Annotated in this window: 34 protein-coding genes and 1 pseudogene; 9 read left to right on the forward strand and 26 right to left on the reverse strand. The window is 57.9% G+C overall.

Annotated elements, in window-relative coordinates; translation table 11 throughout:
- Positions 1 to 113: 113 nt before the first annotated feature.
- Positions 114 to 551 (reverse strand): nucleoside deaminase, encoded by a 438-nt coding sequence (locus tag KYK14_RS08595; protein WP_219158486.1) that lies wholly within the window; start codon positions 549 to 551, stop codon positions 114 to 116.
- Positions 552 to 761: 210 nt separating this feature from the next.
- On the reverse strand, positions 762 to 3782 hold the full coding sequence (locus KYK14_RS08600; RefSeq protein WP_219158488.1) for a PD-(D/E)XK nuclease family protein: 3021 nt from the start codon (positions 3780 to 3782) through the stop codon (positions 762 to 764).
- 57 nt (positions 3783 to 3839) lie between these two features.
- Here KYK14_RS08600 and KYK14_RS08605 point away from each other — a divergent pair, with 57 nt between their 5' ends.
- Positions 3840 to 4766: an alpha/beta hydrolase gene (locus tag KYK14_RS08605; RefSeq protein ID WP_219158489.1), complete on the forward strand. Its 927-nt coding sequence runs from the start codon at positions 3840 to 3842 to the stop codon at positions 4764 to 4766.
- 86 nt (positions 4767 to 4852) lie between these two features.
- On the opposite strand, the gene KYK14_RS08610 is transcribed toward KYK14_RS08605, so the two are convergent.
- The 10 genes from KYK14_RS08610 to KYK14_RS08655 all read right to left on the reverse strand — a co-directional run bounded on the left by KYK14_RS08610 (position 4853) and on the right by KYK14_RS08655 (position 21525).
- Positions 4853 to 6718, reverse strand: coding sequence for a glycoside hydrolase family 97 protein (locus KYK14_RS08610; RefSeq protein ID WP_219158491.1), 1866 nt, complete (start codon positions 6716 to 6718; stop codon positions 4853 to 4855).
- Between the two features lie 82 nt (positions 6719 to 6800).
- On the reverse strand, positions 6801 to 9002 hold the full coding sequence (locus tag KYK14_RS08615) for a GH92 family glycosyl hydrolase (protein WP_219158493.1): 2202 nt from the start codon (positions 9000 to 9002) through the stop codon (positions 6801 to 6803).
- 82 nt (positions 9003 to 9084) lie between these two features.
- Positions 9085 to 10248, reverse strand: a complete 1164-nt coding sequence (locus tag KYK14_RS08620) for a glycoside hydrolase family 76 protein (RefSeq protein WP_219158495.1) — start codon at positions 10246 to 10248, stop codon at positions 9085 to 9087.
- Between the two features lie 109 nt (positions 10249 to 10357).
- Complete coding sequence (locus KYK14_RS08625; RefSeq protein ID WP_185283925.1) at positions 10358 to 11497, reverse strand: SusE domain-containing protein; 1140 nt, start codon at positions 11495 to 11497, stop codon at positions 10358 to 10360.
- 117 nt (positions 11498 to 11614) lie between these two features.
- Entirely contained in the window at positions 11615 to 13222 is a 1608-nt protein-coding gene (locus KYK14_RS08630; protein WP_246601750.1) for a RagB/SusD family nutrient uptake outer membrane protein, read from the reverse strand.
- Between the two features lie 18 nt (positions 13223 to 13240).
- The gene (locus tag KYK14_RS08635) at positions 13241 to 16690 is read right to left on the reverse strand and encodes a TonB-dependent receptor (RefSeq protein ID WP_219158499.1); all 3450 of its coding nucleotides are present in this window, start codon (positions 16688 to 16690) and stop codon (positions 13241 to 13243) included.
- Between the two features lie 97 nt (positions 16691 to 16787).
- The gene (locus KYK14_RS08640) at positions 16788 to 17852 is read right to left on the reverse strand and encodes a FecR family protein (protein ID WP_208307385.1); all 1065 of its coding nucleotides are present in this window, start codon (positions 17850 to 17852) and stop codon (positions 16788 to 16790) included.
- Positions 17853 to 17969: 117 nt separating this feature from the next.
- Complete coding sequence (locus tag KYK14_RS08645) at positions 17970 to 18575, reverse strand: RNA polymerase sigma-70 factor (RefSeq protein WP_219158500.1); 606 nt, start codon at positions 18573 to 18575, stop codon at positions 17970 to 17972.
- 99 nt (positions 18576 to 18674) lie between these two features.
- Positions 18675 to 20870, reverse strand: coding sequence for a xanthine dehydrogenase family protein molybdopterin-binding subunit (locus KYK14_RS08650; RefSeq protein WP_246601751.1), 2196 nt, complete (start codon positions 20868 to 20870; stop codon positions 18675 to 18677).
- 154 nt (positions 20871 to 21024) lie between these two features.
- A complete protein-coding gene (locus KYK14_RS08655; RefSeq protein WP_343217075.1) occupies positions 21025 to 21525 on the reverse strand; it encodes a (2Fe-2S)-binding protein in 501 nt (166 codons plus the stop codon).
- A 119-nt stretch (positions 21526 to 21644) separates the two neighbouring features.
- On the opposite strand from KYK14_RS08655, the gene KYK14_RS08660 reads away from it, so the two are divergent.
- Positions 21645 to 22157, forward strand: a complete 513-nt coding sequence (locus KYK14_RS08660; RefSeq protein WP_185283918.1) for a vitamin K epoxide reductase family protein — start codon at positions 21645 to 21647, stop codon at positions 22155 to 22157.
- 67 nt (positions 22158 to 22224) lie between these two features.
- Here KYK14_RS08660 and KYK14_RS08665 read toward each other — a convergent pair whose 3' ends face one another.
- From KYK14_RS08665 to KYK14_RS08675, 3 genes are all read right to left on the reverse strand, one after another.
- A complete protein-coding gene (locus tag KYK14_RS08665) occupies positions 22225 to 23484 on the reverse strand; it encodes a TCR/Tet family MFS transporter (RefSeq protein ID WP_219158504.1) in 1260 nt (419 codons plus the stop codon).
- Positions 23485 to 23549: 65 nt separating this feature from the next.
- A complete protein-coding gene (locus tag KYK14_RS08670) occupies positions 23550 to 26990 on the reverse strand; it encodes a UvrD-helicase domain-containing protein (RefSeq protein ID WP_219158506.1) in 3441 nt (1146 codons plus the stop codon).
- Positions 26991 to 27069: 79 nt separating this feature from the next.
- Positions 27070 to 27495 (reverse strand): acyl-CoA thioesterase, encoded by a 426-nt coding sequence (locus tag KYK14_RS08675; protein ID WP_219158508.1) that lies wholly within the window; start codon positions 27493 to 27495, stop codon positions 27070 to 27072.
- 204 nt (positions 27496 to 27699) lie between these two features.
- Between KYK14_RS08675 and KYK14_RS08680 the strand changes: the two genes are divergently transcribed.
- Positions 27700 to 27894, forward strand: coding sequence for a cold-shock protein (locus tag KYK14_RS08680; protein WP_185283914.1), 195 nt, complete (start codon positions 27700 to 27702; stop codon positions 27892 to 27894).
- 497 nt (positions 27895 to 28391) lie between these two features.
- Positions 28392 to 30344 (forward strand): DEAD/DEAH box helicase, encoded by a 1953-nt coding sequence (locus KYK14_RS08685; protein WP_185283913.1) that lies wholly within the window; start codon positions 28392 to 28394, stop codon positions 30342 to 30344.
- 177 nt (positions 30345 to 30521) lie between these two features.
- Here the strand turns inward: KYK14_RS08685 and KYK14_RS08690 are convergent, their stop codons facing one another.
- Together KYK14_RS08690 and KYK14_RS08695 are read right to left on the reverse strand one after the other, a co-directional pair.
- Positions 30522 to 30977, reverse strand: coding sequence for a PA2169 family four-helix-bundle protein (locus tag KYK14_RS08690; protein WP_185283912.1), 456 nt, complete (start codon positions 30975 to 30977; stop codon positions 30522 to 30524).
- A 131-nt stretch (positions 30978 to 31108) separates the two neighbouring features.
- Positions 31109 to 32584, reverse strand: coding sequence for a DUF5723 family protein (locus tag KYK14_RS08695; RefSeq protein WP_219158509.1), 1476 nt, complete (start codon positions 32582 to 32584; stop codon positions 31109 to 31111).
- A 309-nt stretch (positions 32585 to 32893) separates the two neighbouring features.
- On the opposite strand from KYK14_RS08695, the pseudogene KYK14_RS08700 reads away from it, so the two are divergent.
- Together KYK14_RS08700 and KYK14_RS08710 are read left to right on the forward strand one after the other, a co-directional pair.
- Positions 32894 to 33567: pseudogene (locus tag KYK14_RS08700) on the forward strand (bacteriorhodopsin).
- Positions 33568 to 33599: 32 nt separating this feature from the next.
- On the forward strand, positions 33600 to 34598 hold the full coding sequence (locus KYK14_RS08710; protein WP_219158512.1) for a Brp/Blh family beta-carotene 15,15'-dioxygenase: 999 nt from the start codon (positions 33600 to 33602) through the stop codon (positions 34596 to 34598).
- Here KYK14_RS08710 and KYK14_RS08715 read toward each other — a convergent pair.
- Both KYK14_RS08715 and KYK14_RS08720 read right to left on the reverse strand, forming a co-directional pair.
- Entirely contained in the window at positions 34595 to 35842 is a 1248-nt protein-coding gene (locus KYK14_RS08715; RefSeq protein WP_343217076.1) for a BaiN/RdsA family NAD(P)/FAD-dependent oxidoreductase, read from the reverse strand. The genes KYK14_RS08710 and KYK14_RS08715 overlap by 4 nt on opposite strands.
- A gap of 84 nt (positions 35843 to 35926) precedes the next feature.
- Positions 35927 to 36772, reverse strand: coding sequence for an SDR family oxidoreductase (locus KYK14_RS08720; RefSeq protein WP_219158513.1), 846 nt, complete (start codon positions 36770 to 36772; stop codon positions 35927 to 35929).
- 107 nt (positions 36773 to 36879) lie between these two features.
- Here KYK14_RS08720 and KYK14_RS08725 point away from each other — a divergent pair, with 107 nt between their 5' ends.
- Positions 36880 to 37749, forward strand: coding sequence for an SDR family oxidoreductase (locus tag KYK14_RS08725; RefSeq protein ID WP_219158514.1), 870 nt, complete (start codon positions 36880 to 36882; stop codon positions 37747 to 37749).
- A gap of 182 nt (positions 37750 to 37931) precedes the next feature.
- On the opposite strand, the gene KYK14_RS08730 is transcribed toward KYK14_RS08725, so the two are convergent.
- The gene (locus KYK14_RS08730) at positions 37932 to 38786 is read right to left on the reverse strand and encodes a LysM peptidoglycan-binding domain-containing protein (RefSeq protein ID WP_219158515.1); all 855 of its coding nucleotides are present in this window, start codon (positions 38784 to 38786) and stop codon (positions 37932 to 37934) included.
- Between the two features lie 63 nt (positions 38787 to 38849).
- Positions 38850 to 39149 (reverse strand): YciI family protein, encoded by a 300-nt coding sequence (locus KYK14_RS08735; RefSeq protein WP_185283905.1) that lies wholly within the window; start codon positions 39147 to 39149, stop codon positions 38850 to 38852.
- A 107-nt stretch (positions 39150 to 39256) separates the two neighbouring features.
- Here KYK14_RS08735 and KYK14_RS08740 point away from each other — a divergent pair, with 107 nt between their 5' ends.
- Positions 39257 to 40012 (forward strand): glycosyltransferase family 2 protein, encoded by a 756-nt coding sequence (locus KYK14_RS08740; protein ID WP_219158516.1) that lies wholly within the window; start codon positions 39257 to 39259, stop codon positions 40010 to 40012.
- Positions 40013 to 40125: 113 nt separating this feature from the next.
- Here KYK14_RS08740 and KYK14_RS08745 read toward each other — a convergent pair whose 3' ends face one another.
- Together KYK14_RS08745 and KYK14_RS08750 are read right to left on the reverse strand one after the other, a co-directional pair.
- Positions 40126 to 41415 carry a metal-dependent hydrolase family protein gene (locus KYK14_RS08745; RefSeq protein WP_219158517.1) on the reverse strand — a complete coding sequence of 430 codons (1290 nt, stop codon included), beginning with the start codon at positions 41413 to 41415 and terminating at the stop codon, positions 40126 to 40128.
- 108 nt (positions 41416 to 41523) lie between these two features.
- Positions 41524 to 43830: a S46 family peptidase gene (locus KYK14_RS08750; RefSeq protein WP_219158518.1), complete on the reverse strand. Its 2307-nt coding sequence runs from the start codon at positions 43828 to 43830 to the stop codon at positions 41524 to 41526.
- Positions 43831 to 43998: 168 nt separating this feature from the next.
- Here KYK14_RS08750 and KYK14_RS08755 point away from each other — a divergent pair, with 168 nt between their 5' ends.
- Positions 43999 to 44520 (forward strand): DUF421 domain-containing protein, encoded by a 522-nt coding sequence (locus KYK14_RS08755; RefSeq protein ID WP_219158519.1) that lies wholly within the window; start codon positions 43999 to 44001, stop codon positions 44518 to 44520.
- Between the two features lie 146 nt (positions 44521 to 44666).
- Here the strand turns inward: KYK14_RS08755 and KYK14_RS08760 are convergent, their stop codons facing one another.
- The 3 genes from KYK14_RS08760 to KYK14_RS08770 form a co-directional block, all read right to left on the reverse strand.
- Positions 44667 to 45164: a YkvA family protein gene (locus KYK14_RS08760; RefSeq protein ID WP_185283900.1), complete on the reverse strand. Its 498-nt coding sequence runs from the start codon at positions 45162 to 45164 to the stop codon at positions 44667 to 44669.
- A gap of 133 nt (positions 45165 to 45297) precedes the next feature.
- Positions 45298 to 48363, reverse strand: a complete 3066-nt coding sequence (locus KYK14_RS08765) for a T9SS-dependent choice-of-anchor J family protein (RefSeq protein WP_219158520.1) — start codon at positions 48361 to 48363, stop codon at positions 45298 to 45300.
- Positions 48364 to 48564: 201 nt separating this feature from the next.
- The gene (locus tag KYK14_RS08770) at positions 48565 to 49761 is read right to left on the reverse strand and encodes a hypothetical protein (protein ID WP_219158521.1); all 1197 of its coding nucleotides are present in this window, start codon (positions 49759 to 49761) and stop codon (positions 48565 to 48567) included.
- Positions 49762 to 49954: the final 193 nt, after the last annotated feature.

Raw genomic sequence — 49954 nt, forward strand, 5'->3', positions numbered from 1 at the left:
TTATCACGGTAGAACGACATGCGTAACAACGACTCGTTCAACTGGCAGAAGGTCCTTCGCTCCGCTCAGGATGACAGCCGTATTTTCTATTCACAAACTCACCACCTCACAACTTACTCCTCCATAATATCCTCATTCCAGAGGGTAGGCTCGGCTTCGATGAACTCCTGCATCATATCCACGCACTCGGGCAGATTGAGGATTTCCACCTCCACGCCGTGCGACTGCAAAAACTCCAGCGACTCGCCGAAGGTCTGCGCTTCGCCTACCACTACCTTCGGAATCTTGAACTGCACGATGGTGCCGGCGCACATGTAGCAGGGCATGAGTGTGGTGTAGAGCACCGTGTCGCGGTAGGTGCGCTGGCGGCCGGCATTGTTGAGGCAGTCCATCTCGCCGTGCAGGATGGGGTTGCCCTCCTGCACACGCTTGTTGTGGCCGCTGGCCACTAGTTCGTCGCCGCGGCGCAGCGCGGAGCCAATCGGAATACCGCCTTCTTTCCGGCCAGCGCGGGCCTCATCGATGGCGGCTTGCATGAATTGGTCTTTCATGGGGTAGGAGTTTTTATTGAAGTAGAAGCTATTTAAATTAACTGAAAGGGTCACCGAAACGGTGTAGAGACACATACTTGCGTCTCGTCGCTTGTGTCGTGCGTGCGGAACCGTTCAACGACGAGATGCAAGTATGCGTCTCTACACCGTTCAACAAGCAACTGAAACAGTTTCCTAGATAAAGTAGAATACCGAGAACGGTCATTCTAGCTACCGAGCGCAAATACCCCGGTAGGCGCAGTACTGGCACCTATCTAGGTCGTCGGTTTTGCGGATGGGTTCCAGCGGATCAAGGATGCGGTGCACCAATTGCCCCAGCAGCTCCTCGCTGGCTTGGCGAAACGACTGGCCGTCCTCCGTCAGAAACGACATATCGGCCGTGAGCAGGCCACCGGGCAGGTTGCGCATGGAGAGGATGGCTGCGTCGGCGGCTTGCTGGCCCTCGGCTTCTAGCATAAAGCGGTACAGCCAGAGCTGGCGCACCTTCTCCGCGCCCGAGCTAGCCTCCATCAGTAAGCGTTCTACGGCCGCAGAGGCAGGCTCTTTGGCTTTTTGCAGCTTCAGTTCGAAGCCCTGCACTATACCGGTTTTGTAGTCTACCACTCGCAGGCTGCCATTGGGTAGGCGGTCGAGGCGGTCGGCGTAGCCGATGAGGCGCACTGGCAGCTTTTCGCCGTCGGGCATAGGCACGAATACCGTGGCAAACAGCTGCTGCTCCAACCCATGAATCTGCAAGGGTAGGGCGCCTGGCTGCGTGAGTAGGCTCTCGAAGTAACGCCGCACTAGCTGTACGGCTACCTGGCCCAGCACGTAGTTCAGGCCTTCGTCGGCGCGGGCGTGGCGCTCTTTTTCCTCGCGGCGCAGGGCGCGGGCCACCTCTTTATCGGCTTGTTTAATGAGCTCTGGAATATCCTCGGCCGTGAGCAGGCGCTGCTCCTGCGCAAAAGGCTGCAACAGCTTTTCCAGCGCCGCGTGCACCGCCGTTCCAAACCCATCGGCTCCCAGCGTTTCCTCTACCTCCTCGGCCTCCTGAAACCGCGCAATGCGGGAGAAATAAAACTGTAACGAGCAGCCCACGAACTGGTTGAGCGCCGAGGGCGACAAGCCGCGCTCCAACGCGCCGCGTAGAGCGGTCAGCATTTCGGGGTCTTTGGCCAGGGTGAGGTCGCCAAGGGCCGTTTCTACTATTTCAGTGCCTATGGGTATTTCTTTTGCTGGCGAGGGTAGGGAAGAAGGTACTGTTTCCACCGTTACGTCGCGCAACTCCATTTGGGAGTTTTGCAGGCGTAAGTCGTTCTCTATCTGTAATAAAAAGCGGCTTCGCTCGCCGGTGCGGCTGCCGTCGGCGCCGGGTAGCACGTGCAGTAGGTCTACGCGGCGGGCGCGCTGCAAGAGGCGCCAGAACTGGTAGGCGGTGGCCGCTTCGTGGTCGGCGTAAGTAGGCATGTTGAACTGCGTGAGCACGTCGTAGGGAAACAGCGACGCGTGATTTTTGGGGGCCGGCAGCACCCGCTCGTTACAGCTCAGAATGATGATGTGGTCGAAGTCCAAGGCCCTGGTTTCCAGCAGACCCATTACCTGTACGTCGGCAATGGGCTCGCCGGAGAAGGGTAGACGAGTGCGGGCCATTTGCTCGTAGAGGAAGCGCCGGAACGAGCGCACCGACAGCCGCTGCTCCCGGCAGTCGAATACCGAATCGAGCCGCTTCACCAGCGTAAAAAACAGGTACAGATACTCCGCCTCAATGGCCGAATGCTGGTCTTGGTAGGCTTTTTTGAGTAGGTCGATGAGTGTGTAGCAGGCGGCAATGATGTCGTCGCAGGTGTCCCAGGTGGCAAACAGCGCCTCAATAAGGGGGTGTTGCTGGCCCATTTCCAGTAGCTCGGTGGCGGGTAGCAGCACGGCCTGGCGCTTGACAATCTGCTGGCAAATCTGGTCGAGCAGGTGGTGGGGCTGCTCGGGCTGCTGATCGAGCCAGTGCTGATAGCGCCGCAGAAACGGGTGCGTGAGCAGCTTTTGCACGGCCAAATGATGGTAGCGCGGCACGCCGTAGCCCGTTTCCTGCGAGCCCTCCCGGATGCCGGTGAGGTGCACCTCAAACAGCAAATCGACCAGGTTGAACAGGGGGGTGCTCTGGAAGCTCAGGCCCATGGTCACGTTGTACTCGGGCACGGCATCGAGGGGCAAGCCGTGAAGCACGGGTAGGAGCAGGGTTTCGTCGGGCAGCACCACAGCCACTTTGGCTTTGGGGTCGAGGCGGCGCGATTCGGCCAGCAGCTGCCCGGCTACCTTGCCTTGCATGGAGGAGTTGGCCACGCCCACAAACTGTACTTGGCGGGGTAGGCCGCGCAGCAGCTCCGGTAGCCCATGGCCGGGTACGCCGCCAAAGGCCTCGGCTGGCAAATCCCACAGCTTGCGGTAGCGGCGCAGATGCTGGCCGGCGCGGTTGGGTGAGTCGGTTTCCAAGTAAAATGCGTCGCCATCAAACAGCACCTCGGCCCGACCGGCTTTGCGCAGACGCTGAATCAGTTTTTCTTCGGACTTCGATAAGGTGCCAAGGCCTAGGAATACATGCTGAGGTAGCGTTTCGCCGGCTTCTAAACGGTTCTTCACGCGGCGGGCAGCCAGGCGGTAGGCCAAGCCGGGGTAGGCAAGGTGGTCGTGTTCCATGCGCCGGCGGAGGCGCCAGTACACCTTCTCCAGATCATCCCAGAAACGGAAGTAGGCGGCCGTGGTGCTGTCCTCGGCGGGCGTGAGCGACAAATCCCAGCGCTCCAGGGCTTTGGCCTGGGTGAGGTATTCAAAGACTTTTTTCGGGTTGGCCAGGTTCTGATCGAGGTTGGAAAAGTCCTGCACCAGCAACCCCGACCACCCCACGAATTGGTCGAAATCCAGGCGGGCATCAATGTCGCGCAGAATGTCGAACAGCAAGAGTTGTAGGGCAATGGGCTCCTCTACCTGCACGCCGGCCAGTTCCACCATGTAGTCCTCCATAGCCGCAATGCGCGGGCTCCACACGGCCTGGCCTACCTCGGCGGCCAGCGACAGCTCATTCTTCAGATACACCACCGCCCGGCGCGTGGGCACTACCACCACCACATCCGACAACTCCCCGCCGGGGTAGCGGGCCAGCAGGTCGCGGGCGGCCTGGGCGAGGAAGGGCAGGGGCCGCGCAGTGGGTGGCGCGGTGGTATTTTCGGGAAAAGTAGCAGTAGATCGGGTAGAAGGCATATACTTGGTGCAGCAAACAGCAACTTAAAGGTACGCTACTCCGTCAACCCTCACACCATGAAAAAATTCCTCCTCGCTACGTTCTTCCTCGCCGCTTCCGCCGCGCCACTCGCTGCCCAGCAGCAAATTCTGCCGCTCTACACGGGTACCATCCCCAATGCTAAACCCAATAAAAGCGTCACCGAAACCACCGAGAAGCGCCCCGATGGCGGCGAGTTCGTGCGGCAGGTGGTGCAGCCCAAGCTGCTGGTCTACCCTGCGCCGGCCGACAAAGCCAACGGCACCGCCGTGGTGGTGTGTCCCGGTGGTGGCTACAGTTTCCTGTCGATGGTGAACGAGGGCTACCAGGTAGCCGAGAAACTGAACGCCATGGGTATCACGGTGTTTGTGCTGAAATACCGCCTGCCCGACGACCGTACCCAACCTGACAGAAGCATTGCGCCGTTGCTGGATGTGCAGCAGGCCATTCGGATGGTGCGTGAGCAGGCTGCCAAGTTCAACATCAACCCCAACCGAATTGGAGTAGCGGGTTTCTCGGCTGGTGGGCACCTGGCCAGCACAGCCGGTACGCACTTCGCGAAGCCAGTAGGAAACAAGCCCGGCCCTACCTCCGTGCGCCCCGATTTTCTGATTCTGGCCTACCCCGTTATCACGTTTGCCGATAGCCTCACGCATGGCGGCTCACGGGATAATCTGGTGGGTAAAAATGCTTCGGCTGAGCAAATAAAGCTGTATTCCAACGAGTTGCAGGTATCGGCCCAAACGCCGCCTACCTTCCTAGTGCACTCCGAGGACGATGAGGTAGTACCGGTGCAAAATAGCCTGCTGTTCTACCAGGCCTGCCTGCACCACAAGGTGCCCGTAGAAATGCACCTCTACCCCAAAGGTGGCCACGGCTACGGCTTCTATAACCGCACAACAAAGGACGATTGGGCGGAGCGGCTACGTAACTGGTTGGATATGAACGGGTGGCTGACGAAGTAGCTCGTAATAAAGTTAGATTAAAAAGCAGTGCCCCTCCTTGAGAAAGGAGGGGCACTGCTTTTTAACTGATACCGATAGCAGCCGGGCTACTCCTTGGTAAACCGGCTGAGGTAGCCGCCGCCCTCCACTAGCTTGAGCGTCAGCTTACTTTTCTTGCTGACGCTGCTCTTTTGGATAGCATCTGCCTTTGGGTTACCGGCTTCATCGGCTAATGTAGCGGCCTGGTAGCTGCCCGTGCCAAGAAAACCCAGATCAACAGCGACGGACTGGGCTTTTTCGCCGTTCAGGGCGGCAAGGTACCAAGTGGTGCCGCTGCGGCGCGCCAACAGGGAGAGAGTACCTATTTCACTGGCTGGCAACACAATCGTTTCGTCCCACACGGTGGGCATGTTCACAATCAGGTCTTTGGCTTTGCTGGCCAGCATGTCTTCGGGGTTGGCGGCTACGCACAGAAAGGGCGAAGTGAACGTGGCCAGCGAAGCCATTTGGTGGGCGAACGTAGTGCCTTTGCCAATGTCGCGGAAAGTGAGGGGAGTGTAGTCGCCGTGGCCGGCCAAGTAGCGTGTGAAGGGTAGGGTAGCATTATGGGCCGGCCACACGGTTGCGTTTTCCAGGCCCCGAATACCTTCGCGCGACAGCTCATTGGGCCAGGTGCGCGACTCGCCAGTGGGCTTATTGGCGCCGTGAAAGTCCAGCATCAGCTGTAATTCGGCGGCATCGTGTAAAGCAGCCTGGTAAAAGTCGATAATCTCCTGCGACTCAGTGTCGAAGAAGTCGATTTTTAGTCCTACTACGCCTGTGTCCTTGCAGCGCTTAAAGAAGGCTTTGCGGGCAGTAGGATCTTTCAGGCCGGGTGTGCCGTCGTGGTCGGGGTAGGCTTTCCATACCCACACCTTTACCTTTTGGGCGTCAGAATACGTCACCAACTCTTGCAGCAACGCCCACGGATCTTTGCCGCCATCGTTCCAGCGCGACCAGCCTTCATCTACCAAGTTGTATTGAATGCCTAGCTGCCCGGCCCACTGCGAAAAACGCTTCATGTTCTCGAACGTCACGCCGCCGTTGCCAGCCAGCCACGACCACACGCTCTTGCCCGGTTTAATCCAGCTAGTAGCCAGCCCCTGCGGAAACAGTTTCGGATCGGGTTTGGGCGACACGTTGTGCACAATGTCGCAGTTCACCAGCGTGTTCAGGTCAGACCCTACCTCAATGATGCGCCAGGGCGTTTCGACGGAGCCGGTTTTCTTCGTGTCGCCGGTCAGATGGGCCTTGAACACGCGCTGCCCCTCCGCCACTAGCGACATGCCCGCAAAGTCGGTTAGGCCACCCTCGGTAATGGCCACATAACCCTGCTCGTTGGGTAGCTGCACCGTGAGCGGTGGCCCGGCTTTCTGGCCAGCCGGTACGTCTTCGATGCGCTGCTTTTGATACTTACCTTCGTAGTTGCCGATATCGGGCTGGCTCCACACGATGCTACCCGCAGGTAGGGTAAAGCGGGTATCATCGGCCGTGGTAGTACTGGCGCCGGTTTTGTTGACCACGTAACGCAGCGCCACACCATCGTTGAACACGCGCGTTTCCACTTGAAACCCGGACGTATTACCGCTTCCCTGCACCGGCACAATAGCCTGGTTGTACTGGTTCACGGCTTTGCTGTGTACGCCGCGCCACGGGTAGGTTTCGTTAACCGACGTGCGCTTTACAGCACCGAACGCACGGCCTTCGCCGATTTTCTGCTGATCTACCTGCAAGCCAAGCGTCGAGGGCTCAACGACTGCTTTGCCCTTGTACACTACACGGTATTGCAGCTGACCTTGCGTCAAGAATAGTTCTACCTGAAGGTTCTTATCTGGACTAACAACCGTGGTTGGCTTGGTTTGCGCCAGTAAGTGGTGGATAGGTAGGGTTTGACTTAGCAATAGAGCAAAGCCGAACAAGGGAAGTTTGCACATAGTAGGGTTGAAAGATGGTTAGGGTAAGGTGCGGGACAGATGGAAGCTAAAGCTAGCCTAGTCTAGCTTTAGCTATAGTTGATTATTGTGTAATAACCGCTACTTCGCCGCCGTCGCGGAATAGCGCATAAGGTACAAAATACCCTTGGTTGGCGGTCCCGTTCACCTGAATGCTGCGCAGGTTGCGGCCCGTGCCGGTGTGCTTCACCGTCAGGGTTTTACCGCCGGGCATGTGCCACTGCACCTCATCAAACACCGGCACGCTCACAATGTAGCGCGCATCGGCCGCCGAGAAGGGGTAGAGGCCCGTGGAGCTGAACACGTACCAGGCCGACATCTCGCCGGCGTCGTCCATGCCGGAGTAGCCCAGCTGGTTTTTGCCCATGCCGTAGAAGCGCTCCATAATCTCGTCGAGGCGGCGTTGCGACTTCTCGGGTTTGTCGATAAAGTAATAGGAGAAAGGCGTTTCGTGGTCGGGCTGGTTGCCGTGGCAGTACTGACCAATGAAGCCCGATACGTTGCGCGCAATGTAGCTGGGGTTCCAAGGCACCGTAAACAGCGAATCCAGTTTGGCCTCGAAGGCCTGTGGGCCGCCGTATAGCTTCACCAAACCCGGCATATCGTGGGGGGCAAAAAACGACACCTGCCAGGCGTTGGCCTCGCGGTACATGTACTCGTAGTAGGGATACTCTGGGTTGAAGTTCTTCACCCACTGCCCGTTGGCCAAGCGGCCGCGCATGAAATTGGTGCCGGAGTCGAAGACGTTGCGGTAATTCTTCGAGCGCGCCATGAGGGTGCGGTAGTTGGCGGTATCTTTCAGAATTTTTGCCAACTGAGCCACGGCATAGTCGTCGAAAGCGTATTCCAACGTTTTCGACACGCCGGCTTTGCCCTTGGTTTCCACTTGGGGGTTAGGCGCTTCTTCGGTAGCGATGTAGCCCTTCTGGATGTACTCCTGAATGTGGGGGCGCGTGCCGCCCTCTACGTTGGCGTTGCGCAGGAGCAGGCGGTACACGTCCTGCACATCAAAATTGGTGAGGCCGCGCTGGTAGGCGCCCGCAATAAAGGCTGCGCCATGGTCGCCGTGGAAGAAGGTAGGAATGAAGCCGGTCTTCTTGCCCACGTCGTGCAACGACTTAATGACATCCGTACTGGCCTCGGGCGCGAGCATGCTCATCAGCACGTCCTTGTTGCGGTAGGTGTCCCACAACGACGGCTCGGTGTAGTAGTTGAAGTCGGCTTTCACCACGTTGCCTTTCGTGTCGCGGTACTCGCCGTTCAGGTCGCTGCGCAGGGCCGGCCACAGGAAGGAGCGGTAGAGGCAGCTGTAGAACATTTCCTTCTGCTTGGGGGTGCCGCCCTTCACGTCTACCCGCGCCAGCATGGTTTCCCAAGTGTCGGCGGCAGCGCGGCGCACCTGCTCAAACGAGCGGCTACCAATCTCCTGCGCCAGGTTTTGCTTGGCATTCTCGATGCTCACGAACGAGATGCCGACGCGCAGCTCCACCGGTTTTTTGCCGCCGTTGGTGAGGTGCAGCACGGCTAGGCCGTCTTTAGTGCCGGGGCCGCGTACGTCCAGGTTCTGCATTGGTTCGCTGAGCATTCCGTAGAAAAACACCGTTTGCCGACCGGTTTCCTGAAAACCCTGCACCGCCGCGTCGCCTACCTTTTCCATAGCCCAGTTCGAAACCCGCTCGTTGGACTGTGCCAGCTTGAACACAATGCTACGGTTGTCCGGCTGCGCAAACCGGTACCGGTGAAAACCGGCCCGCAGGGTAGAAGTCAGCTCCACCTGCACGCCGTAGTCCTGCAACGTCACGCCGTAGTAGCCCGGCGAGGCCGTTTCCGTCTTCTTAGCAAAGCGGGATGAGTAGTCGCCTTTCGCATTGGCCGCGCCCGTAACGGGTAGCACCGGCAGGTGGCACAGGTTCCAGTGGCCTTTGTTGGTGTGCGCAAATGCCACAATCACCGAGTCCTCGTAGTCGAAGCCCGCGCCGGTATGAAACTCCGTGATGGGGCTCAGCTGCACCATGGCATTGGGTAGGGAACTGCCCGGAAACACCAACCCGGCCCACGCGCCGCGCCAGTCTGGGGGCGTGGTGTAGCCCATGTCTTTGGGGTCGTTCAGCGGCCCCGTCCCCATAAAGGGGTTGGCGTATTGCAGATGGCTGCCCAGCTTCTCACTACGTCCGCCGTTGGCAGTGCCGGCGGGCGGGGTGGTTTTGGTGCAGGAGAAGACGGCCAGCGCAGAAAGAAGAAGGCAATAGCTAGGTCGTTTCAGCATGAGTTTGGGGGTAATAATAACCCTGACAGGGGCTTGAAATCCTGTCAGGGTTAAGAGTTTTACAATTAAGGGACGAACTTCTTTACAGCACGTTGCGGGCCTGCAAATCGGCCAGTGCTTCTAGCATCATCACGCCGCTCATTTCAGTAGAGCCGTCCACGGTGGTACCGGGTAGGGTAGTCCAGTTAGTGTTGAAGATATATTGCGGCCGGCGCGTGCCTTTGGAATAGAGGCTTTCGCCGTTGAATTTCAGAAAGGACACGTAGTTGGCCCGGTTGGTGGCACTCACGGCCGGCTCGGTAGCCAAAATCGTGAGGTAGCGCACCAAAACACCTTTGAACAAGCCACCGTCGCCGCCACCTTCATCCTTCATAATACCACCCGGCGAGAGCTGGGTGTTGTTGAGCACGTAGGCGGCCGTGCGGTTGGCATCATCGAGGTAGGAGGTTTGCTGGGTGGCGCGGTACAGCGCCACGCCCGCTCCTATAAAGGTGCCCTGGTTGTAGGTGAAAAGCCAGTTCTTGTCAATCTGGTTGTTGTTCTCCCGGTTGACCCCGTCCCACACTTCCCCATTGGCAGGATCTACCAGGGTGGCTTTCTGCCAGGCATAAATCTTTTTCGCCCACTCCAGGTCATCGGGGTTGCGGTCGAGCATGTAGAGGCGGGCGGCCAGAATGGCGGCGGGAGCGTTGGCGGGCGTGTTTTTGTAGCTGCGCTGCGTTTTTTTCCACGCAATGCCACCGCCCTGCTGCTCGTTCCAGCCCAGCTTAATGTCGTTCCAGAGCAGAGTAGCAATGTTTTTGTACTCCGCTTCCCTGGTCACCTCGTAGGCGCGCAGGCAAGCCAGCGCATGCCACTCCATGTCGTCGTAGAACTCGTTGAGGTAGGTGTTGCCGTTTTTGGCTTTCGCCCCCTGTATCAACTGCCGCATACGGGTAAGGTAGTCGGCGCTGCTGGTGCGCTGAAAGCCGTCGATCAGTATATCGAGGCCGTGCGCTTGCCACCAGTAGTTGAAATTGTTTTGGCCGGCGTTGTTTTGCCGATAGTAGTTTTCGTTGGCGACATAGAAGTTCTGCTGCAACGCGGCCTGGGCCGAGTCGGCGCGGGCCGACCAGTTGGCTGTGGCCACCACGGGCGGGGCAGTGGGTGGGGCCACGTAATCGTCTACGGGGTCTTTACAGGCGGTCAGTAACAGGCCCAGCAGGGCGCAGCTACCCAGGCGGGAATGCCAAGAAGTCAAGATCATATCGTTCAGTTGCTTAGGAGAAGTGAATTTTGAGCGAGCAGATGGCGAGAAGGTCTATCAGCTATGCCGCTTGTCGCACGTCTCACCGTCTACTCGCTCAACATCCGCATTAGCGCACGGTAATCTGGTGCGTGTAGGGGCCGTCGGGCTGCATGCGCACGGTCACGTCCACGCTCTTCATGTCGGCCTCCGTCTGGAACTTGTAGGTGTAGTCGTACGACGCGGCCGTTACGGGTATCAGGTAATAATAAGCAGCTGGTGTGCTAGCGGTGGCGCGCTGGTTGTCGGAGTTGGTGCTGCCGTAGAACTGTTGGGTGGTAGCGCCGGCCGCGTTTTTCTCTGTGAACCGGAATTTGTAGCGCTCATCCCGGCCCCAGCTTTCCTGGAAGAACTCGATGGGCGTATTCTCCACTTTCCACACACCTTTACCCACGTAGGGCAACTCTACCAGTATTTTGCTTTGGGGTGCAAACCACAGACCTACCGACTCGATTTCGGTGAGGGTAGCGGCGGCATTGTTGAAATCCAGACGGATACGGTACACTTTGGGCGTGGTGGTGGGGCTGGTGCCCTGGTCGCCTTCTACTAGCTTGTTGCCGTCGATGGCGTAGGTAGTGGGTGTGCCGCTGGTTTGGTCAATCAGCTTCACGTCGCCGGCGCTCAGGCGGGAATACAGCTCAAACACACCAGCCGAGATGCTCTTGAACTGGATGGCCTGGCTCATGTTGGCGCCAGCCTCCGTGCCCGAGCCCGTAAGGTAGAGCGCCGGGGGTAGGGCAGAGAAGCCCGCGGGCCGCTCCAGCGTCATCGTCCGCGTCTCGGTGCCTTTCTGCACGTTCAGGCCTTTCGAGGCATTTACCGTCCAGATCAGCTTGCCCTGCTGCTGCGACTTGATACCGGCAATGTCGGCAATGCGGTTCAGGTCGCCGTGGCTGAGCACCAGTCTGGTGTCCAGACCATTGGTGCCCGACGCAATGCTGTACACGGGCTTCGAGAAGTCGCCGCCTTCCTTGTCAAACACCAACTCGTAGAGCACCACCGTGCCGTCGGCGGCGCGGGCCTGGCCCCACTCAAACGTCACGGCCGCGTTGGAAGGAGGGTCGAGGCGTATGAAGGCGTTGTTCACGGGCGAAATCAAGTTCGATACCGGCGTAATGGTCTCGTCCAGCGCGTTATCGTCGTCGTTGCAGGCCGAGAGGATGCCGGTCAGGAAAAGGAAGAAAAGAAGCAGTATGGGATGGGTTTTCATTATGAGTAGTTGTTGATTGTTCGTTGTTTATTTCTTGATAAGAACGTCATGCTGCTCGGAATAACGTCCTAAATAGAGCAGCATGATGTTCTATCCTAATCACTTCGTCATTTGGGCCTACCAGCCTGGGTTTTGCTCCAGGTTGCCGTTGATGTCCCGCTCGCGCTGAGGAATGGGCCAGAGGTAGTGGCGGGCCGGATCGAAGGTGCGCTGGTCTACGCGGATATAGCCGTTGTCCACGTTCGGGTCGCCGGCTTTGATGCCGTGGGCGAAACCATTGAGTACGGTTTCGGCCGTGCGCCAGCGGCGAAGGTCGAAGATGCGCAGGCCTTCCATCGCCAGTTCCACGCGCCGCTCACGGCGGATGGTAGCTTGCAAGCTAGCTTTGTCGCCGCCGGGGAAGGTGAGGGCCGCGGCATCGGTGAAGCCCGCCCGGCGCCGCAGCGCCCCGATGGTGTTGTCCCAGTCGGCAGCCGTGAACTGACCCAGCTCGTTCTTCGCCTCCGCGTGCATCAGCAGCACGTCGGCGTAGCGAATCAGGATCAGGTTCAGGCCCGAGTTCAGGTTGGCGTCAGACGTGGGATCGAAGTATTTCGAGGAGTAGTAGCCGGTTGGGCTGGCGTCCTGGCGGTCTATAGAGTTGTCGCCGGTACCGGGGAAAGTGCGGATAACGATGGTCGAGTTATCGGGACGACGCCACGTGTAGCCGTCATACACCAGCGTAGCCATGAAGCGCGGGTCGCGGCCCTGGTAGGGCGTGGCCTCGTTGTAGCCCGAGCCGGCTTCGTTGATGGTCTTGCCGTTGGCCATCAGGTAGCTATTCACTAGCTCCTGGGTAGGGGCAATAGACGTCACCAGCTTGCCCTCAGTACGCGGAATAAATTGCCGCTGTACCGAGTGCGTGCGCGTGGGGAAGGCATACTGCAAATCCAGCATGTCCTCGTTGTTGTTCTCATTGCTCGGCGCAAATATGCCCATGTAGCTCGGGAACAACGTGTAGGTACCCATCGAGCCGCTCATCAGCTGCGTCGTGATAGCCACTACATCGGCCCAACGGTCACCTTCGTACAGCAGCACACGGGCTTTTAAGGCCATAGCGCCGCCCTTCGTGAAGCGGCCTTTGTCCTCGGCTCCATAAGCCGTGTTCACGGGTAGAACGGCGGCGGCGGCATCCAGCTCTTTCAGCACAAAATCCAGCACCTCGGGGCGGGGCGTGCGAGTCACGCTGTTGGCCTCAGACACGCTCAGCTCGGTGGTGATGAGGGGCACGGCGCCGTACCAGGTCATCAACTGAAAATAGTGGAACGCACGGATGGCCTGCGCCTCCGCAATGTAGCGGGCCTTCAGGCCTGCGTCGAGCGTCCCAATCTTGTCGATGTTCGTCAGCAGGCGGTTGCAGGCGCGAATGCCGCCGTAGTGGTAGCCCCACTCGTTGGTGATGCGCGCCTGGTTAGTGCCGTAAGCGCCCTCGGCCACGTTGCGCACGTTGGAGCCGTCTACATCGCTCTTGTTATACGCGTTGTCGGAGAGGGCTTCGTTGAAGAAGAAGTACTCGCTCGGGTAGAGGCCGGCGTAGCAAGAGTTGAGCACGTTGGCTGCGTCGCTGGGCTGCGTCCAGAACGTGGCGTCGGTGGGGCGGTCGGTAGGGGGTAGGTCCAGGTCCTGGCAGGCGGCAAAGCTCAGTCCAAGGCCCAGCAAAAAACTATAGCGAAATATGCGATTCATGGTCATACTGTTGGATCGTTAGAAAGAAACCGTGAGGCCCAGCGTGGTTACGCGTACGCTGGGGTACACGCGGCCGCTGCTGCCTACGCCACCGCCCAGGCCCACGCTCTCGCTGAACTCCGAGATTTCGGGGTCGAAGCCGATGTCGCGCAAGTGAGTGATGGTGAACAAGTCCTGGCCCGATACAAACACACGCAGCTGCTGAATACCTGCTTTGGAGGTAAGAGCTGAGGGTAGGGTGTAGCCCAACTGCACGTTTTTGAGGCGAGCGTAGGCTCCGTTGCGCAGCCAGTAGTTGGAGCCCTGGTTGTTGTTGGTAGAGGCTGTGCCCACGGTCAAGCGAGGGTAGGAGGCATCGGTGTTGGTAGGCGTCCACCGGTCGAGGTGCTGCTTGTACACGTTCTCCCAGTTGTTGTGGAACGCTTCCACACCCTCACCACGGATGTACAGATTACGACGGCCTACCCCTTGCACAAACACCACCAGGTCGAAGCCCTTGTAGGTGGCCGTGTAGTTCGCGCCAAACGTCAGGCGCGGAAACGGATTGCCCAGCACGTAGCGGTCATCCTGGTTGATCACACCGTCGCCGTTGCGGTCCACGTAGCGGATGTCGCCAGGGCGCAGGCTGCCGGGTGTCACGAAGGCTGGCTTGGGGCCATTGGCAATTTCTTCCGTGTTCTGGTAGAACCCGTCGGTGCGGTAGCCGAAGTAGGAGTTGATGGGGTAGCCCTCGCGGATGATGTTGGTGGCGTCGCCACCCCGGATGGTTTCCACGCCCTTCGTGTCCCGTACCAGGTTGCGGGTATCGGCTGCGTTCAGCGTCAGGGTCTGGTTGAAGCCGCGGGCGGTATTCAGGCGGTAGGTCGCCGATACTTCCCAGCCCTGGTTCTGCACGCTAGCCGCGTTCTGGGTAGGGGCACCAGCCCCAAAAGCTCCGGCCACGGGCAGGTCAATCAGAATGTCGTTGGTACGCTTGTCGAAGTAGTCGAAGCTAACCGACAGGGCATTCTGTAGAAAGGCCACGTCTACCCCCACGTTGCCCATGGTAGCCGTTTCCCAGGTGATGTCGCGGTTAGCAGTGTTGAAATTGACGCCGGCTACCGGCTGGTTGCCGAATGCATACGCGCCCGGTGCCGTGCTAATCGTGCTCAAGTAGCGGTACAGACCAATGTTCTGGTTGCCGAGTTGCCCGATAGAGCCACGCACTTTCAAGTCGCTAAACATGGGTTGCAGGAAGTCCAGGAAGTTTTCTTCCAAGGGCCGCCAGCCTACCGACACCGACGGGAAGAAGCCCCAACGCTTGTCGCTGGCAAAGCGCGACGAGCCATCGTAGCGGAAGCTACCCTCGATGAGGTATTTGCCGGCAAAAGCATAGTTCAAGCGCCCAAATACCGAGTTCAGCGCCCACTGCTCGTTGTTGCCGTAGGTGCCGTTGGGGTGGAAGCCGCCACTGGGGTCCGAAATGCCGGTGTAGGTGGTGCCGTTGCTAATCACCCCGAAGTCGTTGCCGGGGATGTTGATAACAGCAATACCAGATCGGTCATCGTTGAAATGCTCACTGGAATAGCCTACCAATGCCTTCACATCGTGCTTGTCGGCAAACAGGTGCTCGTAATTAAGAGTAGTCTGGTAGTTGGTGAGCAGGGTACGCTGCGTGCGATTCGTAACGGCGTTGTTGCCGTCGCCACCAGAAGTAGGCGAGCCGTCGGGGGTCACGTACTGCAAGCTGCGCCGAAACTCGTCCATGCGGTAGTTCCACAGGTCGCCGCCCACTAGGCCACGTAGTTTCAGGCCTTTGATGATTTCGTACTCTGCATTCAGGTTTGCGTAGCCGTTGTCGTCGGCAAAAGTGCGCTGGCCGCCATTGCGCAAGCGGTTCACAGGGTTAGCAGTAGAGGTAGGGGCCGTCAAATAGTTGCCAGCCGAATCTTGCACGGGGTAGATAACGGGAATGCGCACGGCGTCGCCAATAATCCAGTCGGTGCCGTAGGCGTGCTCTTTTCTATTCACGCGGGCATAGGCCAAAATAGCGCCTACCGACAGCTTGTCCGTCACCTGCGTATTCAGGTTCAGGCGGGCATTCAGACGCTTATAACCGTAGTTGTCGCCCACAAACAGGCTATTCTGGTCCACGTAGCCCAGCGACACCAAGTAGCGCGTCTTGCCCGAGCCACCGCTGAGGCTGAGGTTGTGGTTTTGCTGCAACGCCTGCTTTTTCAGCACCGCGTCCAGATACCACTCATTATCACCCCGGGCAACCTGTTCGCGGATCTGCTGAGGCGAGAACTGCGGGGATTGGCCCGAGTTGATCAGGGCCTCGTTCTTGAGCTGCATAAACTCCAGGCCCGTTACCGGCCGGCGCAGGAAGGTAGGCGTCTGCAAGCCCACGAGGGTGTTGTAGGTCACCACGGGCTTTTGGTTGAGGGCACCTTTCTTGGTGGTCACCAGCAACACGCCATTAGCCCCCCTCGAACCGTAGATGGCCGCCGAGGCAGCGTCTTTCAGTACCGTAACGCTTTCAATATCGTTGGGGTTGAGGGAGTTAAGTGAGCCAGCAATGCCGTCCACAATGATCAGCGGTGAGGAGTTGCCCAGCGTGCCTACCCCCCGGATGTTGATGTTGAGGCCCGCGCCCGGCTCGGCGCTGCTCTGCTGAATGGTCAGGTTGGGCGCAGTGCCCTGCAACGCCTGCGACACGTTGGTTACCGGTCGGTTTTCCAGCGCCTTTGCCGATACCGTGTTCAAGGCACCAGTCACCTCCGCCTTCTGCTGGGTGCCGTAGCCTACCACCACTACCTCTTCCAGCGCTTTCACGTCCTCGCGGAGCGTGATGGTGAGGTTACTGCCGGCATCGGCCACGGCTACTTCCTGGCGTACATAGCCTACAAAGCTGAACGTGAGGGTGCTACCCTCGGGGGCTTGCAGCGAGAAGTTGCCTTCTGCGTCGGTGCTGGTGCCGGTAGTAGTACCCTTCACCACCACCGAAACGCCCGGCAGCCCGGCCCCGTTGGCATCTACCACGCGCCCCGATACGGGCGGTGCCTTAGACGCGGAAACGTTTGCACGGGCATTGCCTACGTTGGAATCGATTGCAGATGTGGGCTTAGAAAGCACGCGCAATACCACACGGTCCTCATCCACATCATACTGAATTTTGAGGGGAGCCAGCAGCTCGTCGAGCACCGCAGACAGGGGCTCGTCTTGCACGCGTAAGCTCACTTTGCGCTCGGCTTTTACCAATTGTTGGCTATACACAAAGCGCACGTTGTAGTGTCGCGCAATCTGGCTTAGGGTAGCCTTAATGGTTTGCGCTTCAACTTTCAGCGTGATTTTTTTCTCGAGCACCGCCTGCATAGGCTGCGAATGGGCAATTGCCCGGCCGGGCAGTCCGCCGCCCAGCACTGCCAGCAACAGCAGCACGCGTAAGCAATACCCGACCAATGGTGGAAGGTGTACAGAATTTTTCATAGGAATAGTGAAAATGGGTAGGTAGGTGGGGGTTAGCGGTGAGGGTAAAGGAGCATGTGTTGGAAAAAATGAAAGTGAAAACGTACTAGACAAAGTGCTAGCTGGCCGGTGCTAGCTGGCAGCCGTTGCTGTGGAGTAGAATCTGTGCATCAGAAATTGAGTAGCTGGCACCCAATGACTTGCATAGCAAATTGAGCTTGCCAAACAGGGGCTCGTTGTAGAACGTGATGCTCACCGTGCAGTGCGCTAGGGTGGCCCGGTCGTACACAATATCAACGCCGTAGGCTTTTTCCAGGGCAGCGAGAACTTCCGCCACCGGGCGCTCTTCAAACTCGAAGGGCTGCGGCACCAGCACGGCCGGTTGCGACACTAGCTCCTTCGTAAATTGCCGTTTGGCTGCGGAGTATACCGCCTGCTGATTGGGTAGCAACAGTACACCCGCCGCGGCCGGGCGCTTGGGCGTAGCCGACAAATCGGCATCTGCACGGGTTTGCACGGCCACCTTGCCCTCGCGCACCGACACCGATGCCTGCGCCGCATTGTGATAGGCTTTCACCCGAAAGCTGGTGCCTAATACTGTGGTTACCACCTGGTTGGTGAACACCAGAAAGGGCCGCTGGGGATTTTTGCTAACTTGAAAATAGGCTTCGCCTACCAAGTGTACCTCCCGCCGGGCACCGGCCAACGCAACGAGGTAGCGCAGGCTGCTACCAGGATGCAGCGTAACGCGGCTATTATCGGGTAGGCGCACGGCCAGAGGATGTTGCGAAGTGTTGGTTTGCTTCGTCCAGCCATTGGTTACGGTCACGGCAATGGGAGCTTCAGGAGCCCAGGTGCGGCGCACGGCGGGCCAGAGTAGGGCCAATGCTACGGCAACCAGCACCAGGGCCGCGGCTATGCGCAGGGTAGGGGCCTGCCACCAAGCGGCGGGGTGCCGCACCACTTTTGCCTCGGCGGCCACCGGAATGTTCTGGGTAGCTAATCGATGCCAGATGGCGTCTTCCACTGCTTCCTGGTTCTGTCCCGGCAACTGCATCCCCTCCGATTCTTCCAGGCGGTCATACCACTGCTCCACTGCTACCCGTTCCTGGGGCGTGCAGAGGCCATCGAGGTAGCGTTGTAGTAGCAGTTGAAATTCGGCTTCCGTCACGGTTTCGGGCAAGAGTAGAGTAGTGCTTCTATCTACTAAGTCAACGAACTGCTCGGTACCCCTAAAATAAGGTTGTGTTTTTTTGAAAAATAACAGTGAATAATCAGTAAGTGTATATAATACAGAGGTTTAAATTTTAGTAAACCAAACTATTAAGGGCCAGGTAACCAGCAAAAAATCCTGTAAGTAGCTGCGCAGCAGCTTCAGCGACTTGGTGATGTGGTACTCGATGGCCTTCTCCGATAGATGCAGGCGGCCGGAAATTTCGGGTACCGTGTGGTGTTCCAGGCGACTCAACCGAAACACCTCCCGCGACTTTTCAGGTAGTCGGTCGAGGCTGGCTTTCAGGGCAGTGTTCAGGTCTTGTTGCGCCAACTGCTCCTCGGTGTTATGGGTTGCGTCTGACTGTGCTATGCGGCAATACAGCGCGTACCCATCCCGCACCCGTTGCGACTTCACATAATTGATAATACGGTAGCGCAGAGCCGAGAAAAGGTAGGATTCCAGATGCTGAATATGCCCCTCGGCGCGCTTGGTCCAAAGGGTGGCAAATAGGTCCTGCACCAGCTCCTCGGCCACCTCCCTACTCTTAAGCTTGCGGTAGGCCATCGTGAACAGCCGGTAGCAGTAGCGCTTATACACTTCCTCAAACGCACCTTCATTGCCCGTCTGCACTGCATCAAGCAAGGCAGTATCCGGCCAGAGAGAGTATTGCAGAAGGCCAGAACGATTCATAAGCAACTGAATGAAAAAATCGGGACTTATAAGTGAAGGTACATTTTTATATTCGTTTATGGAAGAAAACGACAAGTCAATGCTCGTTAAGCGAGAAAGTTACGCTTCACGTGTCAGTTTTTCGGGGCGTAGGGGCAATTCACGCACGCGTTTGCCGGTGGCGCGATACACGGCATTGGCCAATGCTGCGGCTGTGGGGCCCTGCGCGGCCTCGCCCGCTCCCAGCGGCGGCTCGGTGGGCCGGTCGATTACCGTCACGTCCACGTATGGAATCTCGTCGAAGTGAAAGATGGGGTAGGCCTCCCAGTGCCGACTGCGCACTTGGTGCTGGTCAAACTTCACTTCCTCCATCAGCGCCCAACTAGCTGACTGAATCATGCCACCTTCCGTCTGGTTTTTCAGCCCATCGAGGTTGATGACTTCGCCCGCATCAATCACGGCCCATAGCTGTGGGCGGTAGGGAGTGCCCTCCTCGTGAATGCTGACTTTGGCTACCACCGCCACGTAGGCCGCTTTGTTTTTGTATTGTGCAAAAGCGAAGCCCAGTCCCTCGTTTTCGCCTACCTGCTGCTGGCGGGCAATAGCACGGGCACGCTCTACCACGGCAATGGCCCGCTTATCCTGCAAGTTGCGCAGTCGAAAGTCCCAGGCGTCGAGGCCGGCCTTCTCGGCCAGCTCATCCATAAACGACTCAATAGCAAACACATTGCCGTAGGCCCCCAAGGCACGTAGCGCCGACACACGCAATGGCCCTTGGAAGAAATACGCATCCACGCGCAGGTTGGGAATAGCATAGAGTGGATCAGCGTTGCGGTAGCCGCCCGCGCTGGGGTCGGTGGCTCCGTTGTCTGCGGGGCGGCGTGGCTGGGCCAGGTACTGGGCAGGTAGCAACTTATCAGCATTGCCGCCAGGGCGGTTGCTGTGCGTGTCGGTCCAGACTTGCTGGTGCCAGTGCGTGAGGCGACCGGTGGCGGGGTCGAGGCGGGCGGCCAGGTCCAGCACCATGGCTGAGCCGTAGGGCTCCCAGCAGTGCTCATCCTCGCGGGCCCACTGCACGCGCACGTGGCGGCCAGGCGTGGCCACGGCCAGCAGAGCCGCGTCGGCGGCCACATCGTCGGCGCCGTTGTGGCCGTAGCAGCCCGAGCCGGGCACGCCTTTCACGTGAATAGTATCGACTGGCATTTTCAGCAGGTCGGCCAGCGCTTCGCGCAGAGGGTACACGCCTTGGCTGTGCGTCCATACCTCCAGGCGGCGCTGGGCGGCATCGTAGCGGGCCACGGCGCAACTCGGCCCAATGGAGCCGTGCATGAGGTAGGGCTTGTAGTAGCTGGCGCGCAGGGTAGGGGCAGTGGTGAGCGTGCCCTTGTCCTGCACGCGCTTGGGCGTGTTGGGTAGGGTGCGAAGGTAGTCTTTCAGGGGCTGCCCGGCTGGTAGCGCCCTACCCTCGGTCCAGCGGACGTGCTGCTTGCCCCAGTCTTGGGCCAGTTTGGCGTCGTACTCGCGTTCGGCCAGTAGGCCCACAAAGCTGCCGTTCACCACGGCCTTTGCCAAGCCTGGCACGGCGCGCTTCAGCTCGTTCTCGTCAAACTGCACCAGCTTGGAGTCGTAGTTGAACGGCCGCAGCACGCGGGCGTGCAACATGCCCGGAAAGCGCAAATCCTGCACGTAGTATTCCTGGGCGCGCACCATGCGCTCTATTTCCGGGCGCGGCACGGCTTTGCCTACGTATTGGTATTCGGCTTTGGGCTTGAGGGCCAAGGGTAGGCGCACTTCGTCGGTGAGCTGCTGGCCGCCAAGGAGTTGGGCAAAGGTGCGCGTCTGGCCGTTGGGCGCCGTCACCACGCCGTTTTGCGTTTTCAACTGAAACGCCCGCGTCTGCAACTGGGTAGCGGCCAGCGCCAACAGCTTCTGGCGGGCGGCAGCAGCGGCGTAGCGCACAGCCGTGGCGCTGTTTTCAATGGAACCGCTGCCAGCGGTGTATCCTTCGTTGGGCGTGCGGTCGGTTTCGGCCAGCACTACATCCACACGATTCAGGGGTATATTCAGCTCCTCGGCCGCCATCTGGGCCACGGCTATCCGAATACCTTGGCCTAACTCAATCTTACCCGTAAGCACGCGCACACGGCCATCGGCCAGCACCTCCAGCCAGGAATCGATGCGGGGGTAGTCACCAAGGCTACCGGGTAGCTCGTCGGCGGCTTCGGTAGCAGCCGTTGCCCAGGTAGGCCCGAGCAAGGAAAAGCCAATGGTCAGGCAGCCGGTGGTTTGGAGGAAGTGGCGGCGGGAGGTAGGCATAGTAAGGTAGGGTACAGCTAGATAGAAGAGGACCGTCATGCTGAGCTTGTCGAAGCATTTCTACCGCTTCGTTGCCAGCAAAAGGAATTGCGCAGGGTAGAAATGCTTCGACAAGCTCAGCATGACGATCTTTTTTCGCTGCGATACATCAAAATCACGGTTTTTTATTGGCCGCCACTACCTTCTGCGCGGCCCGGATAGCGCGGTGCTGCACGCAGCAGCGGCACAGCACGCGCATCATGCCGTTGCGGATGGTTTCTTCGTCGGCCTGCGGGTACTGTTGCAGGGTGGCTACCGTCGACATCACCATGCCGTTGAGGCAGAAGCCGCACTGCGCGGCCTGCTCGTCTACAAAGGCTTGCTGCACGGGGTGCAGGGTGCCATCGGGTTTGGCTAGGCCTTCGAGGGTGGTGATGCGGATGCCGCCCGTTACGTCGTGCACGGGCAGCTGGCAGCTAGGCCAGGCCACGTCGTCGAGCATCACCATGCAGGCGCCGCACTGCATCAACCCGCAGCCAAACTTGGGGCCGTTGAGTTGTAGTTGGTCACGCAGCACGTAGAGCAGGGGCGTGGCCGGATCGACGCGCACCGTGTGCTGTCGGCCGTTGACGAGAAGGGTAATATCGGCTTCCATAAAGAGAAAGGGCTTTGGCACAAGATACTCTGAAACACAACGAAAGGATACCGCCGCTCAGGAAAGCGGTTTGGGCCGGGGCTTAACTAAACCCACTTCGGCGCGTACTGTGAATAGAACGTTTTACTTAGCTTTTCCTTATGAATCCTACCCAACTAAGCCACGAATTGCGCAACGGCCAAAGCCCCGATCTGAAGCGTCGCCGCTGGATCATTGGCCTGTCGCTAGTGACGGTGGCCGCCGGCCAAATCGTGACCCTCTACCAGACCGGCATCATCAAGCACTTGCCCGATCCGCCCCTGGATATCTTCGACTCCGATAAAGTAGACGCCTCCGACTACGGCTACAAGCGCCTCGACACGCCTGATGCCGCTCCCATGATGATAACCGGCGCCCTCACGGCTACCCTGGCCGCCGCCGGGGGCATGGAGCGGGCCACTACTACGCCGTGGCTACCCGTAGCAATGGGCGTGAAAACAGTGGTAGATGTGGTAACTAACCTTTCCTTAGCGCGGGAAGAATGGAAAGAAAATAAAGCCCTGTGCTTCTACTGCCAAGCTTCATCGGTGGCAGCGATGGCGGCATTGGCGCTGGCAATGCCAGAAGCGGTAAAGGCTGCGAAGAATTTGTTTGGCGGTAAGAAAACAGCGTAAAGCTGCCGCTTGTCAGGCGCTATAAAGCCCGCGGAGCCAATGGCTTCGCGGGCTTTGTTTCTTATTTCTAATGCCCTATGACTGTCTCAGGCGCTGGCTCATGGGTAGGCTGCACGTAGGTCGCCAGTGAGCGGGCGGCCAATAGTACGCTGATCAACACCAGAAAAGCCCCAGCCAAAAAGGGTGCCCCCGGAAACTGTACCGGTGCTTCTGGACTGGTGAAGTAATAGAAAAGATTGGTCATAAAGGGCGGCCCTACAATGGCGGTAGCGCTGATCAGGCTGGTAAGGCCGCCTTGCAGTTCGCCCTGTTGGTTACCCGGCACCTGACCCGAGATAATACCTTGCAAGGCGGGTCCGGCAATACCGCCCATGCAATACGGCACCATGGCGGCGAACAGCATCCAGGTTTTAGCCGCAAAAGCAAACAGCACGAAGCCCACCAGGTAGAGCGAGAAGCCTACATATACGGAACGCTTGTTGCCCAATCGGGGATTCACCACCCGAATAAGGCCACCCTGCACAATAGCCGTGAGCAACCCAATGAACCCCAGCGAATAGCCTACCCAGGCCTCGTTCCAGTTGAACTTCAGCATGGTATAATAAGGCCAGGTGCTCTGCGTGGCGTGGCTGGCGACGTACAGAAAAATCAGGGAGCCTACCAGCCCGGCAATGACGGGGTATCGCTTGAGGCTGAGGAGAGAACCGACAGGATTGGCCCGGCGTAGCTCGAAGGGTCGGCGTTGGTCCAGGGGTAGGGATTCGGGCAGGATGAAGTAGCCGTAGAGCCAGTTCAGCAACGACAAGGCCGCAGCCGTCAGAAAAGGGATGCGGGCGCCAAATTGACCCAGCGCCCCGCCAATGGTAGGGCCCAGGATAAAGCCTACTCCAAACGCTGCGCCCACCAGGCCAAAGTTCTGCGCCCGTTTCTCGGGTGTGCTGATGTCGGCAATGTAGGCCGAGGCCGTGGTGAAACTGGCCCCCGTGATGCCCGAAATAATGCGCCCCACAAACAGCCACGCAATGCTGGGCGCGAAGGCCAGAAACAGGTAGTCGAGCCCGAAGCCGAGCAACGAGAACAGCAGCACTGGCCGCCGCCCATAGCGGTCGGAGAGGTTGCCCAGCACCGGCGCAAACAGGAATTGCATGCCCGAGTAAGCAAACGTCATCCAGCCGCCAATGCGGGCCGCGTCGCTTAGAGTGCCGTGACTCAGTTGCTCAATCAGCTTCGGCATGACAGGGATGATGATGCCAATGCCCACCACATCCAGCAGCAGCGTCACGAAGATAAAGCCCAGCGCGGCTGGGCGATGAGTAGAGGCAGCCATAACAACGGAGAGGAAAGTGCGCCGCGAAGGTAGGCAAAGTGGCCGGCCGCGTAGAATTCGGCCGGCTAAAACGTCACTATTTCCTGCGTATCGAAGTAGTATAACACGCACTGCACATCGGTGAAGCCCAACTGCCGGAACAGGTCTGCGTAGCGAGCCAGCTGATGACGGTGGCGCGGCTCGGGCGGCGGTGTTTTAAAGTCGAGCAGCGTCACGTGGCTGGGCTGGGCGGCGTCGAATACCACCCGGTCGGGCTTGTATTCCTGTCGCCGGGTGCCGCCTACTAGAATCTCGCGCTCCGTTTCGGGCTGCACCGCCGCGCTGAAATAGTGCGCCAGCTGCGGATGTTCTACCACCTGGTGCAGTTTCTCAAGCAGCTCTGGCCGCTCCTTGCTGCTGATCAGCCCCTCGGCCACCAACTGACCCGCCACGCGGTCTACGTCGGCGGCGTATAGGGTGCGGCGCAGGGCGTAGTGCAGCTTACGGTTCCACTCCTGCTGCACCTGTTGGGCATCAAAGTCGAAAACCGTATTGGCGTGTCGGCGCAGGCGCAAGCGTTCTTCCCAGGGCGTACTGCTGAGGTTGGTGAGTTGCCAGTTACCCATTGAGGGCTGCGCGGTATTCGCTACCGGCCTGTTAGCGGGAAGTTGTTTGGTGTGAGCTGGTAGCTCATCATCCACGACGGACAACTTATTTGCTGCTAGCGAATAACGAAGTTGTTCGGCGTCGTACTCGCCCTGCGCCACGAGGTAGCGGTGCAGCAGTTCGGCCACGTTTTTGGCGGATTCGGTGAGGTCGATTTCCGGATCTTCCGCTTTACTACTAGCTTTCTTTTTAGGCTGGCGACTGATGAGGTAGAGGCGATGCTTCGGGCGCGTGAGGGCCACGTACAGCATATTCAGTCCTTCGAGAAAAGTTTTTTCCAGCTCCTCGGCGTACTGTCCGGCCAGAGCCGTGCGCTGCAAAGCCTGCACCTGGGGCACCACGGCCACAGGGGGCATCTCGGCCATGGGTTTGGCCTCGTCGGGTAGGCGGCCCCAGAGCAGGGTGTTGCGGTGGGGCGTCAGGCTCCAATCGGCGAAGGGCACAATCACTACCCCATAAGCCAAGCCCTTGGCCTTGTGCACAGTAGTGATGGTAATGGCATCGCGCCCGGCCGGCGCGTTGATGCTCAGCGCGCTTTTTTTCTGCTGCCAGTAGGCTAGGAAGTTGTTGAGGTTGTTGCCGTGGCGCAGGCTGAACTCCAGTGTCAAGTCCAGGAAACGGAACAGGTATTCGCTTTCCCCCTCGCGTCCCAGTAGGCCAAACGTGCCAATCAGGCGTTCTGTCAACTCGTAGAGACCCAGGTTGCCGGTTTCGCGCTCCTGCAAGTCAAAGCCCAGAGCCCGCAGCTCGTCGAAAAAGGGTAGGGCATCTGGTACGTTGGCTACCTCGGCAATATGCCGGGCACGGACCGGGGTAGGCGCCAAACCACGCACCACCTTGTCTACCAGCAACAACGCTTCCGCTTTGGCCAGCGTGTCGGCCGGCTGGTTCAGCACGCGGTACACCGCCACCAGCAAGTTCACCACCTCGGCAAATTCCAGAGAAAGCGAGTCGGCGGAAATAATGTCGTAGCCACGCTCTTTTAAGAACTTCGCTACCCGGCGACTCTGGTCACGGCGGCGACACAGCACGGCTACATCCTGCTGCCGGAAGCCCTGTTGCAGGGCTTCTTCTACGAGTTGCAGCGTGAGGTAGAGCGTGCTTTCGTCATAGCTCAGCAGCTGCTCGGGTAGGGTAGGGTGAGGGGCATCGTCGTGGGTTAGAAGGAGTTCGACGTTAGCCTCACCCCCTTCGTTTTCCGCGGACTGAGAGGCTGGCAACCGCTGCGGCGCCTCCTGCCGAAAATCCTCATCATAAATACTTTGCACCAACGGTAGCTGCGGATGCGTGGCGCTGATATGCCCGAAGAAATCGTTGTTGAACGTAATGATTTCCGAAGCCGAGCGGTAATTAGTATTCAAGTTTTTCGCCTGCAATGCCCCGTCCAGCGTGTAGTAGCGGCCTTGCAGCAGGTCGCGGAGCTCCTCGTCGGCCACGCGGCCGTAGAGGTGCTCCGTTTCGTTTTTGTAGAGGCGCAGAATCTGTTCCATCTCGCCGCCCCGCCAGCGGTAAATGGCCTGTTTCGCGTCGCCCACGGCCAGGGAAAGATTACCGTTGGCCACAGCGTTTTCTACCAGCGGCAGCAGGTTATTCCACTGCAATACAGAGGTGTCCTGAAACTCATCAATCAGCAGGTGCTGATACCGTTCGCCTAGGCGCTCGTACAGAAACGGCACCGGCTCGCGGAGCACAATGTTGGCAATACGCCGGTTGAACTCGGCAATCAACACCACATTTCGCTCCCGGCTGAGCTGGTCCACGGCCTTGTTCAGCTCACTCAATAGTGATACGTGGAAGATATAAGGCAGCATACCCAGCACCAGCAGATAGTCGGGTAGGAGGCGGGCGCGCAAGTCCTCCAACTCGTGGTAGGCTGCCGTAAGGTCGGGTTTTGCGGCATCCACACGCTGCTTGTCGGCGGCGGTTTTCACTTTACCGCTGTACCATTTATCCTGCTCCACGGTCGCCCGCACGTAGCTGTTAGCTTCTTTGTCGGGTAGGAGGCGTTCTTCCCAACGCGTCACATAGCCAATAATGCCGCTCTTTCCTTGGTAGAGGTCCGCTTCCGTTACGCCGGCGGCATCCAGCGCCGCCAGCGCCCGCACACTCACCGCCCGAAACTCTTGCTCAATTTCCTCCCGCCGCTTGCGCAGGTTTTCGTGCAGGCGACGGTAGTCCTGCAACGAGAGCTGCTGCAACTGCGCCACGGCCTCATGCACCGGCTCGGAGAGCAGGAATTGCCCAAACTGCACCAGCTCCTCGGGTAGGGTATTCCAGCTCCGGCCTTCCTCTGCCTTGCTCAGGGCATAGTCGGCCAGAGAACGGGCTAGTAGTTTACTATTGGGGTCGCGATTCACTTTGTCCAGTAGCAAGGCCACGGCGCTTTGCAGTACGGCTTCGCCGTCCAGCTCTACCTCGAAGGCCGCGGGCAACCCCAACTCCCGCGTAAAAGCTTGCACTATACGCTGCACAAACGAGTCGATGGTGCTCACCGCGAAATCGGCGTAGTGATAGAGCACCAACCGGAACGTGGCTGCTGCCCGCCGCCGCAGCTCCTGTTGTTGCTCCTGGGGCGTGTCGGCGCGGAGCGGCAGTTTGCCTTCCACGGCCAGCTCGTTAGCTATATCGCGCAGCAGCGTGTCTTCTTTGCCGCTGGCGTTGGGGTAGGCGAAGCGCCGCAAGGCCCCAATAATACGCTCCTTCATCTCGCCCGCCGCATCGTTGGTGAAGGTGATGGCCAGAATGCTTTTGAAGTACGCCGCGTCTTCGGCACCGAGCGCCAGCTTTAAATATTCTTTGGTAAGCTGGTAGGTTTTGCCAGAACCGGCAGAAGAAGAGTAGATGCGGAAGGTGGGTGGCATAGTAGCTAAACAGACGGTATACAAAAGTAACGCAGAAACTGGCGCTGCCCGACCGTACCTCGGAATACTAACTGCTTTTCTACCCCACCGGCTCCCACAGCCGCCGCTCCACCTCTGCCTCTATCCGCTTCGGGCGTTGCGTCTGCGGGTCCAGCAGCACCCACTGCGTTTCGGCTTCGCAGAGCAGCACGCCATCCACGGCCCGCTCGATGCGAACAAAACGCTGGCACTGCGCCCCGCGGATTTCACCAATCCAGGTGGTGCAGCGCAGTTGGTCGTGGAGCAGGGCGGGGCGATGGTAGCGTATATAATGCTCCCGCACCACCCATATATAGTGCTCTCGCTCACCTACAGGAAAGGCGGCCAGCCAGTGAGCAGTGGCCGTATCCTGCACCCAGCGCACATACTCTACGTTATTTGCGTGGTGAAGCTCATCTATAGCCGAGGCAGGCACTACAATTTCGTGGGTGAAGCGGAAAGCGGGGTGGTTGTGAGGGGTAGACATATAAGTAGGTACAAATACAACGCAAGTAGGGAAAAACCCGTAAATGATAGTGTTGATAGCTGAAGTCCGCCGAATGGTGTATATTTGGCTCAACTTAAGAGGATGTGACTTTGTTAGCCTGCCAGATGCCTAGAGTTTCAGCAGTTTTCAGTAGCTGCATTTGCTTAAAGAGACTCTTTTTTTAACCCCGTAGTAAGTAGTACAATGGCAACCGGAACCGTAAAATTCTTCAATGACGCCAAAGGCTTTGGCTTCATCAAAAATGACGAAAATGGTCAAGACATTTTCGTTCACATCAGCGACCTGCTGGTAAATGAAATCCGTGAAAACGACAAGGTACAATACGAAGTAGCGCAAGGCAAAAAAGGCCCGAACGCTGTTAAAGTTCAGCTCCTCTAAGAGCTAGCTTACTTTGCACGAGTTTGAAAAGCACGCCCCAGGGCGTGCTTTTTTTTGTCTTAACCACGGATTCGCTCGGATTTTTCGGATGACACGGATTTTGTAGGTAATAAAAACGGTTGTCATCCTGAGCTTGCGAAGGACCTTATCACGTTAGAACAACTGACGTGACAACGACTCGTTCATGCATTACAAGGTCCTTCACTCCACTCAGGATGACATAAACCTATTGACATAACCTTACCTCCGTCCATAAAATCCGCGTAATCCGAAAAATTCGAGTGACTCCGTGGTTTAAGTAATATTTTCCCTTACCTTTGCACCCGCATTGAGAACGGCCCGGTTCCGCGCAGCTTGCGTGGCCCTTAGCTATTAGATTGGCCGCCTGTATCTTCCGTAGTTGCTTCCGTCACTTGTCGTTGTTGTGAGAGTGGGAGAGGAGCGTCGCTGAATTCGCTGTTTTCAGAGCTATTGTCTCCACTCCATCACTATCAGACATGGAAAAAGTTAAATTTGAAGAGCTTTCGCTCTCCGAGGAAATGCAGCGTGCCATTACGGAAGTAGGCTACGAAGAAGCATCTCCTATCCAAACAGCTGCCATTCCGGTACTGCTCGAAGGCAAAGACGTGATTGGCCAGGCCCAGACGGGTACCGGCAAAACGGCTGCCTTCGCCATCCCCGCCATCGAAAAAGTAGACACCGACTCGCGTGAGGTGCAGGCCCTGGTGCTGTGTCCTACCCGCGAGCTGGCCGTACAGGTTTCGGGTGAAATTCAGAAACTAGGTAAGTACAAGCGTGGTCTGGCCGTAGTGCCGATTTACGGCGGCTCCAGCTACGATCGGCAGTTCCGTGCTCTGGAGCGCGGCGTGCAGATTGTAATTGGTACGCCTGGCCGTGTAATGGACCACTTAGAGCGTGGCACGCTCAAGCTCGACCACTGCAAGATGATTATTCTTGATGAGGCCGATGAAATGCTGGACATGGGCTTCCGCGACGACATTGAGACGGTGCTGAAGAAAATGCCTGAGGAGCGCCAGACAGTGTTTTTCTCGGCTACTATGAGCAAGCCCATCATGGACTTGACCAAGCGCTATCAGCGCGACCCGCAAATCGTGAAGGTCAACCATCAGGAGATGACCGTTACGAACATTGAGCAGAGCTACTACGAGGTGCGCGGCCCCCAGAAAAAGGATGTGCTAACCCGCTTAGTGGATATGTACAACCTGAAATCGACCATCGTTTTCGCTAACACGAAGCGCATGGTAGACGACATCGTGGCTGATTTGCAGGCCAAAGGCTACTTCGCCGACGGTTTGCACGGCGACATGAGCCAGCAGCAGCGCCAGAACACGCTCGATAAATTCCGCAAAGGCACGCTGGAAATCCTGGTGGCTACCGACGTAGCCGCCCGCGGTATCGACGTAGACAACGTGGAAGCCGTAGTGAACTACGACCTGCCCGCCGACGAGGAATACTACGTGCACCGCATTGGCCGTACGGGCCGTGCCGGCAAATCGGGCCGCGCCTTCACCTTCGTGAGTGGCCGCGACATCTACAAGCTGCGCGACATTATGCGCTTCACCAAGGCTACCATCAAGCAGGAGCGCGTACCTTCATTCGAGGATGTGTCGGAGGTGAAAACCACCCTCATGTTGGAGTCGATTAAGGAAGTGGTAGAGAAGGGCAACCTCGACAAGTACATTGCCCGCGTGCAGCGTCTGATCGATCAGGATAGCGAAGAAGGCATTACGTCGCTAGACATTGCCGCTGCCCTGCTCAAAATGACGATGAAGGAGGACAAGCGCGCGCAGGAAAGCCTCGACGCTACCCGCGCCCACGGTGCGCCACGCGCTGGCTACACGCGTCTGTTCGTGACGATGGGTAAGAAAGACCGCATTCACCCACGTGACATCGTAGACCTGATTGCCGAGAATACTTCCCTTACCGCTGGTAAGGTAGGCGACATCTCGCTCTACGATAAGTTTAGCTTTGTAGAAGTGCCTTCCGAATTTACGGAAGAAGTGACCGGTGCTCTAGGTCGTACCAACATCAACGGCCGGCCAGTATCCTTCAACGTGGCCACGCCGCGTCAGGAAGGTGATGCCCAGCAGGAAGGTGGCCGCGGCGGCTTCGGCGGCGGTGACCGTCCGCGTCGCACGGGCGGCTACGGTGGCGGCGGCGACCGTCGTGACGGGGCCTTTGGCAACCGCAGCTACGGCAACAACCGCGGCGGTGGTAGCTATGGCGGCGACCGGCGTGAAGGCGGTAGCAGCTATGGCGGAAACCGCGGCGGTGGTAGCTACGGCGGCAACCGCGAAGGAGGTGGCTACAAAGGCAACCGCGACGGTGGTGGCAGCAGCTACGGTGGTAACCGGGGTGGTGGCAGCTACGGCGGCAACCGCGAAGGCGGTTACAAGCCACGCCGCGACAACCAGAGCTTCGACGAGTAGCAGAACAGATGTTGCAGATTGACTGGATTACACAGATTCAATCAATCTGCAACGCTGAGCTACTAATTAATCAATAAAAAAAGCCGCTGATACGTCAGCGGCTTTTTTGTTTCTGCGAGTAGAATAAATGCACACAAGAAACTATGCGATTCATCTAATCTACAACATCTGCGATGCTTATTTAGAAGCGTCGCGCAGGTCGCGGATTTCGTTGTGGGCTTTTAGTACGCCTTCAGCCTGCTTATCGATTACCGATTTCAGCTCGGCGGGTAGGCCATCAAACTTCTTGGCTTTCTCGTAAGCTTCTTTGGCGTAGTCTTCGCCACGCTCGCACTCAGCCAGAATGCTGTGACGGTCTTTGCCGGTTACCAAGCCTTTCAGGTTGATGAAAGCGCGGTGCACGGTGCCGGCTACGGTATTGTTGCCTTCGTTGGTGTCTACCTTCAGGTCCAGCTTGTACATCTGGTCTTCCAGCTCCGTGATGTAGCTGGCGCGCTGGGCAGCATACTTCTTGAAGAGGTCTTTCAAGTCTGCGTCTTCTACGTCGGTCATTGCTTCCGCATAGCCTTTCTGGCCTTCTTTCAGAGTAGCAATGAGTTCGTTCAGTTCGGATTGGGCTGCTTTAGTGTCCATAATCGTTGGTTCGTTTTTAGGTGGTAGGGAGAATGTATTGTGTGTCTTTGTACTAGCTATTCGTGTGCAGGGTTGCGCCGAAGCCACTACAATCCGTTTCCTTTCCACATCGGCACCAGCCAAGCTTCTGTTTATGGATTGGCCGCAGGAGTCCTGAGCTTATGGCGCTTATTAGCTAGGGCTAGGGTCAGCTCACCAAAAAGGTTGGCCCCGTAGGGCTGGGTAGAGCGGAATAGCGCCGGCAGGTTGTTGGAGCCAATAGTCAGAGGGCCAGCGCGTAGCACCAAGCCGTAGGCAAAATCCTGGTAGCTATTGGTGAGGGAAAGCGGCATGGCTACCTCCAGCCAGCGCATTTCCAGCCGGGGCGTGAGGGCCGCGTAAGAAAAGCGTCGCATGCCTACCGCATAGCGCCCACGCAGGCCCTGGCTAAGAGAAGCATTGGCGTATAATTTCCAGAGAAGGTGATAGTCCAGATCTATATTCAGCGTAGTGGGTAGGGCCGCCCGAAATGCATTGTCACGGTTCTGTGGCTGAATCTGGAAGATTTTTTCCAGCTGGTCATTATAGTTATCCAGCGTAATATCATTGATGTCTTGGCTATTGATGCCTAGGTTGGTACGCCGAATATCATTATACACCACTGCCTGCTTACGGTAGCGAATGCTGCCTATATCCGTGAGGGCCACTGCCAGACGGTAGCGGTATTTGTTGTGACCGTAGTCCGTTTGCCACGCCCCTTTTTTGTCCTGGTAGCGGTACTGCTCCGAGTTGGGGCGGTACTCGTACACCACCCCCACATCCAGGCCCCAGCCGGCACCCGGCGAGCTGCCCGGTGTCAGCCAGCGCCGTACGGTGCCCGCATCCAGATCACGAAACGCGTCGGGGTTGGAGTAGCCGAAGGAGCCATCGAGCCGGTCGAGGTGTACCACCGTATCGGCCAGTTGGGTGTTGCGGTTAGCGGGCGTGGTTGTGTAGTCGAACTGTTTGGATTGGAGGTAGGCCGAGCCGATGCCCATCAACCGCTTCACCGTGATGCCCGCTTTTAGCACGTGGGTTTGCTGGTCCAGTAGTACGCGAGCGTAGGTGGCATTCCACTCCGAAAAGGCGTTGATGTTGAAATTAGCCGTGTTGTTGGTATACGCACCCGCCGTTTCAAATTGATCAACGGCGCTACGCACCAACTCCTGCGACACTTGGTTGCCTTGCAGTGCGGCCCGCGCTCCTACGCTGAGGGCAACACTGTGGCGCGGACTCAGGCGGAGCATAACGCCCGGCCCGCGCACGTTCAGCCCCACGCTAACCAGTTTGGGGCGGCTGTTTTCCTGTAAGGTCAGGTCGCGGGCCGATAAAGAAAACGACTCGTTTAGATTGCCGAGGCGCCAAGGACCCGTGTAGCGGTAAGCAGAGTTGGTCGCGTGCCCGTCTAAGGCCAGCAGGCGGAATTCGAAGCTCAAACGGCTATCAGCAATAGCGGCTGGGTTCCAGTTGGCTTCGTTCAAACCAGAAAAATTACCGTGCGTGCTGTTGAAGAGCATCTGCGCAGCAACCGGCTGACTCGCCGCGGCGCACAGCCACAAACAGCTGCCTTTGAGTACATGTTTCAGCATGAAGTGTCGGGTAAAGCACCTTGTATAAGGCACTGGTGATGGATGCATTAATTGACACTTAATACTATTTTTTTGTCTTTTAGAAAGACATACCTACATCTAGGTATTTTTCAGAAAGAGTTGAGTACTATTTCGCTAGGCAGCTACGGTAGCGCTACCCGTCGAAACACTAGTTCGAATTAACCTAGCTAAGTGGCAGATTAAAAAGAACTTAAAAAGTAGGAGAAAAGTAAAAAGTAGTGTTCTCCATTTTTACTTTCTCTCCCGATGGAAACACAAACACTACTCCACTGGCTATATGTCGCCTCTATGGTAGGCGGCGCACTTCTGTTCTGGGTCTGGAGTCGTAACCCCAAAGGCGTCCCGCAATACGAATACAGTATTGCCATGATGATTCCGATTTGGTCGGCGCTGGCGTACATGGCCATGGGCCTGGGCCAGGGCAAAACGGAAGTGGCAGGGCAAATCACTCACTACGCCCGTTATATCGACTGGGTAGTGAGCACGCCGCTATTGCTGCTGGCGCTGGCTTTCACGGCCATGTTCTACATACCGAAGCAGGAGCGCAAACTCAACCTGCTGTTTGGCTTGGTGGCCGCCGATGTGGTCATGATTGTGTGCGGGCTGTTTGCTGATTTATCAGAAAACAGCACGGCTCGGCTCCTGTGGTACATCTGCGGGGTAGGAGCCTTCCTGTGCGTGCTGTATCTGATCTGGACCAAACTGCGGCAGATTGCCATCAACAGCGATGCAGAACTGGGAGTATATATACCAAACTAGCTGGCTTCCTAACCGTTCTGTGGATCTGCTACCCTACCATTTGGGCTGTCGGGCCCTCAGGCCTGGGCATAATCAGCCAAACTACCGAAACCGTTTTGTTTGTAGTGGTACCCTTCTTCTCCAAGGTAGGCTTCAGCATTCTCGACCTAAATTATCTGCGCGATTTAGCCCCGCGTAAGCCCGCCCATCACCACGCGGCGTAACAGAGCGTATACAGCAGGATAACGCCTGCCTTATGAAAGCTTCTGCTCCCATCGCCACCAGTTTTGCACCGCACATGTTGTATTCCTACGGGGCGGTGGTGGTGGCAATGGGGGTAGGTCTGTTGGCTCCGGCCACCGCCGCTATCCTACTAGGACCGGTGTTGCTGCTGGGATTAGTGCTGCTAGGGTTGGCCCACGGCGCCTGCGACCAACTGGTATTGCCAGCCTACCATCCCGTGCGGGGCAAGGCGTGGTGGCTGTATCTGGTGCGTTTTCTGGTGAGCTACCTGGCTTTGGCAGCGGTAGTGGTGGTAGGATGGTGGCTGTGGCCGAGTGCGGCTGTCTTGTTCTTTTTCCTGCTCACTATCTGGCACTGGGGCTCCGCCGATGCGCCCACGCAACCCCAGCGGCCGGCGCTATGGGTTGCGCATAGCGTACTGCGCGGCACGCTGTTGTTTGTCATCCCGGCTTTTGCCTGGCCTGCCGAGATGCTGCACATCATCAACAGCTTACTGTACTTCACAGGCGGCCAGTTGGTGACGGCAGCAGTATTTGCTAGCGCGGCGCAAGGCGCCGGGTGGGTTGTGCTGCTGGGTCATCTGGGCCTGTGGGTAGGGTATGCCAAGCTGAACGAAGTAAACCGCTGGCGCATTGATGCGCTGGAGATGCTGCTGCTCGTAGGGCTGTTTGTGGTTCTGCCGCCGTTGCTGGCGGTAGGGGTATACTTCTGCTTCTGGCACAGCTTGCAGCACGTACTACGCCTCAATCCGCTACTGGGCTACACGGCGCCAACAGGCGGTAGGCGCGCAAAAGGTTGGGAACTGATGCGCGAAATAGGTTTTTTCGTGCGCCGCTCGCTGCCTATTCTACTCATAAGCCTAGTAGCGCTGGCCGTGTTGTACGTGCTATTCGCCGCCCGGCTTTCCACTTCCGATGCACTGGTCAGCTTGGTGCTGGTGGTAGCCTCCGTGGTTACCCTACCTCATGCTTTGCTTGTGAGCTTGGTGATGGACCGCAAAGCAGCTAACTAGCGGATAGGCGTATCGGCCATAGCCCGACCGGCCAGGTAACCCGTAGTCCAGGCAGCTTGGAAATTGAAGCCGCCGGTAATACCGTCGATGTCCAGCACCTCGCCGGCGAAATACAGGCCCGGCACGCAGCGGCTCTGCATGGTTTTCATGTCCACTTCGCCGAGCACTACGCCGCCACAGGTCACAAACTCATCCTTGTAAGTGGTTTTGCCCTGCACGAGTAGGGCCGTGCGCAACAGCCCTTCGATGAGGCGGTTCTGCGACTTAATAGGCAACTCATTCCACTTCACCTCCGCACCAATGCCCGCCTGCTCCGTGAGCGTGCGCCACAGCCGCTGGGGTAGGCCGAAGAGCGGATTAGACGCCACCAGCTTTTTGCCATGCTGTCCCCGAAAATCCAGTAGCCACTGGCGCAGCGAGTCCTCAGTGTGGGTAGGAAGCCAGCTAACCAGGGCCGTGTGACGGTGCGCCAGTTCGTGCAGGCGACGGGCGCCCCAGGCTGAGAGCTTTAGCACAGCCGGCCCGCTCACGCCCCAGTGCGTCACCAAGATAGGACCTTCGTATTCCAGCTTTTCGCCGGCAATGCGCACGCGGGCGTGGGGCACGCTCACGCCCGGCAGGTCCCGCAACGGCGACTCCGGCACGTTGAACGTAAACAGCGACGGCACCGGCTCGGCAATGGTGTGCCCCAACGCCCGCAGCCAGTCGTATTGGGCCGCTTTGGGGGCGCCGCCGGTGGCAATTAGCAGGCGCGCTACCTCTAATTCCTGCGCGTGGGTGCCCGTGAGGTGCAATCGAAAGCCACCCGTGGGTAGGGTAGTAATATACTCGGCGGTGGTGTGCGTGAGGATGCGGACACCCGCTTTATCGGCTGCCGTGAGCAGGGCCTGGGCAATGGTTTCCGACGAATCCGTGACTGGAAACATGCGACCGTCGGGTTCGGTCTTGAGGCGCACGCCGCGCCGCTCAAACCAGCGCACGGTATCCACGGCGCCGAACTGCTTGAAGGGTTCCTTGAGCTGCTTGGCCCCGCGGGGGTAGTGTTGCACCAACTGCGCGGGCGTGTCGGCGGCGTGCGTCACGTTGCAGCGTCCGCCCCCCGAAATACGTACTTTGCTCAGCAGCTTGCCAGTTTTTTCAATCAGATAAACACGCAAGCGCGGGTTGGCTTCGGCACAGGCTATGGCCCCAAAAAAACCAGCCGCACCGCCGCCCAAAATAGCTACTACCTCTTTATCGTTCACAAGCGCAAAGATACGAGGTAGGGGGCTGAAAACCGGCGCGAAAGCACTACGGTGTGTTGCTCGCTAAGCGGCACAGCCAATGCACTAGCAGTACTTCATGGCCTCGTTCAGGTCATCAAACTGAAACATATAGCCGGTTTCCTGACGCAGTAATTCGCTGTCGATGCACTTGCCCAGGGTATCTTCCTCCACGAAGGTAGGGGGCGCGAGTTCCAGATGAGCGGCGGCGGCGGTGTAGAACTCCTGCCGGGTAGGGTGGTGTGCCGCGCTGGCATTGAAAGTACGCCCCCAGGCGCGCTGGCGGATAATGCGGCCGAGAATGCCCAGACAATCGGTGAGGTGAATGAGGTTGACGGGCGCCTGAGGCTTGGGCAGACCGGTACGGCCCGCCAGGAAGCGGCCAGGCGCCCGTCGGGGGCCAATAAGGCCGGCCAGGCGCACCACGGTGGTGGCGAAAGGTGCATCGGGAGCGGTAAACAGGCTCTCCGCCCGCAGCAATTCCGAATTGGCGTCGGGGGCGGCCAGGGCGTCGTCTTCGGTCATGGTGCGGGGCTCGTCGGCATACACACCGGTGCTGCTCACAAACAACACGTGGCGCACGCCGCAGTCAATGGCGGCTTGATATACGGGCTGTAGCAGCTCCACGTAGTGTCCTTTAGCGGCGCTGGGTGGCACGTTCAGTACCAATACCCGTGCGCCGGTAAGCATCGTGTGTAGCGTGTCTTGGTCGGTAGCGGTAAGGGTAGGGCCTAGCTCCAGCAGGTAGGGCGTAATGCCCGCGTCGCGCATTTTCAGGAGTCGGCTGGGCGTGGTGGTGGAGCCAGCCACGGCATAGCCTTCTTCCACCAGCGCCTGCGCCAGGGGTAGGCCGAGCCAGCCGCAGCCCAATACGGCAATTAGGGGTTGTAGGGGGGTAGGAGTAGGAGCCATGCGGGGCTAAAGGTGAAGAAAAATTCTTAGCCGGCATACATCTTGGGCAAATCCGACAAATCCCGTTCTTGCATCCTTGCTGCTTCACCTTTAAAAATCCATCTCCTATGCCAGCCTACTCCCAACCCATGCTCCGCGACAACGCCCTGCAAGGCAAAACCATTGTGGTGACAGGCGGCGGCACCGGCCTAGGCCGGGCCATGACCACCTATTTTCTGCAACTCGGGGCCAACGTCACCATCAGCTCGCGCAAGCTGGACGTGCTGGAAAAAACCGCCGCCGAGCTGCGCGAGCAAACCGGCGGCCAAGTGCTGGCCGTGCAGTGCGACGTGCGCAAATACGACGAGGTAGAGCGCATGCTCCAACAAACCATTGACACGTTTGGCGCCGTCGACGTGCTGCTGAACAACGCCGCCGGCAACTTTATTTCGCCCACGGAGCGCCTGAGCCACAAGGCGTTTGATGTGATTGTAGACATTGTGCTGAAAGGCAGCTACAACTGCACGTTGGCCTTCGGCAAACGCTGGATTGCCGACCAGCGCCCCGGCACCATCCTCAACATCGTAACGACGTACGCCTCCGTGGGCTCGGCCTACGTGGTGCCCTCGGCGGCGGCCAAGGCGGGCGTGCTGGCCCTCACCCGCTCGCTGGCCGTGGAATGGGCCAAGTACGGTATTCGTTCCAATGCCATTGCGCCCGGCCCATTCCCGACAGAAGGCGCCTGGAGCCGCCTCTTCCCCGAGCCGCTAGCGTCCAAACTCGACCCCGCTGCCTCGGTGCCCCTCAAGCGGGTAGGCGACCACCAGGAATTGGCCAACCTAGCCGCCTACATGGTATCGGACTTCGCGGCCTACATGAATGGTGAGGTAGTCACCCTCGACGGCGGCGAGTGGCTCAACGGCGCCGGCGAGTTCAACAAGCTGGAAGCCATTCCAGCCCCCATGTGGGACGAGATTGAGAAGAAAATGCGCCGCTAGACCTCGGATTCCTGCGGATTTTTCGGATTACACGGATTTTGTAGACGATTTCAAACAAAAAGCGCTTGCCAAATGGCAAGCGCTTTTTTGATGGGTAACTCAGAAAAATTAAACAGCTCCGACTACACTGTGCAATTGTCCACAAAATCCGTGTAATCCGAAAAATCCGCCTTAATCCGTGATTATAGTTTATACCCCTTATATCCCTTCGCAAACTCCTCCGCCGCAATAGGCTGGTTGGCGATGATATTCGAAAACTCGAACCGCTCGAACAGGCCTTTGTCGTCCAGCACCTCTACCACAAGCGGCAGCATAAGCTTCTGATCGACGCAGACGGTGGTGCGACGGCCGTAGCCGTTGGGCACTTGAATGGTTTTGCCGGCCGGCACGGGTTTTTCGTACGACAGGCCGTTGCGCTCCACAATCCGAAACTCGCCGCAACCAAACTTATTGGCAATCTGCGTCAGCGTTTCAGCTTTGGCGGGCGTGTAGGATACGTACCGAAACTGCGGGAAATTGGAAAGCAGCACGTGGCACGGCCGGCCGGCCACTAGGGTGTCGCCGGCGTAGCGAAAGGAGCGCTCGAAGGCGTGGTCCTGGCGCTGGGTGGAGCCGCGGATGATATCGGAAATGCTGCCAAAACCGGCGTCGAGCAGGCTGTGGTGCTGGTCGCGGCGCATGAGGGTGCCGTTGGGGTCCAGGTTGAGCGTCACGTAGGGAAAGCTGTTGGGGTAGACCCAGGCGTCGCCGCTGTTTTGGCCCGTTACCCACAGGGCCTCAATACCTTTTTGATTGCGCAGATACACCCGTAGCGGGCTGCTGGTGAGCTTCAAAGACGATTGCGCCGTTACGTATTTGCCCTCTACCCGCTCCTTGGCCCGCACCGTGCAACGCAGCGTCTTGAGGTTGTCGATGGCGGAGCTAAGGCGGCTCAATAGCTGCTCGGTAGAAATCTTATCAGTAGGAACCGGGGCAGCGGCTAGCGAAGAAGTCAGCAAAACAACGGCCAGCGCAACCAGCCGAATAGTACGCATCATAGGAAAAATAGGAAGACGTTAGCAGTCGCCCTTATGCACAAACCGCGCCGAATAGCCCGCTGGCTAGTTGAGGCTAATGCGCGGAAACCGAAACGTATTGCTATCGAACACGAATAGCTCGTGCACTTCAATTTGCCAGAAATAAGGGTACAAAGGCAACTGCTCCAACACAGCCCGCGCCTCGGCCTCCGTTTCCCCGTTGATGGTAAGCCAGCCGTGCCGGTAGTCGGCGCTGATGGCGTAGTTTTCCAGCACACTCTCATCCAATAGCTGGCTCACGTGGGCGCGGTGACTGGGAATCAACTCTATAAAATCCTCGGAAAAGTGAGGGGGTAGGGAGAGTGTGACGATGAACTTGGGCATACAGTGGAGCAGATAATGCTAAGTCGGGTAAACGGTACTATTTCGAGAAAGTTGGCTTTCAGCTGGATTCACGCAACTTTTTGGCGGCAATTGTAGAATAGGAAGGCATGCACTTCTCCATCATCACCCCGACCCGCAACCGTCGGCAGTATTTGCCCGAGGCCATTGAAAGCGTACGCGCTACCGTTTCGGCCCCCATTGATTTTTCCTACGAGCACCTGATCAACGAGTTAGCCAGCGACGACGACACCGCGTCCTACCTGGAGGAGCTAGCCGCTCAGGATGGCCCGCCGTTGCGCTACTGGACGCAGCCCGAAAAAATGCTGCCCGGCCCCGCCCGCAACCAGATCATCCGCGAGGCGCAGCCCGGCGGCTGGCTGGTGCCCCTCGACGACGACGACGTGATGCTGCAACGCAACCTCTACCACTACGCCGACCTCATCCAGCAGAACCCCGACCGCCCGTGGCTGGTAGCCGACTTCCTGCGCATGGACGAGGAACGTCGCTACATGCTGCGCGAAGATTACTACGCCTGGAAATTTGACACGCCTACGGATATGTTGCGCGCCATTTTTCGGGCCGAAAACTTCATCCAGGGCAACGTGTGCTACTCGCACGAGCTATTTGATCAGGTAGGCGGCTACAGCGAAGACATTGAAATGGCCGAAGACTTAGAGCTGTATGTGCGCTTTCTGCTGGCTGGTCACTTGCCTCTCCTTTCCCCCCACATCAGTCACCTGCACCGCTTCCACACCAACAACATCAGCATAGGCGTAGACGCCGAAAAGCATGGCAACGACCTGCGCGTCATCTACGACCTGCACGCGGCCGAGTTAGGTAAGCTGGGTATTGAACGTCCGTAGAAAATCTGTCATCCTGAGCGCAGCGAAGGACCTGCTCACGCATGAACGACTGTCATATCAACGACTCGTTCATGCGTGAGCAGGTCCTTCGCTGCGCTCAGGATGACACGTATTTATGGTTGCTTCACAAGTGCTCCGCCCTTCATCACCAGCCGTACCTGCCGGAGCGCCGTCACGTCGTGGGTAGGGTCGCCTTGCACTGCCACTAGGTCAGCCAATAAGCCAGTCTGGATGCGGCCCCGATCAACTAAGCCGAAGATGCGGGCGTTGCCGCTGGTGGCTTGGCGGAGTACAGTTAGGGCCGAGAGGCCGTAGTCCTGCACCAGTAGCTCGGCCTCGCGCACGTTGTCGCCGTGCAGAAATACGCCCACGTCGCCGCCAAACGCCAGCGTGACGCCGCTCTTCAGGACGGCTTGCATGCTAGTGTGTTTTTGCTGGACGCGCTCGGGTAGGGCGCCCTGGCCTTTGCGCCAGCCCTGGTATTGGGCAATAGCATCGCCGGCCGCTACGGTGGGGCAAAGTGCTACGCCGCGCTGCTTCATCAGTTTGAAAACTTCCAGCGTGCCACCGTCGCCGTGCTCAATGGTTTGCACGCCGGCCAGCACGGCACGGCGCATGCCTTCGGGGGTAGAGGAGTGCGCCACCACAGGCCGGCCGGCGGCGTTGGCCGTTTGCACAATCAGGTTCAGCTCCTCCTGCGAGAAGGTAGGGCGGGCCGGTTCGCCTTTGCCCCAACGGTAGTCGGCGTATACTTTGATGATGTCGGCGCCGCGCCCGATTTGCTCGCGCACGGCCCGCACCACACCCTCGGGGCCGTCGGCTTCCTGGGCGCCCTGGGGCACCTCTACGTCGGTGGAGAGCTTGGGGCCGTAGCTGCCAGTTGCCACCAGCGCGCGGGTAGCCACCAGCATGCGCGGACCGGGAATAATTCCCTGATCAATAGCTTGTTTGATGCCTACATCGGCGTAGCCGGCACCCTCCGTGCCCAAGTCGCGGGCGGTGGTGAAGCCGGCCAGCAGCGTGCGCTGAGCGTGGGCCGTGGCCCGCGCCACCCGCAACGCTTGCGACTCCAGCAGCACTTGGTCGTTCCACGGGGTTTCGTTGTAGGGGTGCAGCAACAGGTGGGAGTGGCCTTCTATCAGACCAGGCAGAAGGGTAAGGCCCGGTAGTTCCAGCGTACGGCCGCCGGCGGGAGTAGGCAGGTTAGGGCCAACTGCTGTAATCCGGTCGCCTTCTATCAGCACCTGCCAGCCAGGGTGTAGCGTTTCACCATCGAAGACGGCGGCGGGGCGCAGGAGGGTAGGAGGAGGTGTAGGTTGAGCTAGCAGTGGTTGTGCGCTGCACAACAGAAAGCCAAGTAGGAAAAACCAGCAGTATCTGTGGCTGCGAGAAAGCGAGAGCATAAAGCGGAAATATATTCTTGGTCAATAAACACAAAAAAGAGACGTCAGTAGCTGACGTCTCTTTATAGGTAGGGGTAGGGTACAAGAGGTTGTTCTCTACTACCGGCTCTACGCTTTTTGTTTGTGCTTGCCCTTCTTCACTTTTGCTTCCTTCGCTGGTTTGCCGTTGGCTTCCGGTTTGCCTACCAGCGTCATTTCCTGAATGAGGCGCGTGGCGCCGGCGTATTTATCCACTACAAACAGCATGTAGCGCACATCGAGGGTGATGTTGCGCACCTGGTCGGGGTCGAACATGATGTCGGACATGGTGCCTTCCCAGTTGCGGTCGAAGTTGGTACCAATCAGCTCGCCGCGGCCGTTGATGACAGGTGAACCCGAGTTGCCGCCCGTGGTATGGTTGGTGGCGATGAAGGCCACGGGCACGGTGCCATCTACGGCGTATGGTCCGTAGTCTTTCTTCTGGTACAACTCCACGAGGCGGGCCGGCACCTGGAAATCAGGATTGGTGGGGTCGGCCTTTTCCATGATACCGTCGAGGGTCGTGTAGTACTCGTACTTCACGCCATCGCGGGGCTCGTAGCCGGCTACCTGGCCGTAGGCCACGCGTAGGGTAGAGTTGGCATCGGGGTAGAACGTTTTGTCGGTCTGCATCTGGCGCAGGCCGGCTATATAGGTGCGCGAGAGCAGCGTGATGTTGTCGTTGGCAATCTGGTAGGGCGGCAGAATGTTGGCCCGGTAGTTCGTCACAATAGCCGAGGCCAACTGGTAGGCCGGGTCGTTGGTGAGGGCCGCCACATTGCCTTTAGCTACCTCATCAAGTACAGCGTTAGCACTTTCGGGCGTCGTCAGCCGAGATTTGCTGTAGAGGTAGTCGGCGTAGGCGGTCCAATCAATAGAAGGTGGAATATTATGCTGCGCTTCCGCAAAATTGGGGGAAGAGGTAGGCGGCAATATGTGCCATTTACTCTTACCCGGATACTGTTTCTGCAAATCCTTCACGTAATCGGGTAGCAGGGTAGACGGCGTATTCTCGGCGTACAGCGCCAGCAATGCCGCCGCTACTTTCTGATCGGTAGATTTGCTGTAATTCCGGAAGAAGCCATTTACGCCGGTTTTGAGTTTCTGCACGGCGGCGGTGCGGTCGGCGGCGTTTTTGATATCCACCACGGCCAGCAGGCTATTGGCATACAGCATCAATTCCACGCCCAAGGCGGCTTCCGTCACGTAGTCGCGTGCCAGCGACACGTCACGCTCGGCGCGGTAGTTTTTCTCAAACTCCGGCAACAAGTTGGCGTAGGCGGCGCGGCGGGCGGCATCTCCCTGGGTAGCCCACTGCTGAAAGCGGGCTTCCTGCTCCTGCTTGCGCGTTACGGCGTCCAGACGCTTCAGGCCGCGCATCTCGCCTTGCCACTTCTTCCAGTAGTTGGCCAGCGAGGCATACTTGGCAGCGTACTGAATCCGCACTTTATCCGAAGCCTTCATATCGGCGTCCAGAATTCGTAGCTTGGTGTCGCGCACCTGCACCTTGGCCGGGTCGGAGAGGTAGTACACTTCGTCTACCCCCCACGAAGTCAGATACTCGTTGGTGCGGCCGGGAAAGCCAAACACCAGCGTGAAGTCGCCAGGCTTGATGCCGCCGAGCGAGATGGGCAAATGGTGGCGGGGCTTGAAGGGCTTGTTCTGGGGCGAGTAGGGGGCCGGCTTATTGTCGGGGCCGGCGTAGATGCGGAACAGGGAAAAGTCGCCGGTGTGGCGGGGCCACATCCAGTTATCGGTGTCGCCGCCAAACTTGCCGATGCTGCTCGGCGGAGCGCCTACTAGGCGTACATCTTCAAATACTTCGGTTACAAACAGGTAGTACTCGTTGCCGCCGAACATAGGCCGCACAAAGGCGCGGTAGTGCGTGCCCTGTACGGCTGCCTGGGCTACCTGCTGGCTGTGCTGCTGCACCAGCCGCTCGCGGGCGTCCTCCGAAATACCGGTGGCGGGTACGTCTTGCAGCACCTGCTTGGTCACGTCTTCCATCCGCACAATAAAAGTAGCGGTGAGGCCCTGGTTGGGCAGCTCCTCGCTGGGCGACATAGCCCAGTAACCGTTGGTAAGGTAGTCTTTCTCCACCGACGAATGGCTCTGGATGGAGCTGTAGCCGCAGTGGTGGTTGGTGAGCAGCAGGCCCTGATCGGAAATGATTTCGCCGGTGCAGCCGCCGCCAAACTGTACCACGGCGTCTTTCAGGCTGCCTCTGTTGACGCTGTAAATGTCTTCGGCCGTCAGCTTGAGGCCTTTTTTCTGCATATCAGCTTCGTTGAGCTGCTTGAGCAGTAAGGGAAGCCACATGCCTTCATCGGCGCGGGCGGAGGGTAGGAAGAAAAGGAAGGTAAGGGCCAGCAGCGCCAGCCGATTGGTAATGGGCATGAACAAAAATTGGGTGAACGAAAGCCCAAAATACAATTTTTGAAGGGCTTTTATAGCTCGTTTCACAGGTAAACGCTTCACCTGTTTATTCAAAAAAGACCGTCGAAGCAGCAAATTTTGCGTAGAACAAGAAGAATAATTACTTCTACTGTCTTACTTCCACTAGGTATGTTTTTTAACGGTTGGGCCGGCGTAGGCCGCACGGTAATAATGGCTGTTCTTGTGTACGTAGCCATCATCCTGCTGATTCGCATCACGGGTAAGCGTACACTAGCCAAAATGAATGCCTTTGATATGATCGTAACTGTTGCTTTGGGTTCCAGCCTGGCTTCGGTAGCATTGTCAAAAAGCACACGGCTAGTGGAAGGCATAGTTGGCATTGGTACGCTACTGGCACTGCAATTTGTTGTATCGTGGCTGTCGGTGCGCTCTAAAACGGTGCGTAAGCTGGTAAAATCGGAGCCGCGCTTGTTGTTTCATGAAGGCAATTTTCTGGACAGCGCAATGCACGACGAGCGTGTAACGCACGACGAAGTGCGCTCGGCCGTGCGCAAAGAGGGGGGACTGTCGATGGAAAAAGTGACTGCCGTGGTACTCGAAACCGACGGCACCTTCAGCGTTATCAAGCGCCCGGATGATAACAGGGCAGAATCAGCCCTCCAAGGCGTTGAAGGCGTTGAGCAAAAGTGAAGATGTAATTGCGATTTGCAGTTATCCTATAAAACGTACGCCTGTCTCTCGTTGCATTAAGCACGACGAAAGACAGGCGTAGGTTTGTTGGAATACTGATGACCAGCAATTAGCTACTAGACTTGTTCAGGAACAAGTCTATTGATTTATGAGTGACCCAACTCCGCTACGGCGGGTAGCTCCTTGTTGGGACGGGCCGGTGCTTGGGCATCTTCGGCTACTTTGGCTGAGGCTTCTTCCCAGCTCTGGAAGTGCTCCAGCTCCACCCGGAAGCGGTCCATAAACCAGGCAATCAGGGCGGCATCATCCAGGAAGCCCAAAATGGGTAGGGCGTCGGGCACCAAGTCAATCGGCGACAATACGTAGAGTAGCACCGCTAGCCCCGACACGATAGTGGAAGTGGAAATCTGGCGGTAAGAGCCGTTGATATAAGACGTTACCAACCGAATCAGCAGCCGGCCCACATCGATTACCTGTTGGATAGGACCTTTTTTGCTGTCTTGGTCGTCGAGCTTTTTTGCTACGTCGTGCAGGGCGGTAGCTACTAGGAAGGGCTTGCCCAGCATTCGGGTAGCACGCCCCATGAAGGCGGAAAAGATGGCGTTTTTGGCGATGCCAAAACCTTTTTCGGTAAGTGAGGACATTGGGATAGAGTAAGAAAATGAGAGTACGAAGGGATGTACGTAACCCCTCCGGTTGCCGTTGTGTCAGGCCCGAAACGCAAAAAAGCCCGCCGAAATCGGCGGGCTTTCTGTGCAGCAGGAGCGCGAGGCGGCGTTACTGCTTGATAAAGCGCTTCACGTAGGTCTGCGTGCCACTATTCACCTGAATGACGTACATCCCGGCTTTTAGCTGACCCAGACCTTGATTCAGTTGCTGATTCAATTGCTCCAACGAGCCAGTACCCGTGGCTACCTGGCGACCATCTACGGCCAGCACGCGCAATTGCAGCGTTTTGGCCGTTTGCTCGGGCAGGTTCAGGCGGATGGCGTTGGTTACCGGGTTGGGGTACACTTCAAACTGGCGGTTGGCCAAGGCCTGCTTGGTGGGCGTCGTTACCCCGAAGGTGTAGCGCGTCTGCACGGGGTAGTGGTCTGTGGTGGTGTTGCCATAGTTGGTCACCAGGTTGGCTACGCTCGTTAGAATCTCGGTCGAGTTGGGTACCACCAGCGGTTCCGTGGCTTTGGTAATGACAACGTGGTCAATCACATCGTTATAGCTCACGGTAGAGCGTTGGCCGGCCAGGCTTAGGGGTAGTGTCAGGGCCGTGTAGTTGGCTACGTCGGTCGTAAAGGCACTGTAGGACGTAGCGGTGGTTGAAAGGCCCGTTGTGATGGTTTGATCGAGGTCGTCGTTGAAATCACCCAAGATGATAACGTTCTTTCCCTTGTAGTTGGCATCCAGTGCAGCCTTCAGGCCATCGGCAGCATTCTTCCGACGCTCATACGAGGTAGACGTTGGACTGGTGTTGGCTTTGGCATGAATCAGGACGAAGGTGAAATGCTGGGTAGCGCCGTTCAGGGTTACGTCGGCATCGAGCAGGTAGGGGAAGCGGCCCGACGACCAGTAGTTGAACTCGGGGCAGTTCTCGGCCTGCGTGCAGCGGAACAGCGAAGAAATAGCTACATTTTTGAAAAGAGTGGTGTTATACACAAAGGCCAGTTTCTGCGCGCTGGCATAGTCGGGATCCTGCGCATTATCGGTATACGAGCCAAAGTCCGATACGCGGTAGGTGTAGCCACCGCCCGGCAGTTGCCGCACAATGGTGCCCAGGCGAGCCGTGTCTACTACCTCCACTAGCCCGTAGATGTCAGCCTTCAGCGAGTTAAGAATGGTGCGCACATTGGCTTGCTGCTGGTCTTTGTTGCTCGGGCCGTTTTGCGTCGAGCCAAACCACTCCACGTTCCAGTTCACTACTTCCAGCGTGTTGGCTGTGTTGTAGGTATTGCCCGATAAGGTGACCGTAACCGAGGGCGCATTCGTAGAAGCCAGGGCCAGGCTACCCGTGTAGCTCTGCTGGTTTTGCGTGGGGCGGAAGCGCACCGTCAGGGTTTTCGTCTGGTTATTAGCTTCTTCTACCGTATAGGTAGCAGAGCTGCCGAACGTAGTGCCATCTTTCGACACCTGGAAAGCGGCGCCGGTGGCCGTTACCGTGAAGGGCGCCGTTAGGTTGCGGGGTGTTACCGTGAAGGTTTGCGTGGCCGTAGCATTCGCCGCCACGTAGCCGAAATCCAGGCTGCGGGTCGTCGTGGTCAGCAAGGGGGCGGGCGGAGTAGCCGAGTTCGTCAGGCTGATGTCATCCAGCGTCCAGCGGGCACTTTCCTCATCTGAAGAAGTATATATGAAGGCCACATACGTCGTCTGGCTCTTGTACTCGCTCAGGTCTACACCAGCGGTTTGCGTCCAAGTATCAGAACCAATGGCGGGGAAGCTCACATCCAGATCCGTCCAGGTTACGCCGGTAGCCAGCGGGTTTCCCGTGCCAGAATAATTCGTCGAAACACGCAGTTTCAGAGGGGGGCCATTGAAAGCCGTCCGGCTCCAGAACGAGAGGAGGGGGTAGGCAAATGTAGATGTATTGAAGGCCGGGGAGATAAACCAGTCCTCGTTCGGAACATTCGTGTTGCTTGCGAAGCCATTGATCTGTATACCGTTAGGCTTGCTGGCTTTGCCGGTGGCATCAGTGGCATCGTGCCCAAAGGGCGTGCAGGCCCAGGTTTGCGCGCCGGTCACGCTGTACTGCGCCCAGCCACCCAGTGCGGCCGTACATTCATCAAAATTGAAAACCAGGTTGTTGGGGTCGATGCCCGTACCGGTTACCGCCACGGTTTGGTCGGCGGCACCAGCCGAGGCATTGGTAATCGTGCCCGATACGGGGCCGACTACGGTCGGCGCAAAGCGCACGTACACCATTTGGGACGTCGCCAACTCAGCCGCAGCATAGCTCAGGGTAGAGCCAAACGTGCCGGTAGCGGTTTTGGAAACGCTGAAGCCGCTAGGGGCCGTAACAGTAGTAGCGCCCGTGAGGTTGGCCCCCGTGAGCGTGTAGCTGCTGGTGGCAGAAGTAGCTGCCAGGTTGACGCGGCCAAAGCTCAGGCTGTTAGGCGATACAGTAAGGGTAGGCGCGTCGGGTGCCGGCGTATTCCAGGTCAGTGAGAAATCATCGATGGCCGAGGTAGGCCGGTTGTTAGACCCTGTGGTTGGATCTGGTGCTACAATCCGAATCCAGACAACATCGTTAATATTATCGAGTTGATTACCAAAGTCAACGGCGACGGGCGTACTGCTAAAGGTGCTATTCCCGGTTGTGAACGTGGCCCCTACTGGTGTGAAGGCTGTAGGTGTGGCCCCCGTAGCATAGTCTACTCGCCAGGTAGTGGTACGGGTAGAGGTAGCATCCAACGACTGCAACAGGAAATTTAGTTTGAAGCCTGTGCGGGCGCTGGTATTGGCAACTTGGAAAACGAAAGCCGGGCCGGCATTCGTGCTGCCATCCGCAAACGAACCAGTCTGCCGTACACCGAGCGCCCGGTTGGTGGAGGCACTTTGCGCCGTAGGGTCCGCAGCAGAGGTTAATCCCGTGGCGGAAGCGAAGTTTTTAAAGGCTCCGCTGGTATTATTCCACGCCGTTACGGCGGTGGTAAGCGTTGTCGCGTCGCCCAGAGCTCCGGCTTTGGCACCCGTGCGTACGCTGAAGCCTGCGGGCAGACCAGTGCCAATCTGGTCGAAATTCTCAGTGAATGAACTGCCGGTTAGTGTTATCTGAGCTGATGCACCTTGTATACCACACAGCATGGTAAAGGCTACAACAGCGCTTCGTATAGTAAGTAAAGAGTGTTTCATGAAAAACGGATTAGTTACAAAAGAGACACGTAAAAGTACCCACGCTAGGCGCGGCGATATGTTAAGATAGTATTATTAAATAGAATATTACCCGGCAGCTTGCCTATACGTGGGTGTAAGCAATTGTTAGCTAGTGAATAACACAGAAACGCCGCTCCCCAAAGGAAGCGGCGTCAATGGCTCGCAGTAGTATGCAATAGGCTATTGGGCAAATAGGCCCACCGTGCCGCCTACCCAATCCTTGTTCTTATTGAAGTCCACGCCAATCATGGCGCCGCGGCTGAGGCGGGCCAGGTTGGTGAGTAGCACCGGGCGGGGCGCGTTTTTGGGCCAGATGTACAGCAAGCGGATTTCACACTTCACCAGCTCGCCATCATCGGCTCGCACCACAGGCTCGTAGGCTACTTTACGCTGCAAGAGGTAGTTATGCTTGTCCTCGATGGCATCCAGCTCGGCGGGCGTCACGTGCAGCTTCACACCGGCTCCGGCAAAGGAAAACAGGGGCTTGAGCACGTAGTTTTCCAGATCGGTGGGGTAGGCGGTTAGCTCGTGCAGGTAGTGGCTGGACGGCACAAACGGGCTGTGCAGCAGCGGCAACGTGTATTTGCTGATGCGGAAAAACCAATTGGGGTGCCCTACCCAGGTCACGTCCACATCCTCGTCGGTGAGGCGGAACTCCAACGGCAGGTCGGGGTAGCGCAGCAACTCGTCGAAAATCAGGCGGTTGTAGATGCGCTTGATGTCGATGCGGCGACCGTCTTTTTCATAGTACAGCTGCCGGCCGTCTTTGCGTACGTCGGTGATGCACACGGCTTCTACTCCCAGCTCGCGCTTAGTCAAGGCAAAGTCGATGCGAGTTTTCTGCTTGTCCGGAAATAGCTCCAGCAGTACTACGTTTTCCGGGTTTTCGTCGCCCACAATCAGCTCCCGCAGCGCTGCCAGATAGTCGGCAGAACTCAGCCCACCAAACAAGTGCGTCACCGAATCAGGTACCGGAAAAAACTTCCGAAACGTGTGGGCCAGATAGTCCTGAAACACATAGAGCGATGGAAAACCTTGCAGCTCAATCAGCTGCGGCTCCAGTTCGCCTTGCGCATCACGGCACACAGCAAAGTCGATAGCCAGAAATTGCGTGTGCGCGTCTTCGTGGGGTACGCGCTGGGCTGGCGGTACGGCCGCTTCGGTGCGTTCCTTGAAATCGGGCGCTACCAGCACGTCAATAATATCCTCGCCCGCCTGCAACAGCTTGTCGCGCAGCACAGAAGGTATGAACACCGGCGTTTCCGCTACTCGAAAATCCAGTTGTCCCGGCAGCTCCTGATCTACGGAGTCGATCAGCTCCTGAAACCGTTGTGGCGTGAAAGCCGCATTATACGTCTGGCGAAATTCAGGAATCATGCGTGGGAGGGGTTGGGGTAAGATAGGGACAATAGAACGTCATGCTGAGCTTATCGAAGCATCTCTACCGTGAGTAATTTCTGTTGAATGAAACGAAGCGGTAGAGATGTTTCGATAAGCTCAGCATGACGTTCCTGTATTTACAAGGTAACCGGCTGATCAACAGCCGTAAGCGCCGCTACAGATTGTCGCA

Origin of the sequence: Hymenobacter profundi (genome assembly GCF_019334315.1) — a bacterium.
GTDB lineage: Bacteria > Bacteroidota > Bacteroidia > Cytophagales > Hymenobacteraceae > Hymenobacter > Hymenobacter profundi.

Bases quoted from the DNA above. Each gene is read 5' to 3' on its own strand.
- KYK14_RS08595 (WP_219158486.1), bottom strand. From the start codon at position 551: ATGAAAGACCAATTCATGCAAGCCGCCATCGATGAGGCCCGCGCTGGC.
- KYK14_RS08600 (WP_219158488.1), bottom strand. From the start codon at position 3,782: ATGCCTTCTACCCGATCTACTGCTACTTTTCCCGAAAATACCACCGCG.
- KYK14_RS08605 (WP_219158489.1), top strand. From the start codon at position 3,840: ATGAAAAAATTCCTCCTCGCTACGTTCTTCCTCGCCGCTTCCGCCGCG.
- KYK14_RS08610 (WP_219158491.1), bottom strand. From the start codon at position 6,718: ATGTGCAAACTTCCCTTGTTCGGCTTTGCTCTATTGCTAAGTCAAACC.
- KYK14_RS08615 (WP_219158493.1), bottom strand. From the start codon at position 9,002: ATGCTGAAACGACCTAGCTATTGCCTTCTTCTTTCTGCGCTGGCCGTC.
- KYK14_RS08620 (WP_219158495.1), bottom strand. From the start codon at position 10,248: ATGATCTTGACTTCTTGGCATTCCCGCCTGGGTAGCTGCGCCCTGCTG.
- KYK14_RS08625 (WP_185283925.1), bottom strand. From the start codon at position 11,497: ATGAAAACCCATCCCATACTGCTTCTTTTCTTCCTTTTCCTGACCGGC.
- KYK14_RS08630 (WP_246601750.1), bottom strand. From the start codon at position 13,222: ATGAATCGCATATTTCGCTATAGTTTTTTGCTGGGCCTTGGACTGAGC.
- KYK14_RS08635 (WP_219158499.1), bottom strand. From the start codon at position 16,690: ATGAAAAATTCTGTACACCTTCCACCATTGGTCGGGTATTGCTTACGC.
- KYK14_RS08645 (WP_219158500.1), bottom strand. From the start codon at position 18,575: ATGAATCGTTCTGGCCTTCTGCAATACTCTCTCTGGCCGGATACTGCC.
- KYK14_RS08650 (WP_246601751.1), bottom strand. From the start codon at position 20,870: ATGCCTACCTCCCGCCGCCACTTCCTCCAAACCACCGGCTGCCTGACC.
- KYK14_RS08660 (WP_185283918.1), top strand. From the start codon at position 21,645: ATGAATCCTACCCAACTAAGCCACGAATTGCGCAACGGCCAAAGCCCC.
- KYK14_RS08665 (WP_219158504.1), bottom strand. From the start codon at position 23,484: ATGGCTGCCTCTACTCATCGCCCAGCCGCGCTGGGCTTTATCTTCGTG.
- KYK14_RS08670 (WP_219158506.1), bottom strand. From the start codon at position 26,990: ATGCCACCCACCTTCCGCATCTACTCTTCTTCTGCCGGTTCTGGCAAA.
- KYK14_RS08675 (WP_219158508.1), bottom strand. From the start codon at position 27,495: ATGTCTACCCCTCACAACCACCCCGCTTTCCGCTTCACCCACGAAATT.
- KYK14_RS08680 (WP_185283914.1), top strand. From the start codon at position 27,700: ATGGCAACCGGAACCGTAAAATTCTTCAATGACGCCAAAGGCTTTGGC.
- KYK14_RS08685 (WP_185283913.1), top strand. From the start codon at position 28,392: ATGGAAAAAGTTAAATTTGAAGAGCTTTCGCTCTCCGAGGAAATGCAG.
- KYK14_RS08690 (WP_185283912.1), bottom strand. From the start codon at position 30,977: ATGGACACTAAAGCAGCCCAATCCGAACTGAACGAACTCATTGCTACT.
- KYK14_RS08695 (WP_219158509.1), bottom strand. From the start codon at position 32,584: ATGCTGAAACATGTACTCAAAGGCAGCTGTTTGTGGCTGTGCGCCGCG.
- KYK14_RS08710 (WP_219158512.1), top strand. From the start codon at position 33,600: ATGAAAGCTTCTGCTCCCATCGCCACCAGTTTTGCACCGCACATGTTG.
- KYK14_RS08720 (WP_219158513.1), bottom strand. From the start codon at position 36,772: ATGGCTCCTACTCCTACCCCCCTACAACCCCTAATTGCCGTATTGGGC.
- KYK14_RS08725 (WP_219158514.1), top strand. From the start codon at position 36,880: ATGCCAGCCTACTCCCAACCCATGCTCCGCGACAACGCCCTGCAAGGC.
- KYK14_RS08730 (WP_219158515.1), bottom strand. From the start codon at position 38,786: ATGATGCGTACTATTCGGCTGGTTGCGCTGGCCGTTGTTTTGCTGACT.
- KYK14_RS08735 (WP_185283905.1), bottom strand. From the start codon at position 39,149: ATGCCCAAGTTCATCGTCACACTCTCCCTACCCCCTCACTTTTCCGAG.
- KYK14_RS08740 (WP_219158516.1), top strand. From the start codon at position 39,257: ATGCACTTCTCCATCATCACCCCGACCCGCAACCGTCGGCAGTATTTG.
- KYK14_RS08745 (WP_219158517.1), bottom strand. From the start codon at position 41,415: ATGCTCTCGCTTTCTCGCAGCCACAGATACTGCTGGTTTTTCCTACTT.
- KYK14_RS08750 (WP_219158518.1), bottom strand. From the start codon at position 43,830: ATGCCCATTACCAATCGGCTGGCGCTGCTGGCCCTTACCTTCCTTTTC.
- KYK14_RS08755 (WP_219158519.1), top strand. From the start codon at position 43,999: ATGTTTTTTAACGGTTGGGCCGGCGTAGGCCGCACGGTAATAATGGCT.
- KYK14_RS08760 (WP_185283900.1), bottom strand. From the start codon at position 45,164: ATGTCCTCACTTACCGAAAAAGGTTTTGGCATCGCCAAAAACGCCATC.
- KYK14_RS08765 (WP_219158520.1), bottom strand. From the start codon at position 48,363: ATGAAACACTCTTTACTTACTATACGAAGCGCTGTTGTAGCCTTTACC.
- KYK14_RS08770 (WP_219158521.1), bottom strand. From the start codon at position 49,761: ATGATTCCTGAATTTCGCCAGACGTATAATGCGGCTTTCACGCCACAA.